The sequence below is a fragment of the Fulvivirga sp. M361 genome (genome assembly GCF_007097395.1).
In the GTDB taxonomy this organism is placed as follows: domain Bacteria; phylum Bacteroidota; class Bacteroidia; order Cytophagales; family Cyclobacteriaceae; genus Fulvivirga.
Genome location: NZ_VKDC01000022.1, coordinates 1 through 57,671 on the forward strand (window position 1 = coordinate 1; position 57,671 = coordinate 57,671).

Annotated in this window: 42 protein-coding genes (1 of these 42 running past the window's edge); 17 read left to right on the forward strand and 25 right to left on the reverse strand. The window is 41.3% G+C overall.

Features of this window, described 5'->3' with window-relative positions; translation table 11 throughout:
* Positions 1 to 219 precede the first annotated feature (219 nt).
* The 5 genes from FNH22_RS21075 to FNH22_RS21095 all read left to right on the forward strand — a co-directional run bounded on the left by FNH22_RS21075 (position 220) and on the right by FNH22_RS21095 (position 10,842).
* Entirely contained in the window at positions 220 to 399 is a 180-nt protein-coding gene (locus tag FNH22_RS21075; RefSeq protein ID WP_143400428.1) for a hypothetical protein, read from the forward strand.
* Positions 400 to 1,127: 728 nt separating this feature from the next.
* A complete protein-coding gene (locus FNH22_RS21080; RefSeq protein ID WP_143400429.1) occupies positions 1,128 to 4,403 on the forward strand; it encodes a SusC/RagA family TonB-linked outer membrane protein in 3,276 nt (1,091 codons plus the stop codon).
* A 28-nt stretch (positions 4,404 to 4,431) separates the two neighbouring features.
* Positions 4,432 to 6,108, forward strand: a complete 1,677-nt coding sequence (locus tag FNH22_RS21085) for a SusD/RagB family nutrient-binding outer membrane lipoprotein (protein ID WP_143400430.1) — start codon at positions 4,432 to 4,434, stop codon at positions 6,106 to 6,108.
* Between the two features lie 18 nt (positions 6,109 to 6,126).
* The gene (locus tag FNH22_RS21090) at positions 6,127 to 7,383 is read left to right on the forward strand and encodes a hypothetical protein (RefSeq protein WP_143400431.1); all 1,257 of its coding nucleotides are present in this window, start codon (positions 6,127 to 6,129) and stop codon (positions 7,381 to 7,383) included.
* A 198-nt stretch (positions 7,384 to 7,581) separates the two neighbouring features.
* Positions 7,582 to 10,842, forward strand: coding sequence for a VCBS repeat-containing protein (locus tag FNH22_RS21095; protein ID WP_185154334.1), 3,261 nt, complete (start codon positions 7,582 to 7,584; stop codon positions 10,840 to 10,842).
* Here the strand turns inward: FNH22_RS21095 and FNH22_RS21100 are convergent.
* The 8 genes from FNH22_RS21100 to FNH22_RS21135 form a co-directional block, all read right to left on the reverse strand.
* On the reverse strand, positions 10,835 to 11,905 hold the full coding sequence (locus FNH22_RS21100) for a mandelate racemase/muconate lactonizing enzyme family protein (protein WP_143400433.1): 1,071 nt from the start codon (positions 11,903 to 11,905) through the stop codon (positions 10,835 to 10,837). The two genes, FNH22_RS21095 and FNH22_RS21100, sit on opposite strands and share 8 nt — an antisense overlap.
* 117 nt (positions 11,906 to 12,022) lie before the next feature.
* Positions 12,023 to 13,138 carry a DUF1611 domain-containing protein gene (locus FNH22_RS21105; RefSeq protein ID WP_143400434.1) on the reverse strand — a complete coding sequence of 372 codons (1,116 nt, stop codon included), beginning with the start codon at positions 13,136 to 13,138 and terminating at the stop codon, positions 12,023 to 12,025.
* Complete coding sequence (locus FNH22_RS21110) at positions 13,128 to 14,366, reverse strand: class A beta-lactamase-related serine hydrolase (RefSeq protein WP_255518123.1); 1,239 nt, start codon at positions 14,364 to 14,366, stop codon at positions 13,128 to 13,130. Before FNH22_RS21110 ends, FNH22_RS21105 begins: the two co-directional genes overlap by 11 nt.
* 5 nt (positions 14,367 to 14,371) lie before the next feature.
* Entirely contained in the window at positions 14,372 to 15,034 is a 663-nt protein-coding gene (locus FNH22_RS21115; RefSeq protein WP_143400435.1) for a peptidoglycan recognition family protein, read from the reverse strand.
* Positions 15,027 to 16,076, reverse strand: coding sequence for an LD-carboxypeptidase (locus tag FNH22_RS21120; protein WP_143400436.1), 1,050 nt, complete (start codon positions 16,074 to 16,076; stop codon positions 15,027 to 15,029). Before FNH22_RS21120 ends, FNH22_RS21115 begins: the two co-directional genes overlap by 8 nt.
* Before the next feature lie 115 nt (positions 16,077 to 16,191).
* A complete protein-coding gene (locus FNH22_RS21125) occupies positions 16,192 to 17,004 on the reverse strand; it encodes a hypothetical protein (protein WP_143400437.1) in 813 nt (270 codons plus the stop codon).
* A 34-nt stretch (positions 17,005 to 17,038) separates the two neighbouring features.
* Positions 17,039 to 18,493 carry a SusD/RagB family nutrient-binding outer membrane lipoprotein gene (locus FNH22_RS21130; RefSeq protein WP_143400438.1) on the reverse strand — a complete coding sequence of 485 codons (1,455 nt, stop codon included), beginning with the start codon at positions 18,491 to 18,493 and terminating at the stop codon, positions 17,039 to 17,041.
* A 28-nt stretch (positions 18,494 to 18,521) separates the two neighbouring features.
* On the reverse strand, positions 18,522 to 21,545 hold the full coding sequence (locus FNH22_RS21135; RefSeq protein ID WP_143400439.1) for a SusC/RagA family TonB-linked outer membrane protein: 3,024 nt from the start codon (positions 21,543 to 21,545) through the stop codon (positions 18,522 to 18,524).
* Between the two features lie 201 nt (positions 21,546 to 21,746).
* Here FNH22_RS21135 and FNH22_RS21140 point away from each other — a divergent pair, with 201 nt between their 5' ends.
* Entirely contained in the window at positions 21,747 to 22,736 is a 990-nt protein-coding gene (locus FNH22_RS21140) for a hypothetical protein (RefSeq protein WP_143400440.1), read from the forward strand.
* Between the two features lie 33 nt (positions 22,737 to 22,769).
* Here the strand turns inward: FNH22_RS21140 and FNH22_RS21145 are convergent, their stop codons facing one another.
* The 5 genes from FNH22_RS21145 to FNH22_RS21165 form a co-directional block, all read right to left on the reverse strand.
* Positions 22,770 to 24,005: a M14 family metallopeptidase gene (locus tag FNH22_RS21145; protein WP_143400441.1), complete on the reverse strand. Its 1,236-nt coding sequence runs from the start codon at positions 24,003 to 24,005 to the stop codon at positions 22,770 to 22,772.
* 402 nt (positions 24,006 to 24,407) lie between these two features.
* Positions 24,408 to 24,698, reverse strand: a complete 291-nt coding sequence (locus FNH22_RS21150; RefSeq protein ID WP_143400442.1) for a type II toxin-antitoxin system RelE/ParE family toxin — start codon at positions 24,696 to 24,698, stop codon at positions 24,408 to 24,410.
* Complete coding sequence (locus FNH22_RS21155; protein ID WP_143400443.1) at positions 24,689 to 24,886, reverse strand: hypothetical protein; 198 nt, start codon at positions 24,884 to 24,886, stop codon at positions 24,689 to 24,691. Before FNH22_RS21155 ends, FNH22_RS21150 begins: the two co-directional genes overlap by 10 nt.
* A gap of 335 nt (positions 24,887 to 25,221) precedes the next feature.
* A complete protein-coding gene (locus tag FNH22_RS21160) occupies positions 25,222 to 26,082 on the reverse strand; it encodes a phosphodiester glycosidase family protein (RefSeq protein ID WP_185154335.1) in 861 nt (286 codons plus the stop codon).
* A gap of 42 nt (positions 26,083 to 26,124) precedes the next feature.
* A complete protein-coding gene (locus FNH22_RS21165; protein ID WP_255518124.1) occupies positions 26,125 to 29,094 on the reverse strand; it encodes a glycoside hydrolase family 3 N-terminal domain-containing protein in 2,970 nt (989 codons plus the stop codon).
* 379 nt (positions 29,095 to 29,473) lie between these two features.
* Here FNH22_RS21165 and FNH22_RS21170 point away from each other — a divergent pair, with 379 nt between their 5' ends.
* Positions 29,474 to 30,418, forward strand: a complete 945-nt coding sequence (locus FNH22_RS21170) for a sterol desaturase family protein (RefSeq protein WP_143400445.1) — start codon at positions 29,474 to 29,476, stop codon at positions 30,416 to 30,418.
* Between the two features lie 126 nt (positions 30,419 to 30,544).
* Here FNH22_RS21170 and FNH22_RS21175 read toward each other — a convergent pair whose 3' ends face one another.
* The 6 genes from FNH22_RS21175 to FNH22_RS21200 form a co-directional block, all read right to left on the reverse strand.
* Positions 30,545 to 31,165, reverse strand: a complete 621-nt coding sequence (locus tag FNH22_RS21175) for a rhomboid family intramembrane serine protease (RefSeq protein WP_143400446.1) — start codon at positions 31,163 to 31,165, stop codon at positions 30,545 to 30,547.
* A 72-nt stretch (positions 31,166 to 31,237) separates the two neighbouring features.
* Positions 31,238 to 32,638, reverse strand: a complete 1,401-nt coding sequence (gene lpdA, locus FNH22_RS21180) for a dihydrolipoyl dehydrogenase (protein ID WP_143400447.1) — start codon at positions 32,636 to 32,638, stop codon at positions 31,238 to 31,240.
* A gap of 3 nt (positions 32,639 to 32,641) precedes the next feature.
* Positions 32,642 to 33,292 carry a hypothetical protein gene (locus FNH22_RS21185; RefSeq protein WP_143400448.1) on the reverse strand — a complete coding sequence of 217 codons (651 nt, stop codon included), beginning with the start codon at positions 33,290 to 33,292 and terminating at the stop codon, positions 32,642 to 32,644.
* Positions 33,289 to 33,711: a DUF6452 family protein gene (locus FNH22_RS21190; protein ID WP_143400449.1), complete on the reverse strand. Its 423-nt coding sequence runs from the start codon at positions 33,709 to 33,711 to the stop codon at positions 33,289 to 33,291. The genes FNH22_RS21185 and FNH22_RS21190 overlap by 4 nt, the downstream gene beginning before the upstream one ends.
* Positions 33,708 to 35,249, reverse strand: a complete 1,542-nt coding sequence (gene odhB, locus FNH22_RS21195) for a 2-oxoglutarate dehydrogenase complex dihydrolipoyllysine-residue succinyltransferase (RefSeq protein ID WP_143400450.1) — start codon at positions 35,247 to 35,249, stop codon at positions 33,708 to 33,710. The genes FNH22_RS21190 and odhB overlap by 4 nt, the downstream gene beginning before the upstream one ends.
* Before the next feature lie 13 nt (positions 35,250 to 35,262).
* Positions 35,263 to 37,986 (reverse strand): 2-oxoglutarate dehydrogenase E1 component, encoded by a 2,724-nt coding sequence (locus tag FNH22_RS21200; protein ID WP_143400451.1) that lies wholly within the window; start codon positions 37,984 to 37,986, stop codon positions 35,263 to 35,265.
* Positions 37,987 to 38,205: 219 nt separating this feature from the next.
* On the opposite strand from FNH22_RS21200, the gene FNH22_RS21205 reads away from it, so the two are divergent.
* The 4 genes from FNH22_RS21205 (at position 38,206) to rplS (ending at position 40,786) form a co-directional block, all read left to right on the forward strand.
* A complete protein-coding gene (locus FNH22_RS21205) occupies positions 38,206 to 39,030 on the forward strand; it encodes a 30S ribosomal protein S16 (protein WP_143400452.1) in 825 nt (274 codons plus the stop codon).
* Positions 39,031 to 39,033: 3 nt separating this feature from the next.
* Positions 39,034 to 39,558, forward strand: a complete 525-nt coding sequence (gene rimM / locus FNH22_RS21210; RefSeq protein WP_143400453.1) for a ribosome maturation factor RimM — start codon at positions 39,034 to 39,036, stop codon at positions 39,556 to 39,558.
* A 4-nt stretch (positions 39,559 to 39,562) separates the two neighbouring features.
* Positions 39,563 to 40,240 (forward strand): tRNA (guanosine(37)-N1)-methyltransferase TrmD, encoded by a 678-nt coding sequence (gene trmD / locus FNH22_RS21215; RefSeq protein WP_143400454.1) that lies wholly within the window; start codon positions 39,563 to 39,565, stop codon positions 40,238 to 40,240.
* Positions 40,241 to 40,432: 192 nt separating this feature from the next.
* Positions 40,433 to 40,786 (forward strand): 50S ribosomal protein L19, encoded by a 354-nt coding sequence (rplS, locus tag FNH22_RS21220; protein ID WP_143400455.1) that lies wholly within the window; start codon positions 40,433 to 40,435, stop codon positions 40,784 to 40,786.
* Positions 40,787 to 40,922: 136 nt separating this feature from the next.
* Here the strand turns inward: rplS and fbaA are convergent, their stop codons facing one another.
* Entirely contained in the window at positions 40,923 to 41,996 is a 1,074-nt protein-coding gene (gene fbaA, locus FNH22_RS21225; protein ID WP_143400456.1) for a class II fructose-bisphosphate aldolase, read from the reverse strand.
* Positions 41,997 to 42,147: 151 nt separating this feature from the next.
* Here fbaA and accD point away from each other — a divergent pair, with 151 nt between their 5' ends.
* Together accD and FNH22_RS21235 are read left to right on the forward strand one after the other, a co-directional pair.
* Complete coding sequence (gene accD / locus FNH22_RS21230) at positions 42,148 to 42,987, forward strand: acetyl-CoA carboxylase, carboxyltransferase subunit beta (RefSeq protein WP_143400457.1); 840 nt, start codon at positions 42,148 to 42,150, stop codon at positions 42,985 to 42,987.
* A 92-nt stretch (positions 42,988 to 43,079) separates the two neighbouring features.
* On the forward strand, positions 43,080 to 45,515 hold the full coding sequence (locus FNH22_RS21235) for an ABC transporter permease (protein WP_143400458.1): 2,436 nt from the start codon (positions 43,080 to 43,082) through the stop codon (positions 45,513 to 45,515).
* 107 nt (positions 45,516 to 45,622) lie between these two features.
* On the opposite strand, the gene FNH22_RS21240 is transcribed toward FNH22_RS21235, so the two are convergent.
* Positions 45,623 to 46,015, reverse strand: a complete 393-nt coding sequence (locus FNH22_RS21240) for a hypothetical protein (RefSeq protein WP_143400459.1) — start codon at positions 46,013 to 46,015, stop codon at positions 45,623 to 45,625.
* Between the two features lie 36 nt (positions 46,016 to 46,051).
* A complete protein-coding gene (gene hemE / locus FNH22_RS21245; RefSeq protein WP_143400460.1) occupies positions 46,052 to 47,083 on the reverse strand; it encodes a uroporphyrinogen decarboxylase in 1,032 nt (343 codons plus the stop codon).
* A gap of 110 nt (positions 47,084 to 47,193) precedes the next feature.
* Here hemE and FNH22_RS21250 point away from each other — a divergent pair, with 110 nt between their 5' ends.
* Together FNH22_RS21250 and FNH22_RS21255 are read left to right on the forward strand one after the other, a co-directional pair.
* The gene (locus FNH22_RS21250) at positions 47,194 to 48,090 is read left to right on the forward strand and encodes an SdiA-regulated domain-containing protein (RefSeq protein WP_143400461.1); all 897 of its coding nucleotides are present in this window, start codon (positions 47,194 to 47,196) and stop codon (positions 48,088 to 48,090) included.
* Positions 48,091 to 48,114: 24 nt separating this feature from the next.
* The gene (locus tag FNH22_RS21255; protein WP_185154336.1) at positions 48,115 to 51,783 is read left to right on the forward strand and encodes a BamA/TamA family outer membrane protein; all 3,669 of its coding nucleotides are present in this window, start codon (positions 48,115 to 48,117) and stop codon (positions 51,781 to 51,783) included.
* Between the two features lie 125 nt (positions 51,784 to 51,908).
* Here FNH22_RS21255 and FNH22_RS21260 read toward each other — a convergent pair whose 3' ends face one another.
* Together FNH22_RS21260 and FNH22_RS21265 are read right to left on the reverse strand one after the other, a co-directional pair.
* The gene (locus FNH22_RS21260; protein ID WP_143400463.1) at positions 51,909 to 52,679 is read right to left on the reverse strand and encodes an SDR family NAD(P)-dependent oxidoreductase; all 771 of its coding nucleotides are present in this window, start codon (positions 52,677 to 52,679) and stop codon (positions 51,909 to 51,911) included.
* 111 nt (positions 52,680 to 52,790) lie between these two features.
* Positions 52,791 to 53,699, reverse strand: coding sequence for an AraC family transcriptional regulator (locus FNH22_RS21265; protein ID WP_143400464.1), 909 nt, complete (start codon positions 53,697 to 53,699; stop codon positions 52,791 to 52,793).
* A gap of 112 nt (positions 53,700 to 53,811) precedes the next feature.
* Between FNH22_RS21265 and FNH22_RS21270 the strand changes: the two genes are divergently transcribed.
* Entirely contained in the window at positions 53,812 to 55,911 is a 2,100-nt protein-coding gene (locus FNH22_RS21270; protein ID WP_143400465.1) for a hypothetical protein, read from the forward strand.
* 116 nt (positions 55,912 to 56,027) lie between these two features.
* Positions 56,028 to 56,786 (forward strand): tetratricopeptide repeat protein, encoded by a 759-nt coding sequence (locus FNH22_RS21275; protein WP_185154337.1) that lies wholly within the window; start codon positions 56,028 to 56,030, stop codon positions 56,784 to 56,786.
* Positions 56,787 to 56,860: 74 nt separating this feature from the next.
* Here FNH22_RS21275 and FNH22_RS21280 read toward each other — a convergent pair whose 3' ends face one another.
* Positions 56,861 to 57,671: the end of an ATP-dependent Clp protease ATP-binding subunit gene (locus FNH22_RS21280; RefSeq protein WP_143400467.1), read on the reverse strand. The gene runs 1,745 nt beyond the window's last position; only the last 811 of its 2,556 coding nucleotides appear in the window; its start codon lies beyond the right edge, outside the window — the gene reads right to left on this strand; it ends in the stop codon at positions 56,861 to 56,863.

The following is a 57,671-nucleotide window of genomic DNA, read 5'->3' on the forward strand; positions in this document are numbered from 1 at the left end:
ATTTGAAGTAGTACACACAACACTAAGTTAACCCTTAGTCATCAAAAAGGCCGACAGCTTCTCGCTATCGGCCTTTACTTTCTTTACCATAAAAAGAAGGTGACTTTTGAGACACCCTCTTTTTCTTGTTTAAAAAGGGGAGATGTTTCTACCCATGCCCTTCGGGATACATTATCCTGAATGTTTCCGAATAATAAGTTGATTTTTAAGGTTATGATTATGATCCAGAAGAATCATGCTTTTCTTCTCCAATCCGTAGGAACTCATAGAGACGAGCTGCCCGGTATGAGAGGGACTGTGACCAATCGTATCAACATTGGGTCTTTGTTGGCAAATGAAAAACCCGTAGACGGAGTGGTATACCACTCCGGGGAGCTTATTAGTAGGATATTTCAGTAATACCTTCTCTTCCTGATAGAAGCACGGTTATTCACATCTTCCATAATCTCGTTAAAATGGCTACTGAGCAAAGTAAGCGAGGAATTCTTTTCTGGAAAACCAAAAGCTATCTATAACCTAAATTGCTATATAGAAAATGCCTGAATAGTTCTAAAAACTACTTCAAATTGCTTTTGAAATTATTTCTTTTTTGAGTGCTTGCCCTCTGATAATCAATGTGTTTTAAACTTCTGGTAAAAATATCAGGAACTTTAACTCCTTTCCCATCTATTTGTCCGGGTCAATTACGATGTATTTATTTATCCCACAAATTACGTTACTTTTTGAAATATTTATTACATGCTTTTTTGTGTAATTCACAATTCATCTCTTTGTTATAATCCATTCTGGTATTTTCGGTCCTGATATTGCTGAAGTAGGTAATTTGCTGGTAAACTGTTTTTAGGGTAAAAGACAGATTGTGTGGGATATATCCATTATTTAACGCCTTTTAAGGGAGTGATATGGCTCTCTTTTGCTATTCGTTTTTAGCTGTGAGCGACTATATTATCATCTAGTTTATTGCACTTTTTTTCATTTATATTGATCGTTTTATGTAAAATAACATACATCAATTAATTGATGTATGCATTTTTAACTGCCCTTAAAAAATATGCCTGATCTTTTTTAGTTAATTTGAATACCTTAAATTGGGTGAGTTTTATAATTATTAACCTAACCAAAACTGTATGAAAAAGTTTTTACTACTGACTTTTGCAGTATCCCTATTTTCATTTTCGGGGTATTCGCAAGATCGCACAGTGACAGGTAAAGTGAGCTCTTCGGAAGATGGGTCATCGCTTCCTGGCGTGAATGTGATTTTAAAAGGGACTACCGTTGGTTCCGTCACCGACTTTAACGGTGAATATTCATTAAGCATACCTTCTGAAGGTGGTACGCTGGTTTTTTCCTTTATAGGTCTGAATACTGAAGAAGTTGAAATAGGCGCCAGGTCTGTGATTGATGTTCAAATGGCCAGTGATGTACGACAACTGTCCGAAGTTGTTGTAACGGCACAAGGTATTGAGCGTAAGAAAGAAGCGCTGGGCTTTGCGGTAAGTTCCATTGGAAAAGACGCGGTTGCCGAAAAAACGGAAGGCGATGTAGTAAGATCGTTGCGAAGTAAAGCCTCCGGCGTCCAGATAACACAACAAAGTGGTCTTTCCGGTTCTGGTACCAGCATCGTTATTCGTGGGTTTACCTCTTTCACCGGTGATAACCAACCGTTATTTATTATAGATGGTGTTCCTTTTAATACGAATACCAACTCAGGCGATGGAGCTGCTTCCGGAGGAAATGACTTTATAGATGGCGCTAACAACGGTTCATCCCGTTTCCTTGACTTAGACCCTAATAACATCGAAGATATTAGTATTCTAAAGGGTCTTGCGGCTTCTACACTTTACGGAACGCAAGGTAGAAATGGTGTGGTTTTGATCACTACTAAATCGGGGGCTTCTTCAACTGGCAGTAAAAAGATGGACATTTCCGTTACCCAGTCAGTGTTTGTAAATGAAATAGCTTCTTTGCCAGATTATCAGGACAGCTTCGGAAATGGGTTTGACCAGGTATTTGGATGGTTTTTCAGTAATTGGGGTCCTAGTTTTAACGAAAACGGTCTGGCCGGATGGAGCACAGATTCTTCCATTGATGAAAACGGTAACTTACCTCATCCATATTCCCAGTTTTCTAACCCTGCGTTGAGAGATGCTTTCCCGCAATTTCAGGAAGGGCAGCCTGGACATGATTATGCCTGGAGGCCTTATAATAACGTGGAAGACTTTTTCCGCAAGGGGACTGTTGCCAATACCTCTATTAATGCTCGTGGTGTTAGTGAAGATGGTAAGAGTTCTTATAATGTAAACTTCGGATACTTAAGTGATGAAGGATTTACGCCGGGTAACGAAGTAGAGCGACTTTCCTTTAGCATAGGAGGGAACAGTAAACTGAAAAATGGTATTTCTATTAATGGTACGATGAACCTTTCCAGAACGGACTATACTGCGCCACCCGTAGCGGCGAGTGAAGGAAATGGTGCTTTTGAGGCAAATGATGGTAACCCCGTTTCTTCTTCTGTGTTCGGTCACGTGTTCTTTACGCCAAGAAGTATTGACCTTGTGAATCTACCGTTTGAAAATCCGCTGGATGGCAGTAGTGTATATTATAGAAATGGGAATGACATACAAAACCCGAACTGGACGGTTAAAAATGCATTTAACAGTCAGGTTACTAACCGTGTTTTCGGTACGATCGGTACAGGGTATGAGATCAATGAAAATCTTAACGTAGCGTATCGTTTAGGGTATGACATATATAATGAGCGAAATGAATCCGGTCAGCATAAAGGTGGCGTTGAAGGCCCTCTCACCGGTCAGTATCGTACATTTGACAATGTAAGTGCTATTTGGGATCATACATTGACACTTAATGGTAACTACAATCTATCTGATTTGCTCAGATTAAATTTTAACCTTGGAGCTACCAGCAGAAGGTCCACATTAGAAAGGCAAGGTGTAACCAGTAGAAACCAATTGGTTTTTGGCACTTTCAGGCACTTTAATTTCACTGATCAGTCGCCCATACAGTTCACTACAGAACAAAATATCGTAGGTCTTTTCGGCCAGGCGGAATTAGATTATAATGGGTTTCTGTTTGTCACGTTAGCCGGTAGAAATGATGCCGTATCTAACTTCTCTGAAAATAACCGATCTTTATTTTACCCAAGTATCAGTACGGCTTTAATTTTATCTGAGATATTCCCTCAAATGACCAGCCCTGCAGCCTTAAACTTATTAAAGTTAAGAGCTGGTTTTGGTACTTCTGCAGGTTTCCGTTCCGGTTTCCCTACGGTGTCTACATTAAATGTTTCCTCTCGTGAATTTATCGACAGAAACGGCAATGTAGTATCTACCAACACTACAGGGGATCTATTGGGAAATCCCGATTTGAAACCCGAAAGACAAGAGGAGTTTGAATTAGGGTTAGAGGCAAAAGGTTGGAATAACCGTGTTAGCCTGGAATTCTCATGGTACAGAAGAGCTTCTACCGATTTGATCGTGGAGCGACCGTTGGATCCGGCCACTGGATTTTTGAGAACTTTCTCAAACATTGGCGAGGTCATCAATAAAGGGTTTGAAGTTGATTTGGGGGTAGATATTGTTAAAAATTCTAACATTTCATGGAATGTTAGAGGAAACTTTACAAGGGCCAGAAGTGAAGTAACGGATTTGGGTGATGATACCGATCAGATCCTGGTGGCAGGACAAACCAGCTTAGGGAACTTTGCCGTAGAAGGGGAGCCGCTTGGCGTGATGCTCGGTAACAGAATTCTTAGAAATGATAATGGAGACTTTGTGGTAAACAGTATTGGAAGATACGAGATAGAGCAGGGAACTTTTAAGATAGGAGATCCTCTTCCTGATTTCACACTGAATATCAGTAGTGCGGTAAACTATAAAAATTTCACCCTATCAGCTGTAGTAAACTATGTACAGGGTGGTGATATTTACTCACGTACAGTATCTACCTTGTTAGGCAGAGGACTTACAACAGATACAGAAGATAGGTTACAGACATTTATTCTTCCCGGTGTAAAAAATATAGGGACTTCTGATGAGCCTCAGTACGTTGAAAATGACTTACAGATCAATAACTCAAGTTTCTATTTTTCAAATATACTCTTCGGGCCGGATGAGCTTGGTATTTATGACGCCACCACTGTAAGGTTACAAGAGCTTTCTTTGAGCTATGCGTTGCCAAAAGCAATCGTAGAAAAAACACCTTTCGGTTCAGTGACTTTTACTGCTTCTGGTTTCAACCTATGGTTCAGAGCAGTCAATATTCCTGAAGGAACCAACTTCGATCCTAACGTAGCAGGCTTGGGTGTCGGTAACGGTCAAGGGTTCGATTATCTCAATGGGCCTAGTTCCAGAAGATATGGTGGAACATTGAAGTTAACATTCTAAAGTTTTTAATCCTTTAAGAGTATTAGTAATGAGAAAAATCAAAAATTATATAAAAATATTTTCGTTGTTGTCACTGCTTATGGTAGGTGCCTGCGAAAGTACAGAACTGGATTTAACGCAAGATCCAAATGCGTTGAAGCCTGATGAAGCCAGTACAGACTTTTTCATCAATGCAATCCAGGAAGAGTTTGGAAGATTGATCGCTTCTTTAGAAGTAGAAGCTTCTGAAACGGTCAGAATTCTGAATATGGATGGCAGAAACTATCGTAACGCATTTGCACCAACACGGTTTGATGAAGAATGGGAGCAGGCATATCAAATGATCCTGAACGACATCAGAACGATGACGCCATTGTCAGAAGAAGCGGGTGAGGTGTATCATATTGGTATGGCACAGGTGATTGAAGCCTATACTTTAATGACCTTAGTCGATTTATTCGGTGATGTACCTTATTCTGAAGCATTGCAGGGTAGAGATAACTTAAACCCTACTGTAGATCCCGGGGCTAATGTATATGCCGCTGCTGAAACATTATTGACTGACGCCATTACCAATTTTAAGGTGGATGAAGATGATGTTCTGACGGTTCCTTCTCAGGACCTGTTCTACCAGGGAGATTGGGAGAATTGGATCAAGGCAGCTAATTCACTACTATTGAAAGTTTATATAACCACCAGGTTAGTAGATGATGCTGCTGATACAAAATTCAATGAGATTATTGCTGCGGGAGATTACATCACCTCAAATGATGAGGACTTTGAATTCCCATGGGCTACTTCGTTTAACAATCCGGATGCCCGACATCCTGAATATGTAGATGCTTATACACCGGGAGGTACAAATACCTATATGTCTAACTGGTTGATGGACTATATGCAAAATGGCAAAGTAGGTAATGCATCAGGCACATTTGAGGCAGCTGACCCTCGTATGAAGTATTACTTCTACCGTCAGTCAAGCACAGTTCCTCAGGACAATCCTAACCTGATCAATTGTGTCGCGGAAACGGCTCCACCACATTATACAACAGCCGGCACGGTATTTTGTAGTCTGGCTGAAGGATATTGGGGTAGAGACCATGGGGATGATGACGGTATTCCTCCGGATGGACAGTTGCGGACTGCTTACGGTGTTTATCCGGTAGGCGGAAAATTTGATGACAACTCTTTCGATGTAATAGCAAGTATTACATTGGGAGCTGGTGGTGGTGGTATTACACCTATCATGCTGGCATCGTGGGTAGATATTATGCGGGCGGAAATGGCGCTTTTAGACAATCAAAATACGGTGGCCAGAAACCTTTTACAAAGTGGCGTTAGCAAGTCTTTTGAAAAAGTGAGAAATTTCGGATCGCGAGATGCAACTGCTGATATGACTACAGCTCCTGATGACGCCTTAGATGCAGCATATGTAACAGAGCTTGGAGAATTATTTGATGCGGCTTCTGATGGTGAGAAAATGGACTTGCTTGGTTCTGAATATTTTGTAGCACTATTTGGAAATGGTATTGATGCTTTCAATTTCTACAGAAGAACAGGAAGACCATCTACGTTACAACCGAACCTTGAGCCTGTACCAGGTGATTTTTTCCGATCTTTCTTTTATCCTCCTGTATTTGTAGAGCGTAACAACTCACAGGGTCAAAAGGACGGCATAACCACCCAGGTGTTCTGGGATACAGGTGTAGAATTACTTGCTAACTAAATATCAAATTTGAATAGTATGAAGACATTATTTAATATATTTTGTGGCACAGTAGTGATACTTTTAGCTGTGTCTTGTGAAGAAGAACTATTGGTGGATGAGACGCTGGACGGAGTGGTCAGTGGTGGCATACTCAGAGTCCTTGAAGTCAATAACAATCTGGATAGCTCTGATTTGAGTTCTACGTACAGTATTTTATTGGAAGCTCAGGATAATCAAGCGGGAAGATTACTTTCGGAAGTAAGGGTCAACGTAGGTTTTAACGATGTGGATGATACGGGTACAGACACTGTGGCTTTAAGCTCATTCAGTACTATTTCGGCGTCTGCGTTTACTGAAACAAGCCCGACGACCAATGGCTTGCCTGTAGGTAGATTTTCTGTTTCTCTTGAAGAGTTGGAAAATCATGTAAACACTACACGTGGTCAATATAGTCTTAGCAATGCAGGTGACAAAGCGGATAATTTTGTTATCGATTTTGAAATGGTACTAACCGATGGTCGTGTTTTCAACTCATCGAATGCTACTCTTGATGTGACAAGGACGGGCCGTTTTTCTTATTTCAACGCACAATTCCGTTATCCGATCGCGGTTGGTGATCCTAAAAGGCTGACCGTTGATAACCTGGCCATCTCCGGAGAAAGTGATGTCCTGTTGAAGGAGGATACCAGGGATACCGTGTTTGTTACTTTTGATCGTGGTCGTAGTGATATCACAACACTTCCGACCGTCGAGATCATTACTTCCGAAGGTAGCACGGATGGTGCGGTAAGTGCTCTTACGTTTTGGGAAGATGAAGAAGATAATGAGGATGAAGAGATCTATTTCTTCCTGTTTACAGCAGGGGCGGCACCTACGGATACCATTTCTTTTAAGCTGTCAGGAGGGGTGGCTAATGATAATACTAGTTTCCCATCTTACGCTAAAACATTAAAAAAGGCATTTATTGTTGATAATGATATAAGTCCTGATGTAACAAGTGTCGCAGTCATTGAAAATAATACGTTTGATGAATTGCAATTGACGTTTGATTTTGGTGAAAGTTTAGTCGCTGATTCTATCACATACGCTGTCGAGGGGTTGGGTCAATTTGATGACTTTACCGTTAAACAGGCCGTTGCTAAAGGTGACAAAAGTACTAAGCTTGTTTTTACTCCAATGTCAGGAGGAGCTGTCATAAATGCTCAGGATATTGATTTTGATGTAACACTTACAGGAGCTAAAGACGTTGCCGGTAATGTGGTAGATGAGACAGTAAATGTACTGATACTATAATTACTATTATTTTGTATTAAAAGGCCGTCCGGGATTTTCCCGGACGGTTTTTTTGTACACTTTACATTCTCATGATTAGGTAAGTGTTCTTGTGTATTCATTTGATTTATAGTTAATTGCAAAGTGATTTTGAAGTTGATGGAGTTTTGTGTCACCCCTTTGCTTAAAAGTATAGTCTTACTGCTTCTATGTATTTTAATGGGGTGTTCTTCTGAACATAAAGAGCAGGCTGAAGATCAAAATAAGATACAACCGGTTTTTGAAAAATTAGAAAGCAATCAAACGAATGTTACTTTTTCTAATACCATAACAGAAAATGTAAGTACCAAAGAAAACATCTTCGATTTCGATTATTTCTATAATGGTGCAGGTGTAGGGATAGCAGATATCAATAATGATGGACTCAAGGACGTCTTTTTCTGCGGTAATCAAGTGCCCAATCGCTTATATCTGAACAAAGGTGATCTCACTTTCGAAGACATTACAGAGAGGTCTTTGATAAATGCTAAAAAGGGTTGGTCCAATGGAGTAACCTTTGTAGATATCAACAACGACAACTGGCTGGATATCTATATAAGCCAGGGTGGTCCTTATTCTGGAGGGGCGCGGGAAAATCTATTATATATCAATCAACATAACCTGACTTTTGTAGAAAGTGGAGAGACTTATGGTCTGAATGACCCATCCATTAGCATGCAGACTGTCTTTTTTGATTATGATAAGGACAATGACATGGATTGTGTTGTGATGAATGAAAACCCATTGTATGGATTTGATCCGGTGTCTTTTAACGAGAAGCTAGCGAATGACGAAACCTTGCTTCATGAAAGTAGCAGTCATTTTTACGAAAATATAGATGGCCGGTACGAAGACGTCACCCGGGAAGTAGGGCTTTTAAAGCCGACATTTGGCTTGGGGCTGGTAGTGAGTGATATCAATGATGATCAGTGGCTGGACGTTTATATGACTAACGATTATTATATCCCTGATCTGATATTTATTAATCAAAAGGATAAAACATTTCGGGATCAATCTAAAGTGCTTACCAGTCAACTATCTTTTTTTGGTATGGGGGCAGATATTGCAGACATCAACAATGATCATTTTAAGGATATTTTTGTGCTGGATATGGCATCAGCAGATCATTACAGGGCTAAAACACTGATGGCTTCTATGGATACACAAGGATTTGACCTATTGGTGAACCAACTGGGGTATCAATACCAATACATGTTTAATTCACTTCAATTGAATACGGGTAATAATACCTTTAAAAATATTGCTCAACTTGCCGGGTTGGCCAAGACAGATTGGAGCTGGGCGGTTTTGATGACTGACTTTAATAATGATCCGAAGAAGGATATTTTTATTACCAATGGATACCGAAGATATGCACTGAATAATGATACACGTATGAATATAATTCAGGCCAGGCGGGCATACCAAAATGTACCTGAAGCGGTGAAAAAACAGATTTATTACTCCATGCCTACAGAAAAATTGCCCAACCTGATGTTCCAAAATGATGGTGATCTTTCTTTCACTGATCAAACCAAAAGCTGGGGACTATCTGATCCCTCCTATTCCAACGGTGCTGCTTATGCTGACCTGGATAATGACGGCGACCTGGAACTGGTAGTTAACAATATTGATGAACAGGCTTTTATTTATAAAAATATGTCTGTTGAGACTGGTTTAGGTAATTTTCTCAACATTGAAACAACAGGTGAGCTCAGTGAGTCATTTCCTAAAGTGATAATAAGTCACAATGGAACCACTCAAATATTTGAAAATAAGCGTGTCAGGGGGTATTTGTCTTCTGTAGATCTTACGGCACATTTTGGTTTGGGAGATGTAGCCATGGTAGATACCGTAAGAGTAGAATGGCCGTCAGGTAAGTGGGAAGAAAGATATGATGTGAGGGCTAATAATGTGATATACTTTAATGAACGTGAAGCATTATCAGGAGTAATACAAAATGAAACGTTACCGCTTGCTGCTTTAAGTTCAGTAGATCCGATGACACAAGGTTTGAGTTTTAGTCATGATGAAAATGATTATGACGACTTTGTTAAAGAGGTATTATTACCCTATAAACAGTCTACACTAGGTCCATATATTGCCAGTGCGGATGTGAATGGAGATAGGCGCAAAGACATATACATTGGTGGCGCTTCAGGGCAGGCCGGACGTCTTTTTCTGGCAAAGGAAGTTGGGTTTGAAGAACAGCGGTTGGACGATTTTGAAAAAGACAGGCATTTCGAAGATATGGAATCAGTCTTTTTTGATTATGATGGTGACAAGGATCTTGATCTTTATGTGGTAAGTGGCGGTAACGAGCAAGAGGGTAAGAACATGTATACCGATCGTTTATATCTTAATGATGGTAACGGAAGATTTAGCAAGGCAACGAATATTCTCTTTAACGGGTTTGCGGAAGTTGGTAAAACCGTCTGTAGTTTAGACTATGATAATGATGGTGACGCTGATCTTGTGGTGGGCAATCGTATTACAGCACAACATTATCCTGTAGCGGCTCCTTCCTACATTTTTGAAAACAGGGAAAATACATTTGTAAATGTTACCGATGAAGTGCTGCCGGAGTTAAACTCATTTGGTGTTATTAATAAGGTTATAGCCAGTGATTTTGATAACGACGGATGGATGGACCTGGTCATAGCAGGGGAGTGGACGGCCATCGGCTTGTTTAAAAATGTTAATGGTAAGTTCAGGAATTTGGCAAAGGAGAATGATTTGCTACTCAAGAAAGGCTGGTGGTTTTCTATCCAGGAGACCGATGTTAATGACGACGGCCTTCCTGACTTTGTTATTGGAAATGTTGGATTGAATACGAAGTACAAAGCGTCTATGGATAAACCGCTAAAAGTGTTTGCCAGCGATTTTGACAATAACGGGACGTTTGATCTGGTATTAAGTTCGAAATACAAAGATAAGTATGTTCCCTTGAGAGGTCGCGAGTGTTCTTCGCAACAGATGCCCTTTATTGCTAAAAAATATCCTACGTTTGACGGTTTTGCAAAAGCGTCTTTAATCGATGTTTATGGTGATCAGTTGAATAGATCTTACCAAAAAGAGGCCACTTTCTTTGAGTCAGTTTTATTGATTAATGGCGGAAATGGCCACTTTAAGGTGAAGCCACTTCCGGTAGAAGCACAGTTTTTTCCAATATTGGACATGGAGACCTATGACTTTAACAAAGACGGTTATCAAGACCTGCTACTGGTAGGTGGTATATACGATACGGAAGTTGAGACACCACGATTTGATGCCGGTACGGGTTTGATGATGTTTTCCAACCAAAAAGACAACTATCATCCCGTGCCTATCAGTAAAAGCGGCTTTTATTTTAGAGGCGCCTCAAAGTCCGTAAGTATTGTTGATGACTTAGTAGTAGTAGGGATTAATAATGCCCCTTTGTCTACTTTTAAGATCAACTGATTTTAGAAACACCCAGGCCACTGGCCGAGGTTATACTCATCCACCCATCTTTTATATCAAAGCCACCCTTCACCACATCTTCCACCAGGTCCAGGCTGCCGTCAAGGTCTAAATATTTTGTGTTGGAAAATCCTAAGGCAGCATGTAAAGCCGCGCTGATACTGATGGCGCTTTCATCATTGCAACCCCACATCAACTCTGTTCCGGACGACTGTGCGATAACGGCAATTTGACGCCCGGGATGAATGCCTCCTGACTTCATAAGCTTGATATTAAAAATACGGCTTGCGGCCGGGGGCGAGGCCAGTGTGAATGCATCCATGGGGGAGATCAGGCTTTCATCTGCGGCAACTAGTCGTTTTATTTCTTCCGGAAGAGCTTTTAACTCATTTACAGCCTTAGCCGGTATTGGTTGTTCTATCAGTTCTATTTTTTCACTTTCCGTTTCTTTATAGAACTTCGTTAGCAATGCTACGTCATAACCCTGGTTGGCATCTACCCGTATGGTGAGGTCATTGCCATAGTTTTCTCTCAGCTTCTTCATACGTTCAATGTCTTCGTCCACATCTTTACCTGTTTTTACTTTGAGTACTCTGAAACCCATTTCATAGTATTCTTTAGCTTCTTCCAATGTATCTTGTACATTTTTTATTCCGATGGTAACGGATGTGGGTAATGACTTGATCTTTTGGCCTAAAAATACGGCAAGTGGTACATCTATATATTTTGTAAAAGCATCATGAACAGCTATGTCCAAAGCAGCCCGGGCAGCTGGGTTTTCAGGGAGCTGAAGCTGTATTTCATCCAGCAGAGAATAAAGGTCGCGAATATCACGATGGATGAGAAAGTCCAGTTTGCCGTTGTTAAGTACGGAAAGTGTAGAGGTTAACGATTCACCTACTACATATTCACTGGGGTTACCTGAGCCCAACCCTACTATGCCATTTTCAAGTTCTATTTCGGCAAAGGCGTTATATACTTCATCTACTGTTTTAAATGCGATAGTGTATGGACGAGTGTTTCCAAGGTCTTTTTTATAAATTCTTACCTCTTTTATTTTCATAATTGTACCTTTTATAGGTCTTCTTTTGGCTTGTTATTAGGAGAAATATCTTTTGTCAAAGCGATCTGGTTATATTCTGCCGGATTAAGGTGTTTTAAATGATATCCTGATAATCAATCAGGGTCTTGTTACCGGTACCACATCTTTTTTCTTATGCATCATTTGTTTTATGGTAGCGGCGCATCGGTTCATGCCTTCTTCCAGGGGAAGGACTGTGGGAATGCCCAGTTCCTGCTCTATCTTATTTTTAATGTTTTGTGCCTCTTTAGGTGTAAGGCCTTCCGAATTTAGTGTGATGCAGATGGTATCCGTCCCGAGCATTTTTATCAGCGCTATTTCTTCTTCAATGGTTGGAATAGGTTTGCCATATTTTTCCAACCCGTTAAAATAGGTTCTTCCCGGGGCATGCTGTAATATAACACCGTCCAACTCACAAGAGATAATATACTCGGAGCCACAAGGGCCGCTTGGGTTGCGTAAAGATGACTGTCCTTCCAACAGGATCACATCGGGATCCTCTTTTTCCCAACATTGGCATACTGAGTGCTCCAACTCTCCGGATATAAAGTCATTAGGTGTAGCGTCGAATACAAATCCGTATTGTCCCCCCTGTAACCATCCCGTTTGACCGGTATAGACCATATGAGCGTCACAACCATGTTCTTTTAATTCGTTCACCAAAAATTTGGTGGTGGTTCGTTTCCCAAGAGCACAGTCAGTGCCTAGGACGGCCAGTTTTAATGCTTTTACCTCTTTAATTTTTCCTGTCCAAAAGTGCAGATCTTTAAAACCTTTGGGCTTTCTGATATCCAAAATACGTGACTGACCTTGTTTAGCCACGGCAGAAAATTCTTCGATATCACCAATGGTTTCATGCAAACCATTCACCAGGCTTATTCCCATTTCAAGGGTTTGCTTCACCAGGGGGTAAAGCTCTTCCGGTAGCACGCCACCTTTAGTAGCCATTCCTATGATGGCGTAATCCGGTTTTTGGCCACAGTGCCCGATCAGTTGTTCTATAGTGTGAAAGACCGGGATATTTCTATGTTTACCGTCCAGTAACATTCCGGCATCCTCCCCGGCTGAGATGTGATCAAGAACTCCTAAAATTTGAAATCGATCAGATTGCCTGATGAGTCCATGGGCCGTTTTGGCATGAACGTCATTCAGCAGGCCTCCCGTGATGATACACGCAGTACCGGTCACAGCGTTTTGGTTTAATTTATCGGTCATAACTAAGCTCAAATTTTGAAAGGTCAGGTTGATGTGACCTTTTTCTTGTTAATTCATAGGTATAGACGGCTTGGCCCAGGGCTTTCATAAAAGGCAAGCCAATGGTTTCATACTCATAATTACCATCATTATACGTTTCATTATCATTTACATGGATCACCGCCGATAGCAGAAACTCTACCTTTTTATCCAGGTCAACGATGTAGGCATTGTCAATCAGGTAGCCATAGGCCTGTCCGATTTTATTGAATATGCGAATGTGCTCAGGTATATGTTTGTCATCTCCGTACATTAAAAATTTACAGTAAGCATCATAATATTCGTTGCTGCTATAGTCAGGGTAGGTAGTTTCTCTCGGTAACTGGGACATGTATTGATAAAGAAAAGAATAATCTGCTTCCGTTAACTTGAATTTATCTGAAACCCCGGGAAATAATACGGCCTTCAGCATGTCTTGTAATTCACCAAGCGGGATGAAGTTTTTATAAGAAAAGTCAAAAGGAGCTTGTATCAGGCTATCGTTGTTATCCATATGTGCTTTGCCTTTTAGAATTTGCCTGGATAACGAATGGTCCGCAGAGCTTTTGACCAATTCCTGTGAATAGATAAGAGAATCGCTTTGATAAAACCTTACCGGGTTAGTGTGTTGATTTTGCTCTTGCGATAGTGGTATAGATAAACGGTGGAGCAGCCGGGTGTTTATAAAGCCTTTTTGGTGAAGGGACTTATTGATGGCTTCCTGACCCAGGAATTCATACAGTCGATTATAAGCGTCATTGTCACTTACTACGAATATTTTTTTGATATAATGTGCTACACTTGGGAGCCTATTGGCAGATGTGGTGTCTTCTGTGACAGAACTTTGCCCCGAATAAGCGCTATCTGTTAAAAAAGTAGTGTGCTTATTGAGTCCTTCCACATGCAGCACATTAAGCTTTTCAAGTGCAAGGAACGCTGCCGGCATTTTAACGGTACTAGCCGAGTAGAAATACCTTTCGGGATCAACATTAAATGAAAAAGACTTGAAATAAGGTTCATTTTGTTCGTTTCTGTTGATCTGTGTGTAAATAACCTGTAGCTCAAACTTATCTTTTGCATTCAACACTTTTTCTAACAGCCCTCCGCTACGTTTCATAAGATTTTCTACCAGGAACTCATCTTCGTTCAACGGCTTTTCGCATCCGCTAATTACCAGCATAGAACAGATCAGGATCATGAGGTTTTTCATGTCTATTAAAGGCCCGGGGCCGGTTTAAGCTTTTTATCAATAGAATAATGTAGTTTTTGAATGAATTCAGGCCCCACATCAGTCTTTTCTGTCAAATAGTTAGCATCTTTTTCTTTCCACAGAGGATGGCCGATGAATTGTTTATACTGATCGTGGCCAATCAAATACTCAAGCGGATACTTTTCAGCCAGATGGTTGATCAATTTAACATTAGCTTCGAACTGCTTTTCTGTTAAAGGCAGTTCTTTTCCATCGGCTACGTTTTCAATACCTATAGCACAATGGTTAAGTCCTATCACATGCCTGGCAAAAGTGGTTTCAGGCAATAATTGGTAAACCGTTCCATCACGGTCCACCAGGAAATGCGCAGAAACATTTAAATTACCGGCATTTTTTATGGCGGTACGGTGTCCTGGTAACTCAGAAGGATTAAAAGCAGCAAATGACCTTTCCAAAGTAGGTATGACCGTCCAGTGCACTACAACCATCTTTGGGTCTATTTCAGCTTTGGCTTTTTCTATACCGTAATGTTCTCGCATGTATTCAAGAGAAAGCTGTTCACGGGTAGTGTCAAAGGTGATGGGTCTGTCTATGATCCGACCTGTACTGCTACAGCTGCTAACAGCAAGAACAAAAGTAAACAAAAGTATTTTTGGAAGACTATTCATTCAATGCAGACGTTACAAGTTGGAACATACCTTTGTTTGCGTTTAATTCCGCTTCCACACCGATCGGCACAGTAAATTTCGATTGGATATGACCGATCATCGATCCGCTGAAAGCTGGAATTTTTAATGGTTTGATGTAGTGATCAATGATTTCATCAAATGTCAATGAGCCATAACCTCTGTCAGGATCACATCGTGTACATTTTCCGAATATAAAGCCTTTAATATCTTTCAAAATGCCAGATAAGTATAGTTGGGACATCAAACGGTCCACACGATATAACGCTTCATTCACTTCCTCTAAAAACAGGATACTACCTTTAAAACCGGGCACGTAGTCTGAGCCTAATAGCCCGCATAATACGGACAGGTTACCCCCTATTAGCCTTCCCCGGACGGTCCCCGGATGGATCACACGGATCCGGTTTTCCGTCTGCACCCATTGATGCTCCGGTTTTTCCGGGTTTTTAAATTCCATCAGCTCATTATCGAACAGCAGTTGTGTAAAATAGGAGCGAGAGAACTCATCCCATGAAGACAACCCTACCGGCCCGTGGAAAGTTACTAATCCGGTCTTTTTATAAATTGCTAATTGTAGCGCTGTAATGTCACTGTAACCAATGAAAACCTTCGGGTTCTTTCGGATGGTATTGTAATCCAATTTGTCAAGTATACGCGCTGCTCCAGAACCTCCTCGTAAGCAGATAATACCATGGATGGCCGTATTGTCAAACATTTCATTTACTTCAGCTGCCCGTTCTTCATCCGTACCGGCCAGGTGACCGTACCGGCTTTTCAGAAACTTACTGACCTGAACTTTGAGTCCGAATTTTTCCAGCGCTTCAATGGCAATGTTGATAGGTTCATGATTAAAAACAGCGCCTGAGGGGCTTATGAGGGCTATGGTATTGCCATGAGTTAGTTTTTTTGGTTTTTGATTTTTAGCTGAATGGGTGTTATTAAAAGCATTGTATTTCAAAACTGGCAGTACGGCCAGACTTTGACCTGATTGAGTCAAGAATTTTCTTCTATTGAGCGTCATGTATTAAGTAGGAGATTGCAGATACATCAGCTTTGTAAATCATGATGTATCTGCAATTAGTGATTATAATTCAATTAATGGTGAAATCCAATGACCTGGAATTGGTTAATCTATTTTATTGTTTAACGAGTATGGTTGTGCCTGAGTCACCTGAGTCGTTGGAAAAGTTAATAGTAATTGAGCCAATACCGTCTATAACACCCGTTGCGTCCAGAAAATTATCGCCAAAAGATCCTTGAAAGCCTGGATCTTCTGGGACATCGTCTGCGGATACTTCACATGAATTTCTATCAAGCACGGCTGGAAGTGATACTACACCCAAATTTGAATAGATGTCAGCATAAAATTCACCATAAAGACCTCCTGTAATATCTGTGATGCCAAATGTGCCATTATCATTATCCGTTATTACTACTTCAAAAGGACTTCCGGTATTGTCATAAGGACCATCAAATGGGGTTTGAGCCGTGGTTACAGCTAAATATGTACCTTCTAGGGAGGCAGAGGGACAATCTGAGACTACTGCTGAAAATGCTGGATTCCTGATTAATCCATTGGCAGCAATAGCTCTTACTTCTATAATGATTTCATCACCTGGTTCTGCGGACATTGGAGGAGTATAGGCGAATGACCGAACTTGTGAGCCAAATCTATTGAAATTGCTGAAAAGTTCAGCTTCCAGAATTGTTTCAGCCCCATCTCCAATGGTTTCGACAAGTTCCAAAGAGGTTATATCGATACTTGGAGAATAAAAAAGGACATCAATGTTATATGTTGCTCCCAGGTCCAATGCGGTAGGTGTGTCACTGGTTATAATCACCGTTGGTAAGGCACCAATAACTCTGTATTCCAAATCCTCCTGGTCTTCTTCACAGGCAGTCTGAACTATAACAGCCAATGCTAATAATACATATATAAATTTTCTCATGGTTCAATTATTAATAACTTCTTTGACTAAAAATTTATTCCTCATCAGTGCTAAACCAAATCGGTTTTGTATGATAATCTAATTCAAGACCCCCTATTTTCTCTAAGGCGTCGCTGTTCCAGTCGTATTCGGAGAAGCGTCTTAAAAGCCACCTTTGGGCCGGTTTACCATTATTGTCTGCGGCAAATTCACTCGGAAGTGTAAAACCGAGATACACGGTATTATCATATTGATACCTTCTCAGGTCTGACCATGTTTCATTGTTCGAGTAGAGAGAGATATACTTTTGCATCATAATATGATTTAGTTCAAGATCACTTGCGTCTTGAGGAATGGCTGTAGACAAATATTGAGTTGCTTCTGCCGGGGATACACCTGTAAAGTCCATATGTGCTTGAATAGCTTTGAGAAAAGCATCATAAGCCAGGGGTAAATTATTTTGTATAAAAGCAGCTTCCGACTTTATGAACTGAAGTTCCGAATAGGTGATCAATGGATAGGGGGCAGCATCTGTGAAGATGTACTTTCCATATAATCTAGGCACACGAATGTTTGTAGTGGTATCTCCCAAAGTAGGAACTACTCCTATGTAGTTCTGTGTGGAGTCCGTATCAGAATTGAGCATTAAAGATAATCTTGGATCAGTCACACCATTGAAATATGTGCCATCGAGATAGCTTACAATCAATTGGGTTCTTAAACGGCTATTAAAGTTACCTCTGGAGGGTCCCATAAAACTACTTGTGGCGGAACTCTCAGCATCAAAGGGCACCTCTGCATTATCCTCGTTGCTTTCGAAAGAGTTATCCACAAAGTTGATTACTGCTGCAGGATCATATGAGCTTTTATTTGAAATATGATGTGCATTTCGGGCCTTTATAGCATAAGCGAACTTAATCCATTTACTTACGTCTCCATTGTAAAGCTTCTCCATGTCTGCCAATTTTGGATCAGTTTGACCTGTTGGATTATTTAATAATTCAATACCCTGGTTACATAATTCATGGATGCCTGCATAAATATCCTTTTGAGGATCATAATCGAAGCTAGTACGTGTATTGTCCCAGGCCTGACGGAATGGGAGTTCGCCATGGTGATCCGTAACTATTTGCCAACTCCAGGCGCGTATAATATTGACAATACCTGAGTAATCAGCCAGCCCAAGCTCTTCTGCCTGTTCGGCTACTTCATTTAGATTTGAACCTATTGACCAATAATGATCTCTAAATTTTTGTGTTCCACTGCTATTACTTGAAGCATGACGATCAAAACCATTATTGGCATTTACCCATGCCCAGTTCTGTGTAATTGCTCCTACGTAGCGGCTATCAAACATTTCACCTTCAGCCATAGAATAGACGATCTGCGGCAAGTATAGGTCTGGTGTAGCTGTTTGAGGAAGAAATGGATCGTCATTAATATCCAGGTAATCTTCACAAGACATTATAACAAGTGCCAGGGTTATGTATAAAAGTTTTATTTTTTTCATAATTACTAAGTTTTAAATGATCAAAAACTTAAAAGCCAACACGAAGCCCAATGGCTAATGTGCTGGGATTGGGTACAGAGAAATGGTCAAAACCAACAGCATTACTGCCACCGGCTGAAGCGTTTAATCCATTAAGGCTTGGATCAGCACCATCATAGTTTGACCATAGGATCAGGTTCGTACCTGTAACGTTGACCTGAAGACTATTAATAAATACATTACTTAATAAGGAAGAAGGTAGCTGGTAACTTAATGTGATATCCATTAATCGAAACCAATTAATATCTTTTTCCACAAATAAGGACTCCGTTCTACCACGGCTTGAAGTATAGAAATCCTCATCCAGTAATACTTCCTGGGTGTTTCTTTCCCCGCTTTCAAGCACACCATCAAATACCACTCTTGTTTGACGATTGGCTGTACGTTGGCTCAAACCTGAAAATGTAAGTGATCGTTCTGTTGAGTTATATATATCTCCTCCTTTTCGCATATCCATGAGAAAAGAAAGTGTAAAACCTTTATAAGTCAGCGTATTAGTAAGTCCTATACTAAAATCTGATTCACGATTACCAATCTCTGTAAAAGTAGCATCTACTATTGGGTATCCGTCCGTTCCAATCAGGAGTTCTCCGTTGTCATTTCTTTCATAAGAATAACCAGTAATGGTCATAAAGGATTTACCAGGAACGTATCCGGCTCTGGCATTACCTGCCAACCAGGTATCAGACAGATAGAATTCTTCTTGATCACCAGGAAGCGATATCACTTTGTTTCGATTAAGAGAAAAATTGGCATTAACGCTCCAGTTGAATGCACTATTTGCTATCACCTGACCGTTGATCATTATCTCAAGCCCTTGATTTTCTATCTCACCTGCATTGACCAATTGGAGAATATACCCAGTTGCATAACTTAATCTTGGGTCTACTATCTGATCCCTGCTTCGGACATTGTAGTAAGTGAAGTCCAGGCCTATTCTGTTCTGTAAGAAACGAATATCAAGCCCTGCTTCATAGGATACTGTTGTCTCTGGCTTTATATTGTCATTAGGACCAAAAAAACCAACGTTAAATCCGCCTCCGGATCGTGTGAATTCCTGAAGAGCTGGTTGAATACGATGAGGCGGGGCATCTTTACCTACTTGTGCAAAAGATGCTCTGATTTTCCCAAATGATATGGGTGAGTTCGTATCTAGATTGAAAGCTTCAGAAAAAACAAAACTTGTACTCACAGAAGGATAAAAGAAACTGTTGTTTTGATCGGGTAAGGTGGAAGACCAGTCATTTCTACCAGTTATACTTAGAAACAACATGTTTTTATAGTCGATCTTTGCTTCTCCAAATACTCCGATTAATCTTCTTCGCGAGCCACGTACTCCTACCTCACGTGAATCTGGATCAGTGTTGATAATACTATATAGACCAGGCACCAATATGTTTTCACCATACCTGGAATCTACGCGATAATCCCTGTCTTCAATATTGTTGCCTAATGTGACTCCAATATTAAAGTCACCGAATGATTTGTTGGCGTTAATCAATATAAAAGAGTTTAATAATTGACTGTAAGCTTCATATTCCGCCATCAAACCATTGACCTCTTGAGCGATACTTCTGCCAGGATATCTTTGTATTGATTCGGGGCTGTAGGTGGTCAGTCCTCTTGTGGTGTAAACGTCGGTACCAATTCGTCCGGTTACACTTAACCAATCGAAAATATCGTAAGTCAAACTTCCGTTTAATAAAATTCTATCTGTTTCATCAGTTATACTATTATTTTTAACCGTGAAAAGTGGATTTTCAATTTCATCATCACTTAAATTCCCTTGTGCTCTGATGTCATTAGTAATAGGCCACCTTAATATATTTGCGTATATACTTCCGGTACCTTTTGAGATACGCTCTGATTCGGTACGTATATAGCTGGTTGAGGTGGTCAGCTTTAGCTTAGGATTCAGCTTTGCCGTTAGGTTGACCCTGTAGGTGTTTTTGTCGTACCCTGTACTTGGGACTGATCCATCCTGTCTTGTAAAATTGGCGGAAGCCATGTAGGTAAGGTTTTCCGAACCACCACTTACATTGACCCCATGAAGTTGTGTAAAACCAGTTTCAAAAAAGTTTTCAACATTGTCAAATACCTGATTGTCAGGACCTATTGGTTCTCCCCAGTGAACAAAAGCTTCAGGATCATTGACTCCTTCTGTTCCGGTATTATATTGCTTTAGCAAATCAGGAAATCGATTTACCTTTTCCCACCTAAAGTTATTGGTGTAACTGATTTTGGCTTTACCTGCTTCACCACTTTTAGTGGTAATAATAATAGCCCCATTGGCAGCGTCAATGCCATACAACGCGGCAGCGGCAGGGCCTTTTAATACAGTAATACTTTCAACGTCATTAGGATCAATGTCCGTCGCCCGGCTTGAATAGTCGGATTGACGATTAGGGGCTGAATTGAGAAGGTCGCCCTCATCGAGGGTGGTGTTATCGATAGGAATTCCATCAACAATAAAAAGAGGTTGATTACTTCCACCTAAAGAGGATCCTCCTCTTATCACAATAGAAGAAGATGATCCGGGTAAGCCACTCGTGGTTCCTACTGAAACTCCCGCAATTCGTCCTTGTAATGCATTGATCAGGTTTGGGCGCGTAGTTTTTGATATATCTTCTCCTCCCACTTCCTGAATGGCATAACCAAGTGCTTTCTTTTCTTTTTTTATTCCAAATGATGTTACGACTACTTCAGTGAGTTGAGTTACGTCTGTTTTCATTTGAACATTAATGACATTACGACCTCCAATGGAGACTTCAACACTTTCATAACCGATAAAAGAAAAGATAATAGTCTGTGCAGAAGAAGGTGCAGCTAATGTATAGTTGCCGTCAATGTCAGTCACAGTACCTATAGTAGTACCTTTCATCAAAACGGAAACACCGGGTAGAGTCTCATCAGACTCTGATGTTACTGTACCCCTGATAGTTTGCTGGGCAAGACCATCCATTGACATCAAGGAAGCACATATTAGGATTAAACATGTAAAAATTTTCTTCATAAGCTTAATAAGGTTTTTTGAGCGTATCTATATTAGATAAGTCAGAAGGAAACTAAAATGTGTCAGATTTTTTTTGATGAAATCGTAATTAACTCATTTGCAGTAGTTTGAGTTTTTATGTAGTATTGAATCTGTCACATCTAAGTCAAAACTTTGTAACCCTGCGGTTCGAAGCTTTATTAAATATGATTTTAGCGTTGAATGATACCTGATAAAATAAAGTATGCTATAGAAAACTCTAATCTTTCCGGCGTTGTAGACCGGCGAAAGTATGGATTGGATTGGACTAAATATACCCGCACGGTGTTTGACCAATTTGCCAGGAGAATAAACTTTAAAGTGACTCAGGAAGTGATAGATCACCCTTATTTGGTGAGCGGTTTACTACTTGTCGGTAAAGAAGAATTAGAGAATGTCCTATTCAAATATAGATTAAATAGTATTGACGATTTCATTACTCACTTGAAAGGGCTTAATGATTACAATCCGCATCACTGGATCAGTGGTAAAACACTGTATTTGTATTGGCAGAATGGAAATGCCAAGGACAAGAAACTAAACGTGTTGCTTACTTTTCTTGAAATTGACATGGGCCGTTGGGACGACTGGAAGAAGTCAGATGCACCGGATCAAACATCACTAAAGTCTAAGCTTAAAGGGAAAGAAGGTCTTTTGAAAAACCACTATCAAGGGTGTTACTTCCGATACTATCAAAAGACGGATGGAAGTCGTGTGTTGGTAAAGGCTCCTTTCCAGATCAAAGAGGACCCAAATCAAGGAATAATAGGTATAACTAAGACCGTGGGTCATTATTATAAAAGCTCAAGTGTGGCCATTCGGGATGGAGCGCTATATATAGAATGTGAAAATATTAACTGGAATGAAAAGGAAAGCCATGTTTTCAATGTAGGTTTTGAAACTAATCCACAACTGTTAATAGGTGTTTCCACTACGTTAAGCAGGAGAGGACATGCGTTGGGGATCAAAAATGTATTGGTCAGACAGGCAAAGCCTTATGACTACGATAAAACCGATGCGGAAGAAATACCTTTTGATACTGTATTTGATGAACCCTGTGAAGAGTCACAAATGGTAGATTTTTTCAAACGAAGTGCACATAATCTCATTACCACTTCATTAGTACACAGCTTTCATGAATTGCCGGGTTTTCCCGAAAAAGCATTAAAATAAGCTGGTGAAAGATGATATGACAGTAGGGTAAAGTTACTTTCCATATTTTTCGAGTAGTAACTCCATAATGATCTGTGCAGATACTTTTCCTTTTTCCTCTACAAAGGCCCGGGGAGTATCATCACCTACTTCATACGTCACGGATTCTGCTTTGAATTCATTTAAAAACCAGTTTTTGGAAACGGGCGATTCAGCGCCACCGTCTTCTTCCGTAATCGTTTCCCGCGGAAAAGCTTGTCTTAACCTGCTGATCCAGTTTTTTACGATGCCCTTACTTTCAGGAAAAGTCTCGTTGTTAAACGTATAAAGCAAATCTTCATGGGTGGAATGAAAATCCAGCCCCAGGGCTACGCTGTGGTCCCCGTTTTTTACTTGTTGATGGACATACTTTTGAAACTGATCAATTTCAGGTTGGTTAAAATATTGCCAGTCGCGGTTAAGATCTACCCCACCTGCATTGTGCCTCCAGTGACCGTTGTCTACTCCATCCGGATTCATCATAGGTACTAACACAGTGCCGAATTGCGCTCTGAATTTTTTAGAGAGTTCCGTATCAGCTGTGATTTCCTTCATAAACGCTTTCATGGCAATATAACCTGTCAGCTCCGGCGGATGCTGACGGCTTATGACCACTAATAAAGGTTGTTTTTTATCCACTGCTATTTTAAGAGCGCTGATCGTGATACCATTTCTACTGGTGCCAATGGATTGTTTCGTTACAAAACCCAATGCTGACACTTCATTTACCCAGCTTTCATTGTGTTTTGAGGTCATGAGCTCTTGCGCTGAGATCCATTGATACTGCGTTGATAGATCAAGTTTCAATATAACGCTGTCATTTTCCTGCAGCATATACCTTGTGCTATCAAAGGGTTGCCAGTCCATACCATTCCGGCTGATGTCCGGATAGTAGCGGTGCTTACCATCCTTATAGCTGAGATGAAGATAGACCTCTTTGTCTACCTCAGCTTTAATTTTGAAAGAATACCAGGGACTCATATTAATGGGGGCGTTTTCAGGATGGATGCTTATCTGGTATAGCGTATCGTTGATCTTTGTAAATCCATTCATCCTTGCACCATCGAATTCATTGCTTACGGTAATCCCATCTATAGAGAAAGCACCTTTTTTCTGGGTTTCAATGGGTTTGGTTTTTGTGTTGGTTGATCCTGGAGGGTCATAAGACAAAGGAGCGGCTGTTTTTTTGGTAGAGGAGCAGGCGGCTGCGAGATATAGGAAAAAAAGGAATACGATAGTATGGAAGTGCATGGGCACGTGAGGTTTGTTTCGAGGGATTAAAAATAGGAAATAATTATATTGTTCATTGCCAGGTTGGTGCGATATAACTTTTGAATAGCTGATGTTAAGCCCAGATTCTCTACTTCTGACCGTGTCTATTAAGGGGAGGAGGTCATTAGCAGCTATACTTAAATCTTTGTACGCCCTGCGATTCAGGTCGATAACTTGAATTGTTTAGCACTTCATATGTCCTTCCTTAGGTATGCTATGCGATTAGACCTCGTGTGAACTCAACCTGGAAAACCAAGGGTAATACAAATCTTCGTTACATTGAGTCAGTACTTTTCACTCAGCTTGACTAAGAACGCACATCAATGTCTCCGATCCATACTTTTAGTATTGAGAGGGTCTGATGGTTTTTATATTGACAGGTTATAATTCCGTAGAGTCTTTAGGGTTTGCCCAAAGTCTCAATAAATTGATTTTATCGTTATCATAGGAATAGAAAATAGTTGTTTGAGGAGAATGTTGGTATTCCTTAGTACCTGGCTTACGTAATGAATCTTTTGATCTGTGCGGGGCTTTTTGAATATGAGCTAAACATTTTTCAAGGCGATTAAAAAATTTACTTATCTCTCTATCGGTCCACCGACTTTCTAAGTATTCAATAATATTATCTAAATCTTTTTTGGCTTCATCGGTCCAGAAAATTTCTAAAGCCATCTTTCATATTTTTTCCTCACTTCACTATGAGGTGTCACTTTTCCTTCTTGTACTTGTTGCAACGCTTGATCCAATGAAGATGACAATTTTGATTCTTCCTCTAAAAATGCCTCTATTTTCCTCAATTCATTTTCATTGAATTGCATTACACGTTCAATTAAATGATATTTTCTCTTTTCAATATTCATAAGCAGTAAACTTAATTACCTAATAGTAAATATAACGTTTTCGTTGGTTATTTAGGTTGCATAAGGCAAATGTGAGAACACAGGCAATTCAGTCTTTATTAAATACACGGTTAAAAATATAACAATTACTGAAACCATATTGGAAACAAGTAACCTTAATAAAAAGTGTATAGCCTTAAAACATGTACTTTACCGCACGCTTAAAAACGGGACTTCTACCAGCCTTTCCATTAATCTTTTGTAGTCATGACCCATCTCGGCTTGAGGCTTATTTGATAATCGTCATTCAGAGGCCCGGGTGGCTCGGATAAATATTCTTCTGGTAATGCAAAAAGTCACCGTCGAATAACCAAAGCATTGGCGACTTCCCGCTCGCCTTCATGATCAAAACTTTTGTTGTCAGAAGGGAAATTTACCACTCCTTTACTTTTAGTCCATAGGGTGGTAGAGCCTCCACCGTCCAGGTTTAAGGCATCCATGCAACCCAGCGCTTTCATGAATTCTGCTAACTCTTTGGTAGACAAGCCTGCAGCTTCGGCATTTCTTCCGTCTGCTGTCAAAAGCACCAGGTGATTGTCGTCCGTTATGCCCACCGCTGTTCTGGGATGTCTGTTCAAATTGAATTTATCCTGGACCAGTTCCATGAATGCTCCATTTTGTAATAAGAGTGGGCCGGAAGACATGACTTCCTGAAAACTTTTTAGACTTTCAGTACCTCCTTCTGGCGTAGCAATGACAGATACCTTTTTGTTGCTATCCATGGCTATGATCCCATTCCCATGTTGCGGGTTTAAAGCTGGGTCGTTGACATTGATAATCTTGGAGTTAGCCATCAAAAGACAGACGGAGCCTCCCTCTTTTATGTTAAAAAAAGTACCATTTATGGCGGCTAACGCGTCGTTTTGTTCCCCAAAAACACTCGTTTTTTGAAGCCCTGAGTCCAGGTAGACTACTTTCATTTCAAGTGAATGTGCCAGGTCAATTTCCAGGATGTTAATGCTTTGCTTAGACTGAAACAGACTATCAAAGTGCTTGTATTTCCAGGTCAGGCCAGGTGTCAGCTGCTCGGTCAGCCATGAGTCTGTGTCTATGAGTGCCGGATTGATCTCTTCCTGGGCAAGTCCTGTCCTGAACGGTAGGATGAATAGCAGCAGTATATTTAGAAAATACAAACGTTGGAACTGGAATAGTTTCATTTGGGTGTAGTGGTGATTTTTGAAGTTGTGAAAACGCATTGATCATTCCTCGCTGTTGACATTCATAAGGTCATATATGGTCTGGTGTAGCCTTGGCCTGATATTCATGTTATACAGCTTTCGGTTTTCCCGTGTGGGGTAGACCCTGTTCGAAAGAAAAATAAAAAGCAAATTGTACTCGGGATCAGCCCAAACCATGGTGCCTGTATATCCGGAATGTCCGAAACTCCTGGGGCTGGCAGAAGGCGCAACATAACCTTTTTCAGGGTTTTTTAGCAAGGGTTTGTCAAAACCGAGCCCTCTTCTATTGCCTTGCTCGCAATACTGACAGGAAGTAAACTTATTGAACGTGGAGTTCGTAATGTATTCATCCCCGCCATAGCTGCCCAGGTTCAGGTACATTTGCATCAGTTTTGCCAGGTCGTTGGCATTGCCGAACAGGCCTGCATTTCCGGATATACCCCCCATCATAATAGCGCCTTCATCGTGTACCGTGCCGTGGATCTGCTCTTTTCTGAAGAAAGTGTCTAATTCCGTGGGTACGATCTTATGTTTCGGATAAAACCATAATGGGTTATACGTCAGTGAATGGGCGCCAAGAGGTAAGAAAAAGTTTTCCTTTGTATAAGATTCATAATGCTCGCCGGTCATATCTTCTATCATTTTCGGATACAGGTAAAAGGACAGACCCGAATATAAATAGCCGGCATTTTTATTGAGTTTGGTTTTTTTGATGGCCTTGTAGATCTTGTCCTTATAATTCTTGTGTTCGTATAATGTTGAGGTGATTTTTATCGGATAGCTCTCTGAAGAATCAGACTGTAACGTATTCGATTTAAATCGGCCATTTTTTCTTATCGTGGTACGCCAATACGGGATCCAGGCTTTGAGTCTGGCATTATGTGCCAGTACATTGCGCCAGGTGATGTTTGCTTTGTTTGATCTCTTGAATGCAGGCCAGTACAGCTTTAATGGAGCATCGAGGTCAAATTTCGTTTCGTCATGCAGTTTCATGAGCGGAGGAAGAGGCCCGGTTACTTTTGTCACCGATGCGAGGTCATACAGGTCGTCTTTACGCACTTGTTTGGTGCTATCATATGTGTGAAATCCGAAAGCCTCATAGAAGATCACGTTCTGGTCCTTAGCAATGAGGAGTTGACAACCGGGGAAGGCGCCTGCGCCAATGGCTTCAGTTATGATGGAGTCTATTCTTGAATGAAGTGAATGAGTATTGATGCCCGTTTCCTCCGGTAAAGTGTATTTTAACCTTAACCCTCCTTTAGTCACTATCCCATCACGTAAAGCAAAGTGTTGATTTATGGTAATAGGTAATTTTCCCTGTGCTCCGATGGCACCAAAAATCAAATGAGCTGCTGTTCTCTCCGTTATTTCAGAATCCTGATAAGTTATTAAAAGAGCTGATGACCGGTGGAGTCCGGAGAAATGATCCAGTGTATAAGGGTTAAGAAATGATGTTACTACAACATTATTCTTTTGTGTTAGCTCATTGACGAAGGAAGCTACTTCACCCGTATAACCATGGTTTATATTAGGTCTTTTAAACACCTCATGGAGGCTGACTATTATAAGGTTGTGTTCGCTGATGTGGTTCCTGGCTACCTGGATCTGAGTAGGTGTGGCATCTTTAGGCAAGTTTACCTGATTTATTTTGGTGTAGTTAGATAGCATTTTTTGGAAAGTACTCAGACTGTCAGCCCCAATAGAAACACTCACTACATTCAATGTATCTAATCTACGGAGTGGTAGTAGGTCATTTTCATTTCTTAATAATGTGATAGAAGCTTCGGCCAGTTGTTGATTCAATAGCCTGGCTTCCGGGGAGTTAAGTGTTTTAACCAGGTGATCCGTGTCTATTTTTTGTGGCTTTGACAGCCCCATGAAATATTTGTACATCAGTATCTTCCTGCATTTCTGATCAATTAGTGCCGGGGTGATGATCTTACGGTTAACAGCTTCTTTCACTTCATCGATGGCCTGAGGTGCACCTTCTGGAACGAGTAGAATGTCGTTACCTGCTAAAATGGCCTGAATAGCTGCCTTGCCTACCGAATAGTGTTGTGTGACGCCCTGCATCGTCATAGCATCGGTAAAAACGAGGCCTTCAAAACCAAGTTTTTCCTGTAACAGCCCGGTTATGATAGGTTTGGAAAGGGTAGAGGGAATATTCTCTTCCGGGTCCAGCGCTGGAATATGCAAGTGACCCACCATCACACCACCCACGCCATTTTTGAGCAATGATTTGAATGGATGAAGCTCCAAACTATCGAGGCCTTCTTTACTCTTTGTAATGGAAGGTAAGGCTTTATGTGAATCAGTGTTAGTATCACCATGTCCTGGAAAATGCTTTGCAACAGCTAGTACACCATTATCCTGAAGCCCTCTCATATAGGCTGTACCTTTGTGTGTCACATTCCGTTTTTCTTCTCCAAAAGACCGATACCCTATCACGGGATTATCCGGGTTATTATTGATATCGACTACAGGTGCGAAATTAATCTGCACACCCACCCGGCTAAGGTGCTCCGCAATTTGACGCCCCATTTGGTAAATGAGTTGGTCATCATCAATTGCTCCTAATGTCATTTGATAAGGGAAATTCATTGTACTGTCCAGCCGCATGCCCAAGCCCCATTCTGCATCTGTAGCAATTAACATGGGAGTTTTGGCTAAGCCCTGGTATTTATTTAATAATCGGGCGTGTCTAATAGGACCTCCCTGGGCTGTGACCAACCCTCCAATATGATAGGAGCGGATGATCCTGTCCATTTCATCCTCGTATCGCTTGTCACGGTTAGAATATAACCTTGTCATAAATAATTGTCCGACCTTTTGGTCTGGGGAGAGCGTATTGAAGACAGAGTCTACCCAGTGGGCCATATGACTATGAGATAGATCAGTCATTAGGTTTGAATTCTGACCAAAACCTGCGAGTGAGGTAAGTAGCATGAGTGATAATAAAATCGCTGATCCGGAAACTGTTTTTTGCAACATAACGACGTGTTGAATTGGGCCTTTGAACTTAACAAAAAATTGAATGGTAACTGTTATAGGTGCATGAATAGTAGGCGATCGATAGCATAGGATGCACAATTTCCTCACACTAAAGTCATTAATTGGTGATTTGGAAAGCCAACTTGACTATTTTTGCCGCAATTTTGATGAATTGCCCTGCAGTTTTTCTATGAAGCAATTGATCTAATAACTATATTAACCAGTTGTTTACATATTAATCTGTAACCAGGTATAAATATTGGCCAATAGAACGTTTAGTACTAACTAATGAGTCACAAACCACATCGAAAAGCAGGCGGAGGAAATTGAAAAGTGAATTCTGAAATTGATAGCATAACATACATTAAGAAAGCAAAAAATGAACCTTGAATTTGTTAACCCCCTGGTATGGGGAACACCATGTTTTATAGCATTGGTACTGTTAGAACTTACCTACAGCAAAACTCATGATAATCAAAAGCTATATAAGTGGAAAGACCTGTTAGCCAGTAGTACTATGGGACTTGGAGCGGTATTGATCACTCCCTTGATAAAAATAATTTCCGCAGCTACCATTTTTTATGTTGTGTACGAAGTGTTTAATCCTGAGGTGAACGGTGTTCGTATGAATATCATGGGCTATGAATCCTTTGGGTGGGCATGGTATGTATGGCTGATCTGTCAGTTTCTCGATGATTTTAGCTACTACTGGTTGCATCGCTTTAACCATACCGTACGATTCATGTGGGCGGCACATATTGTTCACCATTCATCCAATCACTATAATTTAGGTACCGGATTGAGAAATGGTTGGTTCACCATTTTGTATAAGCCTCTTTTCTATATGTGGTTACCGGCTATAGGCTTTCATCCGGAAATGGTACTGGTATGCCTGGGAATTGAGGCGCTTTGGCAATTTCAATTACACACTCAATATGTGCCCAAGCTTGGGTTCCTGGATAAGTTTTTAAATACTCATACGCAACACCAAGTCCATCATGCCAAAAATGTGGAATACCTGGATAAAAACCATGGTGGTTACCTGAACATCTTCGATAAGATCTTTGGAACATGGAAGGAACTTGATGAAAAAATTGATATCGAATATGGTGTAGTCCATGATCCTAAGTCGCACAATCCACTGGTTATCGTGACACATGAATACAAGAACATCTGGAAGGATGTGAAAGGTGCCAAGAATTTATATGAGGCTTTCATGTATATCTTTGGTGAACCAGGCTGGAGTCCTAACGGTGATTCCCTTACGGTGAAACAACTGCAAAGGCAGCTAAAAGAAGAACAGCAATTGGCAACTGCGAGCTGATAACGTTTTAACTGGGTGAAATGGCAGGTAAGGAGTTATGACGTCATCCAAGTAACAATAAATATCCGGACACAGGAATTTAGGTTTCGATAGTTGATCAGAAAAGGCAATGCCACTATGATCTGACTAAAAAAAGCTCAAGTATTTCAATTGTTCCAGAAAGTGAAGGATTACGCCCGGAATGGTGAGTAATGTAAATATTACACCAAACAACCCGCCATACAAGTGTGCGTCATGGTTTACATTATCCACTTGACGTTTACTCATATAATAAGAGTATATCATGTAGAGCAGTGCCCATACTATTCCTGGCAGACCAATAATGCCATACAAATACAGTTTATTGGAAGGGTCAAACAGAATGTAGCTGAACAGGATGGAGGACACCCCTCCTGAGGCGCCAAGTGCATTATAATGTGGTGTGTCCTTGTGTTTGGCGAATGTAGGGATGTCGGATACGATTATGCCCAACAGGTATAAAGCACTGAAAACGACCTTGCCAAAGTCACCATAAATACTTTTGAACACTTCTTCCACCTGTTCACCAAACATGTACAATACCAGCATGTTGAACAAGAGGTGAACAATTCCTCCATGCAAAAAACCTGACGTAATAAAGCGATAATACTGTCGGCGGTGCTTTACTGCGTACGGGTTAAAGATCCATTTTTGGGTAATTGATTCATTATTCCACGCATAGATGCTGATGAGTACGGTGACAATGACAAATATGAGTGTGATAGACATAATTGATTATTTGTGGAACTCAAAGATATGTGACAGGCATGCCATAATGCCTGCCTGGGCCTTAATTTGAGATCACATATGTATTGGTCTGTTTTCCGTAGCTGCCAGGCACGCTTCTTTCATAGCTTCCATATAGGTGGGATGCGCATGTGACATACGAGAAACGTCTTCTGCCGAGGCGCGGTATTCCATGGCAGTAACTGCTGATGCAATCATATCTGCGGCTCTCGCTCCCACAATATGTACACCCAATATTTCATCCGTTTCCTTATCGGCCAATACTTTCACCTGTCCGTCCAGGTCCATGCTGGCTCGGGCGCGGCCTAGTGCCTTGAAAGGAAATGATCCTGTTTTATAGCTTTTTCCGGCTTCTTTAAGTTCTTCTTCCGTATAGCCTACACTGGCAACTTCGGGCCAGGTATAAACCACACCTGGTATAAGTTTGTAGTTAATGTGTGGCTTTTGACCTGCCATCTGCTCAGCTACCAGGGCTCCTTCTTCTTCTGCCTTGTGGGCCAGCATAGCTCCTTTCACCACATCACCAATAGCATATATGGTGTCTACAGATGTTTTGAGATGTTCATCCACTTCTATTCTACCACGATCATCTGTTTTAATGCCTACGTTGTCAAGACCTAAACCGTCCGTATAGGCTTTTCTTCCAATGGCTATGAGGCAATAGTCAGCTTTAAGTTCTACTTCATTGCCCTTCTTATCTTCCGCTTTTACCACCACCTCTTTGCCAGTATTCTCGACAGCAGTTACCTTATGGCTTAGCTTGAAATCTATTCCTATTTTCTTGGTAGAACGCATGAGTTCTTTACCCATTGTGCTGTCCATGGTAGGAATGATCCTGTCCATATATTCTACTACGGTCACTTTTGAGCCGATACGAGCATATACGGAGCCTAACTCCATACCAATTACGCCACCACCTATCACAATCAGGTGTTTTGGCAACTCTTTGAGTTCTAAGGATTCCGTACTGCTGATCACCCTCTTTTTATCGATCCTGGCAAAAGGCAGATCGGCCGGCTTGGAACCTGTCGCGATAATAACTTTATCCGTTTTGACCTCAGTGGCTTCTCCTTTTTCCGGAGTTACTTTAATCGTGTTTTTGTCAATAAAGGAGCCTACACCCTGGTGTACGTCGATTTTATTTTTCTTCATCAGAAAAGCTATGCCATCCACATTTTGCTTGACCACATCGGCCTTACGGGCTATCATCTGCTTGAAGTTGACTTTCGGTTTGTTGATGTCAATACCATGCTCCTTGAAATGTGTTAAGGCATTATGATAGTGTTCTGAAGAATCCAGCAGAGCTTTGGATGGAATACACCCTACATTAAGGCAAGTGCCGCCTAGTGTACTATACTTTTCAATAATGGCGGTTTTAAACCCCAGTTGTGCACAGCGAATGGCTGCTACATAACCCCCTGGTCCTGATCCTATGACTGTTACATCGTATTGCATAATTTAAAATTTATATCCCATTTTTAAACTCCAACCAATTGTGGTCCGATGGTTTCTTTCGCGGTCACCCAGAAAATTCGTGAGTCCTGCTCCCGGCACACGAAATACTGGGAATTCCGGCTGATCGAAATCACCAAGTATATGCGCCAGGCGCCAGGAAGCATCCATCACAAAATGCTCGCCTATCAAAGTTTTGTAACTGAATAGCCAGGCAACACTGGTTGAAATATTTTCCTGTGTTAATCTGGCCTGGTTATCACCAAAATAACTGCCGGGAAATTCCAGTTTGCCAGTCTCTTCGTAATCGGAAACATTCACATGAAATCCCATAAAAAAACCTCGAAGATGCTCGTCTCCTCCTTCAGTGACCCGAAATTGCACACCCCCTTGTAAATAGGTGCCTTTATTTGTATAATCAAGCTCCCTGTAAATCTCATTATTGACCCTGGAGAGGCCAATGGTTAAATTATAGGCGACCCTGTTCCGATGATAGGAAAACTGTGGTTCGAACACATATCCCAGATTAGATACTGCTCCAAGCAGTTTTAACATTTCCAATTTGGCAACGAAAGACTTTTGAGGTTCCGTTTTTTCCTGTCCATTCACATAAAAACTTGTAATGAAGAGTATAGTTAGGAGTAATACTTTTTTCATTGTATTACGATATTATTTTGGTCATTAATTTGTGCTGAACGGAATGTTGTATTAGCGCCCAATTCGAGTTTCTCCAGTTTCTGAGTAAATCCACACCTTTTTGATTCAAAACTCACGTCAATCTCATATAATACTTCCAGTGTGTCTGTTTTATCAGCACTCTCAAAAATGTAAGTAGTCTTGCTGTTACTTGCGTCTACAGGTAATATATAAGAGTCATTGCTGTCTGGTGAAATAGGTTCGATAGTAGATTTCAGACCATATACACGGGTGAACTGCGTATTTTCAAAAAACTCTACGATCAGCTCCGGTTCCGTTTTAAGTCCGTCACAATCCAGACAGCCGGACAGGGTAAGGCTAAAAGTGAGAATAAGTACCGAGACAAGTAGTAGGCTGAGTTTTTGAAATTTCTTCGTCATACACCCAGCATTAACCGTGCAGGATCTTCCAAAAGTTCCTTCACCCGGTATAAAAAGCTTACTGATTCTTTTCCATCGATGATGCGATGATCGTAAGACAAAGCAACATACATAATGGGCCGTACTACGATTTCTCCATTTTCTGCCACAGGCCTTTCTACAATGTTATGCATACCTAAAATGGCTGATTGCGGGGCATTAATGATGGGAGTGGAGAGCATAGAACCAAATATACCACCATTAGTGATGGTAAAGGTGCCTCCCGTCATTTCCTCTATGGAGAGTTTGCCATCTCTTGCTTTAATGGCCAGTCGCACCACTTCACTTTCAATGCCCTGAAAATCCAATGCTTCGGCATTTCTTATAACCGGTACCACTAAGCCACGAGGAGAAGAAACGGCGATTGAAACATCACAATAGTCGTGGTAGACCAATTCGTTTCCGTCAATCCCGGCGTTTACGGCGGGCCATTCCTGAAGCGCCTGGCAGCATGCTTTGGTAAAGAAGGACATGAAGCCAAGTCCAACACCATGTTTTTCTTTAAACTGCTCTTTGTATTTTTTCCTGAGGTCCATGATAGGTTTCATGTTCACCTCATTAAATGTGGTGAGCATAGCCGTTTCATTCTTCACAGACACCAGCCTCCTGGAAATTGTTTTCCTCAGGCTTGTCATTTTTTCTCTTCTTTCACCACGGATTTGTCCGTTTGAAGAGGCTGCAGGAATCTCTTCTGATGCCTGGCTGGCAGCTTTTTCGGCAGGCCTGGAACTGGCTTTGACAGCGTCTTCTTTTGTGATACGCCCATCTACTCCTGTTCCGTTTACGTCTGAAGGTGGTATGCCTTTTTCATCAAGGATTTTAGCTGCCGCAGGTGACGCATGACCGGTGGCATAGGTTTTTTGCGCACTCGCATCAGAAGAGGTCATTGTTGCAGGTGGTGTTTTAGCACTTGGGGCTGGAGTGCTGGCAGGAGCTCCGCCTTCCATTATTTCTATCTTGCAGATAAGTGCTCCAATTTCAAGGGTATCGTCTTCCTTTGCTACGATAGATAAGATGCCATTAGCTTCTGCGGGTAATTCAAAAGTGGCTTTATCGGATTCAACTTCAGCAATGATCTCATCCAGTTCTACGTAATCACCTTCTTCTTTCAGCCAGCTTGAAATGGTCACTTCCGTAATGGATTCACCAACAGTAGGTACGATCATTTCTTTTACTTCCCCGGTTTTCTTTGGTCCATCCGCTTTGGTAGCTTCAGGAGTAGCAGGTGCCGCGGGGGCTTCCTCAGAGGATGCCGGACCTTTAGCGTCCGTATCAATTTCGCAGATCACCACACCCACGTCAACCGTTTCACCTTCTTCCGTTTTTATTTTTAGTACGCCGGCAGCTTCAGCAGGTAACTCGAAAGTAGCTTTATCGGATTCTAATTCTGCAATGATTTCGTCTTGTTCCACATAGTCACCATCCTGTTTTGTCCAGGCGGATATCGTCACTTCGGTGATGGATTCACCTACTTCAGGAACTTTTATTTCTAAACTCATTCTATGCTGGTTTTTATAATGTTAATGCTTGACTTACAATACTGGCCTGTTCTTCCTTATGGACTTTTGCATATCCTGTGGCAGGGGAAGCGCTCGCTTTTCGTGCGATTACTTTTACATCAGAGGTGGGCATTATACGTTGTATGAAAGACCAATAACCCATATTAGAAGGCTCTTCCTGTACCCAAATGAGTTCAGGCGAACTGTATTTTTTCAACAGTGCCGTTAACTGTTTTTCAGGGAAAGGATAAAGCTGTTCTATTCTTACCAGGGCTACATTCTTGATCTTTTTTGCTTGTTGTTCTTCCAAAAGGTCATAATAGACTTTGCCCGAACATAATACAACACGTTTAGTGCTTTTCTTGGTGACATAGCTGTCATCAATGATCTCCTGGAACTTTCCTTTCGTGAAGTCGGAGGTTGGCGATACCACTTTCGGGTGTCTCAAAAGTGATTTAGGAGAAAACACAATAGCAGGTTTTCTGAACGGCCAGGTTACCTGTCTTCTTAATAAATGAAAAATATTGGCAGGAGTGGTTAAGTTGGCTGCAATCAAGTTATCTTCTGCAGCCAGTTGCAAGAACCGCTCAGGCCTGGCGTTAGAGTGTTCCGGCCCCTGACCTTCGTATCCATGAGGTAGTAGCATCACTAATCCATTCATACGCTGCCACTTTGATTCTGCACTTGCGATGAATTGATCAATCATGACCTGGGCTCCGTTAACAAAGTCCCCGAACTGGGCTTCCCATACTACTAACGCATTGGGAGTTGCCATTGCGTAACCATATTCAAATCCCAAAACACCGAATTCCGATAACAATGAGTTGTATATTCTTAATTCTTTTTGCCCTTCCTGAATATGGTCCAGGTTACAATAGGGGGCATTGGTATTGGCGTCAAAAATATAAGCATGACGGTGTGAGAACGTCCCTCTTTTCACGTCCTGACCTGACATCCTTACGATGATATTTTCCGTCAATAAAGATCCATAAGCTAATAACTCAGCATCCGCCCAATTCAATGATTTCTTCTCGTAAAAGTTGGTATTACGATCTTTTAAAAGTTTTTCAATCTGCTTAATGGGCTTAAAACCCTCCGGAATGGTAGTAAGAGCCTTGGCTACTTTATCCAGCGATTGTTGTGTGATACTGGTGTCCGGAGACTTTTCAAAATCTTTGAATTCAGAGCGACGCAATGCTTTCCACTCTTCCTCCAGTTTTTGTGGTTTGTAAGGAAGGGGTTTTTGTTTTACCTCGTTTAACCTGTCCTGGAGTGTACTTCTGAATTCTTTATCCAGCAAAGTGGCTCTTTTTTCATCTATATCTCCTCGGGTGACCAATTGTTTAACGTAGATCTCCCTGGGATTTGGGTGCTTCGCGATCAGACTATAAAGTTTGGGCTGAGTGAACTTTGGTTCGTCACTCTCATTATGTCCATGTCTGCGGTAACATAACAGGTCAATAAAAATGTCCTTACCAAAAGTTTGATTATATTCTACGGCCAGATTAGACGCAAAAACAACGGCTTCAGGATCATCTCCGTTTACATGTAGTACCGGAGCATCGATTATTTTTGCCACATCCGTACAATAAATGCTTGATCGTGCATCATCATAGTCAGTAGTGAACCCAACCTGGTTATTGATCACGAAATGAATGGTCCCCCCTGTTCGATAACCAGGGAGCTGAGACATTTGAACCACTTCATAAACAATACCCTGACCGGCAAGCGCCGCATCTCCATGTATAAGTACTGAAATAGCTTTTTTCAGTTTACCATCATACTCGTCATCAATTTGGCCACGGGTATAACCGAGTACCAGCGGGTCTACCGCTTCCAGATGCGAGGGATTTGGAGTGAGTTTGACATAGATGTTTTTGTCGGTAGTGGTTTTAATCCTACTCGAATATCCCAGGTGGTATTTCACATCACCATCTCCCATGGTCAGGTCAGGGTCAGTGGTGCCTTCAAATTCACTGAAAATTTCCTCATAGGTTTTACCCATTATGTTAGCTAAAACATTGAGACGCCCTCTATGGGCCATGCCAATTATGACTTCCTTGACATCAAATTCCGTGGCTTTGTTGATAATAGCATCCAGAGCAGGAATGGTATTCTCTCCTCCTTCAAGTGAAAAGCGTTTTTGTCCGAGAAATTTTGTGTGAAGAAAATTCTCAAATACTACCGCCTCATTGAGTTTTTGTAATATTCGTTTTTTGGTATCAATATCCAAATTGATATTTGATCCTTCTTTTTCACATTTCCGTTTAAACCAATCTAATACATCTACGTCGCGTATGTGCATATACTCATACCCAATGGTGCCGAGGTAAGTCTTTTCAAGGACAGCAACAATGTCTTTGAGTTTGGCCTTACCTAAACCAATTTCATTGCCTACTACAAATTCAGTTTCGAAGTCCTCCTTTTGCAGTCCAAATTCGCCGGCGGTAAGTCTCACATTATGATCTCGTCGCTGACGCACAGGATTGGTAACGGATTTTAAATGACCTCGTGACCGGTAGGCATGTATCAGGTTTCGGACCTGTGTATCTTTGGTAGACACAGCGTCACTTTCGTCGGCGTGGCCGTTTTCCCCGTATTTTTGCAGGGAAAATTCAAATCCCTCAAAAAACTTTTGCCAGGAATCGTCTACTGAAGATGGGTCTTTTTTGTAACTAGCATAAAGCTCATCAAGGTAGCTGCCATGAGCATTTGCTATGTAGGAGTATTTATCCATGATCTAAGGTTGAATCATATTTGAATCAAAAGTAGTTAAGTTGAAGAAGATAATAAAATTGTATATTCGTTTATTAGGTTATAATGTTTTTAAGTCTGATAATGAAGTCTTTGGAAAAGTTTAGGTTTCGTTCTTTTTTTTGACAAAAACAACTAACTTTGCGCCTCCAAAAAAATGAAAACGTGGACGAGTTCCACAAAAGCTATTAACTAATATAAAATGTCAGTTAAAATCAGATTAGCCCGAAGAGGTAGAAAAAGAAGAGCAATTTACGACGTGGTCGTAGCAGATGCTCGTGCGCCACGAGATGGCCGGTTTATTGAAAAAATTGGTAAGTATAATCCCAATACAGATCCAGCTACTATTGAGTTGGATGACACCAAAGCATTTGACTGGATAATGAAAGGCGCTCAGCCTACAGATACGGTTAGGGCGATGTTGTCTTACAGGGGTATCATGCTCAAAAAACACTTACAAATAGGTGTGAATAAAGGAGCTATTACACAGGAGGATGCCGACAAGAAATTTGAAGCATGGCTTGCTGATAAAGAAACCAAGATCCAGGCTAAGAGAGAGCAGATAGCCAGTAAGGTAGCTACCAGTGCAAAAGCCAGAAAAGAGGCAGAGGCTAAAGTGAAAGAAGCAAGAGCGGAAAGCCTGAGAAAAAAAGCAGAAGTAGATGCTCCCCAGCAAGAAGTAACTGAAACAGCAGAAGCTCCTGCTGAAGAGGTAAAAACAGAAGAAGCATCAGCTCCGGTTGAAGAAACAAAGGCTACTGAGGAAGTTGTGGCGGAAGCACCTGCTGAGGAAAAAGCAGCTAAAGCAGAAGAGAAAGCTCCTGAAGCTAAAGCTCCTGCGGAAGCGCCGGCACCTGTTGAAGAAGCGCCGGCTACTGAGGAAGTTGCAAAAGAAGCACCTACAGAGGAAAAAGCTCCTGAGGCGGAGGTAAAAGAAGAAAAACCTGCGGCTGTAGAAGAGCCTGAAGCGGAAGCTCCGGTAGCAGAAGCTCCTGCTGAAGAGGAAAAGGATAAAAAAGCAGAATAGTCGATGAAAATTGATGAGTGTTACCAGCTAGGTTACGTCATCAAAAAGCATGGACTGAAAGGAGAAGTCAATGTTCTTTTAGACGTTGATCACCCTTTGGAATATTCAAATTTGGAATCAGTTTTTGTAGAGATCAATCAAAAACTGGTTCCTTTTTTTGTGGAATACATCCAGATCAAGCAGAACAAGGCACTGATCAAATTTGAGGATATTAATTCTATAGAGCAGGCGGAAGACTTGCGTTCATGCGCTTTGTATCTGCCGTTAACCTTCCTGCCCGAACTCGACAGCAATCAGTTTTATTACCATGAGATCATTGGCTATGCGATAAATGATGATCAACATGGTTCTATTGGCAGGATAAAAGATGTTTACACTTCCGGAAAGCAAGATTTATTAGCGATCGAGTTTAAGGCTAAAGAGATACTTGTTCCTATAACGGATGAGGTGATCAGGAAAGTGGATCACGAGCGGAATGTACTGGAAGTAGCATTACCTGACGGCTTATTGGAAATTTACCTGGATTGATACTATGCGTATTGATATTATCACTTGCCTACCGCGTCTCATAGAATCTCCTTTTTCAGATTCTATACTCAAGCGTGCACAACAAAAAGGATTGGTAGAGGTGCATCTTAATGATTTGAGAAAGTACGCCATAGACAAACACCAGCGTGTAGACGACTACGCCTATGGCGGCGGCGCGGGTATGGTGATGATGATAGAGCCCATTGTCAGATGTATCAGGGCTTTGCAAAAGGAAAGGCCCTATGATGATATCATTTACACCAGTCCGGATGGCGTGACCTTTGATCAGTCTACGGCCAACGAATTGTCGCTAAAACAAAATATAATCATTCTTTGTGGGCACTATAAAGGTATTGATGAAAGGGTCAGACAACATTTTATCACACGTGAAATAAGCATTGGTGATTTTGTGCTTTCCGGTGGTGAGTTAGCTGCTGCTGTTATCTCCGATGCGGTGATCAGATTAATACCGGGTGTTCTTTCCGATGAGACATCGGCATTAACAGACTCTTTTCAGGATGGATTGGTGGCACCACCGGTCTACACCCGCCCTTCCGATTTTGAAGGGCTTAAGGTGCCGGAAATCCTGACTTCAGGTCATGAAAAGAATATTGAGAAGTGGAGGTTTGAACAATCTGTTGAACGAACCAGGAAGAGAAGGCCAGGATTGTTGGACCAATGATGTAATCGGGGGTGTGAGGGTGCTTGGCTCAGCTTTATTGATAATTACAACGCATTAGAGGATGGACCGTGGAAGTTGCTAAAATCCATTTAGACAATCAATAACTTAATTCTCAAAGGTACTTCGACTATTAGGAAAATATTTTTATATTTGCAGTCCGTTTTTTAGAAAGCGATTTATATCTATAGAATCATGAATGAGATCATAAAAGAGTTAGAGGCCGAAAATAATGAGCGGAGAGCATCTTTCCCTGCCTTCAAAGCCGGAGATACTGTTAACGTACATGTTAAGATCAAAGAAGGTAATAAAGAAAGGATTCAGCAATATCAGGGTACGGTGATACAACGCAAGAACCCGGGTACTAATGGTGAAACGTTTACTGTAAGAAAAGTAACCAATGGGATTGGAGTAGAAAGAATTTTCCCGCTTCTGTCACCTAATATTGAAAAAATAGAACTTATTAGAAGAGGAAAGGTAAGAAGAGCGCGGTTGTACTATCTACGTGGTAGACAAGGTAAAGCTGCAAGGATCAAAGAAAAACTCTGATCTCTTTCACCTGGAGAGTTATTACTAAGGGCGGTTATTCAACGGCCCTTTTTTAATGCGCAATATCCAATAAAAAAAGCCCTGGTCATGCCAGGGCCCTTTTATAGTAGAATACAGGCGTATGATTTACGCCATATTAAGCCAGTGTACCTATGTTGTTAAGATCTTCACAAGCTTTTATCAAACGGACTTTGAAAGACTCCTCTGCTTTACGAAGCCAGGTACGAGGATCGTAATACTTTTTGTTTGGAGAGTCATCTCCTTCAGGATTGCCTATCTGACCTTGCAGATACCCCTCTTTACTTTTGTAATAATCCAAAATGCCATCCCAGAACGCCCATTGCAGGTCCGTATCTATATTCATTTTTATTACCCCGTATGAGATAGCTTCGCGTATTTCCTCCACGGTGGAGCCTGAACCTCCGTGAAATACAAAATCAACAGGTTGTGCACCCGTATTATAATTCTCTATGATATAATCCTGACTGTTTTTGAGGATTTTTGGTGTCAGCTTTACATTACCTGGTTTATAAACACCATGTACGTTACCAAATGCAGCTGCAATAGTGAATCTGTCACTTACTTTTTTTAGTTCTTCATAAGCATAAGCTACTTCTTCCGGCTGGGTGTAAAGCTTTGAACTGTCAATGTCGGTATTATCCACCCCGTCTTCTTCTCCACCTGTGACGCCCAGCTCTATTTCCAGCGTCATGTCCATTTTACTCATGCGTTCCAGATACCTCTTGCATGTTTCTATGTTTTCTTCCAGCGGCTCCTCTGACAGGTCGATCATATGAGAGCTGAAAAGTGACTTGCCGTGCACTTTGTAAAAGTCTTCACCGGCTGTAAGCATACCATCTATCCATGGCAGTAGCTTTTTTGCAGCGTGATCTGTATGTAATACTACGGTAGCTCCATATTTTTCAGCAAGACTGTGGACGTGATGCGCACCGGACACAGCTCCTGCTGTAGCTCCGGCCTGCCCTTCATTGGAAAGACTCTTGCCTGCAAAGAAAACCGCGCCACCATTAGAAAACTGTATCATGATGGGTGATTTGATCTCCGCAGCGGTCTCCAATACGGCATTTACACTGTTAGTACCAATTGTGTTGACGGCGGGCATAGCAAAACCTTTTTCTTTTGCATATGCGAAAAGTTTTTGTACTTCTGAACCGGTGACAACTCCCGGTTTAAACTCTGAACCTGACATATTTATGGCGTTATTGATATAATAATAAAAAGAACTCTGTTACATTGTAGGGATGCAAAGAAAGCAAATTTTCCACCCCTTCACATTCTTTTTTTTGAAAGATGAATGATACTATAGATATTTGTAGCCCTCATTAACAAACTTATTCTTTATGAGCTGGTTCCACCGCAAGGACAAAGGCATACAAACCCCTACTGAAGCAAAAAAGGAAGCCCCTGACGGACTTTGGTTTAAGACACCTTCGGGTAAAATTATCCACACCCGAGAGCTAAAATCCAATAGTTATGTGAGCCCTGAAGATGGGTATCATGTTCGTATAGGCTCGCAGGAATATTTCGAGATCTTATTTGATGACAATGAGTTCACAGAGCTGGATGCTCAAATGCAATCGGCTGACCCGTTGCAATTCAACGATTCTAAACCATATCCTTCGCGTATTGCTGCTTCTCAAAAGAAATCTGGTTTGAAGGATGCTGTGAGAACCGGCTACGGTAAAATAAATGGTATCAATATTACCATAGCCTGCATGGACTTTAGCTTTATTGGTGGGTCTATGGGTTCCGTCGTGGGAGAGAAGATTGCACGCGCTATAGATCACAGCATCAAAAAGAAATGCCCTTTTCTGATGATATCAAAGTCGGGAGGAGCACGTATGATGGAAGCAGGACTTTCACTTATGCAAATGGCTAAGACCTCGGCAAAGCTGGCGCTTCTTAGCGAGGCAAAACTTCCATATATCAGTCTTTTAACAGACCCAACTACAGGTGGAGTTACTGCTTCCTATGCTATGCTCGGTGATTTTAACATTGCAGAGCCGGGCGCGTTGATCGGTTTCGCAGGGCCACGTGTTATTCGTGAGACAATTGGAAAAGACCTTCCTAAAGGGTTTCAAAGTGCGGAGTTTGTCTTAGATCACGGTTTTCTGGATTTTATAGTAGATAGGCGTAACCTGAAAGCTAAGCTTACCACGCTGCTTAAAATGTTGAAGTAGTAAGTCATACGCAACCGGTTGTTTGTCCTGCTGTAAGTAACCTTATTAGGTGAGTTTAGGTATAACTTTAGATAATCCTAAATGTTGAACCTATGTTACACAACTACCTGCGAATTGGTTTCAGAAGCCTTTTAAAGAATAAAGTTTATACCCTGATCAACATCATTGGGCTGGCTACAGGCATTGCCAGTTGTTTACTTATCCTCATTTATGTGGAAAATGAGCTGTCATATGACAAGTTTCACACTAAATCGTCGGACCTGTACAAAATGGTGCTGGAGCGTATTTACCCGGACCATGTCACTAATTATGCATTTGTTCCACACTCTTTTTCAAGCATCATGGTCCAGGATTTTCCAGAGGTCAAAAATGCTACACGCGTGTTTGGCACAGGTAATAATCCGGTCATAGCACGTTACGTAGATGAAAGGGAAGAAGAAAAAGTATTTGAAGAAACACGGTTTTTTGCAGCTGATTCCAATTTCTTTGACCTATTCAGTTTTGAGATCATTAAAGGTGATAAGACCAGTCCGCTATCAGGGATACAGGACGTAGTGATCACAGAAGCTACTGCCAGCAAATATTTTGGAGATGATGATCCTATAAATAAGACCATTAAGACAGATTTTGGAGATTTTACCGTAAAAGCGGTATGCCGAAATGTACCTGAAAACTCACATTTTCAGTTTGATTTTATGGCGTCAATCCGGAGCATCCCGTTTATTCAACAGGAAAATTTTATAGCTTTTTCTGTTCATATATATATCGAAAAAGATCCGGAGGCTTCTTTAGAATCATTAAAGGCCAAATTTCCTGAAATGGTAGATACTTATGCCGCTCCTCAGATAGAACAGACACTTAATATCTCTTACACAGATTATACCGCATCAGGAAACGGTTATAACTATACATTTATACCTCTTGAAGATCTTTATTTATATCCCACGAAATACCAGGGTAGTTTCAAAGCAGGGGGTGATATAAATGACATTTATATTTTCATTTCCATAGCATTTCTCATCGTTATCATTGCTTGCATTAATTTTATGAACCTGGCCACGGCAAGGTCTACCGAGCGGGCAAGAGAGGTTGGAGTGCGTAAAACCTTAGGTTCTCCCAAAAAGCAACTGATAGGCCAATTTTTAACCGAATCGGTTATTTTAAGCTGTGTTGCTACGGTAGTAGCAGTGGCAATGGTCTATTTGGCTTTACCATACTTTAACTCACTTACCGATAAAAACCTGACCTTTGGTGCGCCTGGGTCTATGGCCGTACCTATGACAATAGCACTCGCACTTTTAGTAGGTCTTTTGGCAGGTATTTATCCGGCGTTTTTTCTTTCCGCTTTTAGCCCCGTAAGTGTACTTAAAGGAAACATGCAAACGAAGAAAAGCAGCCAACTTTTAAGAAATGGTTTGGTCATTTGTCAATTTGCAATTTCTATTATCCTTATAGCTAGTACCTTAACCGTAAGAGATCAGATATCTTATATCCAAAATAAGGGTATGGGATATGAGAAAAATAAAATGCTGGTGATTGAGCGTGCGGATGTGCTTAATGATCAACGGGAAAGTTTTATGAAAGAGCTTCGCAAAATGCCGCAAATGGCAGGAGTGGGTGGCTCAGGAAGCATTCCGGTGAGCCAATACTTTGGCAGGCAATTCATGCCACCTGGCAGTAGCGAAGTATTGACGGTAAATGCTATGACTATGGATGATCATTATATGGAGGCGATGAATTTTGAACTACTGGAGGGCCGCACTTTTTCAGAAGACTTTAATGACTCACTTGCCATCATCATAAATCAAAAAACGGCCGAACTTCTGGATACGGATAATCCTATTGGATTGAAACTGTCACACACCGACCAGGCAGACCCTGGTTTGACACGTGAATTCGAAATTATAGGTATCGTCAAAGATTTCCATTACATGTCACTTCGGGAAGAAATAAGTCCTTTTGTTTTAATGAGTACAGAAGGGCCTATGCCTAATACACCATTTATTACAGCCAGGATCAGTGGTGATATTGCTACTACCATTGCGCAGGTCGAAGACCTATGGCAAACGCTCGCTCCTCAGGAACCTTTCAAATATAAATTTCTGGATGAAGAGCTTCAGGAGCAATACAACGCTGAACAAAACTCTGGAGGTATATTTACCTTATTTGCCTTTCTGGCCATTATCATTGCCTGTGTTGGCCTTTTCGGTCTGGCAGCCTACATGGCTGGCTTACGTACCAAGGAGATAGGAGTAAGGAAAGTAATGGGTGCTTCAGTGGTGAGTGTCGTGCTGTTATTGTCTTATGATTTTACAAAACTCATATTTATAGCATTAGTATTGGCCGTTCCTGTTTCCTGGTATTTTATGGATCAATGGTTGAACAGTTTCGCTTATAAAACGAATATTTCGGCTTCTACTTTCATCGTGTCAGGTGCCATAGCACTAGGTATTGCTATACTTACGGTAAGCTATCAATCCGTAAAAGCAGCTGTAGTGAACCCTGTAAAATCGTTAAAAGATCAATAGTTAGGGCAATTGGCTCATGTCCATGGCTTTCAAGATATCAAGAACCGCTTGTTTGTTGCTGACACCTGTGAGATCAATCTCTATCAGGTAACGGCTTTTATATCCACCTACCAACCTGGTTTGCGATTTTTTTTATGTATTTCTATGATACCACTGAAGTCACCCTCGCTGAAGCCTTCTACTTTTGAGTCATCATCTTCAAACTGCATGTTCATACTCCAGGCCATGGCAGCTGAATTGTATAGTGTAGCAGCACCGTGGTAATCAACCATGGTAATATTGAGTTTGTGACTGCCTTTTTTATAAGTACGTTCGGCAGTGGAAAAGGACATGCCATTCATAGACATGGTCTTGCCATCCGGCGCGCCATCCCCTGTGAACCCTGCAAGATTGGCAGGGATAACTTTTTGCAATTCTTTGTAATGTATTACCTCTGCATCTTGTGCGGATACATGCAATAACAAGAAAAATGTCAATAACGTCAGTAAGAATTCTTTCATTGTAAAGTGTTTACAATCAGAAATATACTGAAATATTTATCTTATTTCCAAGCTGTATTCTTTTACTACGTTAACAAAATGCTTTACTTTTTCCGGTGATATATCAGGGTAAACACCGTGTCCCAGGTTGGCAATGTGATGGCGTGTACCAAAAGCTTTGAGCATTTGCTGTGTTCGTCGCGTTATCTGCTTATTTTCTGAATATAAAATACATGGATCCAGGTTTCCCTGAAGCACTTTTCCTTCCATTAAACTACGTGATTCGCTAATGTCCATGCACCAGTCCAATCCTACCGTTTGACAGTCTACTTTATTCATCCACTGCCGTGCAAAATAGGCATCTTTTGCAAATACGGTTTTTGGCACTTCCTGGATAGCATCGCATATCTGAGAGATATAAGGCAGGCTAAATTCTTCATATTGAAAAGGAGGTAAAATACCTGCCCATGAATCGAATACCTGTACAAGGTCTGCCCCGGCTTCTATTTGACCTTTTAGGTAGTTAATGGTACTCTCTGTTATCATCTGAAGCAGTTCATGGGCCAATGCAGGTTGTGTGTAAAGGAGTCCTCTGGCCCTGGAAAAAGTTTTACTTCCACCCCCCTCTACCATATAAGCTAAAATGGTCCATGGGGCACCGGCAAAACCGATCAATGGTACCCTGTCGTTCAATTCTTTTTTTGTGATCTTAATGGCATCAATAGTATATTGGACCTCTTCTGCCTGTGCTACGTGAAGATTGGCCAGGTCAGACGCTTGACGGATGGTTTCAGGGAAAAAGGGGCCTTTTTTTTCTACCATTTCATACTTCAGGCCCATAGCTTCCGGGATCACCAATATATCAGAGAAAATAATAGCGGCATCTACCTCCAGAATATCTACCGGCTGGATCGTTACCTCGGCAGCTAACTCCGGTGTTTCTACCAATTCTTTAAAACCACTTACGGAACTTCTTACTTTTCTATACTCAGGCAGTATTCGACCAGCCTGACGCATTAGCCATACAGGTGTTCTCTCGGTTTTCTCTTTGCGGATAGTCCGCAGGATCAGATCATTTTTCAAAGGCATGCGCAAAGATAATAGGCAAATGCAAATTATGACTGTGTCTTCTAAAGGTTTTGTCCGGTACCTGCTTTATGGGGTTATTATGTTTGAGTTGATAAAGCTAACTTAGACTTATGAAATTCATACCACTTATATTTCTGTTACTGATGCTCACCAACCTGACACATATTAAATGTACGGGAGTGTCTGTAACAGAGATAGATAGTGCACTTATGGACTATGACCATGTTCAAGTGCCTCATCGGTTTTATGACCCTTTAACCGTACATAAGCTTCATTATGATCTGGAAGAAATATCAGGACTCACTTATTTTAAAGATGACCTATTAGGAGCTGTTCAGGATGAAAGTGGATGGCTTTTTCTATTGGATACCAAATCAGGCGCTATCACCAGGAAAATAAAATTTGCGAAATCCGGAGATTACGAATGTATTGAAAGCCTGGGGGATAAGGTATACATTATGCAAAGTGACGGAGACCTTTATTCCTTTACTGTACCGGAACCTGAAACTGATAGGGTGGAAGCAAAAAAGACATCGACCAACTTCACGATTAAAAATGACGTTGAAGGGATGACCATGTATGATGGGCAACTTTTGATCATGACAAAATCATCGGGCGACGTCAAAGAAAATAAGCTTAAAGGTAAAGGAGCGTACCTCTATGATCTGGTCAAGGATGAACTGGCTAAGAAGGAGCTGATACAGTTAAAAAAAGGAGATATTCAGGATTTCCTTACTGGTAAAAGGCATTTTTCAAAACTCAAAGATTTTGACCCTTCAGGGCTGGCAGTACATCCTGTATTGAATGATATCTATATTATTTCCGCGGACAGGGCAATTGTAATTCTCAATAGGGAATTTGAGATAAAAGAGATAGTCAAGTTGGACCCAGGGATATATATTCAGCCCGAAGGAATATGTTTTTCACCGGACGGTACCTTGTACATAGCCAGTGAAGGTGCTGGTGGCAGGGGTAGACTGATTGAATTACCCCATCAAATACATTGATTTTATTTAACTTGTATTATGATTTTGAATAAGACATTCTATATACTAACACTGGTTTTTGTCTTTTTTTTCCTCTCCCCATTATTCCTGACAGCTCAGAATGGCCCTACTTATACACTCTACCTTATCGGGGATGCCGGTGCACGGACAGAGGGTCAGACAGCTACTTTTCAAGTGGCAAGGCGGCAGATGGAAAGTACCGCCGGGGACATGGGACTCATATTCCTTGGAGATAACATTTACCAGAAGGGCATGCCACTTCGAGGACATTTGGAACGGGAGGAGTCTGAAAAGGTCATTGAAGAGCACATAAAAGTTGCGGCGGGATTAAAAGGTGATTTTTACTTTATCCCGGGGAATCACGATTGGGCACAAGGCAGGACCTATGGATGGGAACAGGTGAAACGGCAAGAAGCTTTTGTTGAAAATTACTTTGATTCAACAGATGTTTTTCTGCCAAGCGCCGGCTGCCCGGGTCCGGTTGAAGTTTCACTTAATGAAGAGATTACCCTGATCATTTTGGATACCCAGTGGTTCTTACATGGGTGGGACAAACCAAATAAAGAGCAAGGGAGCTGTGATCCAGCTCATCCTTTGGAAGTGCTTCAGGCATTGGATAATATAATGTCTCGTAATGCCCATAAAAAAATGGTGGTAGCCACCCATCATCCTATGTATACTTATGGCAGCCATGGGGGAAGGACAAAGGCTTCCATACATGTATCACCCCCTGTACTGGGTACTGTCTATGCCCTATACCGTAAAGCCATAGGTAGTGTTCAGGACACTTCTCACCCAAAGTATAAAGCCATGCGCAATGCGCTGGTCAGCATATTCGAAAAATATGATAACGTAATTCATGTGGCAGGTCACGAGCATTCTCTTCAATATTCTTTTAAAGAAGATACACATTACATTGTGAGTGGGTCCGGTGCAAAAAAAACATTTGTTAAGAAAAAGGGATTTGCGGAATATGCAGAATCCACCAACGGGCTAGCCAAAATTCTTTTTTATGCGGATGGAAAGGTAGATGTGGAATTCTGGAAGTCAGATGGTACCCGGTCTTTTCATAAAGAACTGATGCATAAGCCTTATGATCCTCCTTTGAGTAAAAAGGAATTCGTAAAAGAGGTGGACCTGTCTGATAGTATGGTTGTTGCTTCTGCCAGTGCTCAATATAAGGCAGGAAAACTAAAGAAAAAACTTCTGGGGACTAACTATCGTGACGTTTGGTTGCAAGAGAACAAAGTACCTGTCTTTGATATAGGCAATGAGCACGGTGGTCTTGAGATTGTGCAGCGCGGTGGAGGTATGCAGACCAAATCGTTACGACTGGAGGCAGAAAATGGAAAGCAATATGTATTGCGATCCATAGAAAAGTATGCGGCAGGTGCTGTACCGGCCATGTTTCAGAACACATTTGCCGTAGACCTGGTCCAGGACCAGATATCAGCCTCACACCCATATGGAGCGTTTGTGGTGCCTTATCTGGCAAAAGAGGCAGGCATATACCATACCAACCCCAAGTTGGTATTTATTCCTGATGATCCCCGGTTTGGAGAACATCAGAAAGATTTTGCGAATACATTGGCCTTATATGAAGAACGCCCGGCGAAAGATTGGTCTGATGCAGACCACTTTGGCAATTCGGAAAAGATCGTGAATACAGCAAAGGTCCTTGAAAAACTGGCAGATGATAATGACAACTTTGTGGATCAGGAATGGGTGGTAAAGTCCCGGTTGTTTGACCTGGTGATCGGCGACTGGGACCGCCATGATGATCAATGGCGTTGGGCTTCTTTTAAAGAGAGTAAAAAGAAAATTTATCGTCCTATACCGAGGGACCGCGATCAGGCTTTTTTCGTAAATACAGGTCTTTTTCCGGCCATATGGAGTCGGAAGTGGGGGTTGCCTAAATTTGAAGGCTTTGATCACGAGGTGCGTTGGCCCAGTGGGCTCATGTTTAATGCGCGCTATTTCGATCGGTCGTTCCTCACCGGCCTGTCCAGGGAAGATTGGATAAAGGCCGTAGAAGATTTGCAGACCCGTTTAACCGATGACGTCATTGAAGCAGCAATAAAAAAGTGGCCTGAGGCTATTTATAAATTACATGGCGATGAAATCACAAAAAAAATCAAATCCCGTAGAGATGGCCTGAAGCAGTATGCTCTGGAACATTACGAATTTTTAGCCAAAGAAGTAGATGTGATCGGGAGTAATAAACATGAGCATTTTAAAGCCACTCGTTTGCCGGGGGGAGATGTGCACGTAGTGGTGAAAAAGGTGGCAAAGGACGGCGATAAGAAAGGGGTTATTTACGACCGGCTATTTAAGCATGGAGAAACCAAAGAAATACGACTTTATGGATTGGACGGGAAGGATGAGTTCGAAATAGAAGGTGAATCTAATAAAAGTATACGTATCAGGGTGATCGGAGGAGATGATGAGGATGAACTCGATGACGACTCAAGGGTAGCGGGCTTAGGTAAGAAAACGATTTTTTATGATACAAAGGAAGGCAACAAGTTAAAACTGAATAAAGAAAGCAGAAACAGACTCTCGACAGCTCCAACAGTCAATGCGTATGATCGAAAGGCTTTTAAATACAATATATTGATGCCCTTAGTTACAGCAGCGTTCAATCCTGACGATGGTATATTTATTGGGGGTGGGTTTCAATATACACATCATGGTTTTAGGAAAAAGCCCTTTCAGTCGCAACATAAATTAATGGCCAGTTATGCCGCTAATACATCATCCTATAACTTCGAATACCAGGGTGCATTTACCGATGTTTTAGGTCCCTGGGACCTTGAAACTTTCACCGATGTACGCTTTCCTGATTTTACTAATTTCTTCTTTGGGTTGGGGAATGAATCCGAATTCAATCAGAATATTGATCAGATCAGGAATGTCGATAAGGCCATCCGGTTTTATAGGTTACGCTTTGAGCAACTGTCTTATGAATTAGGGTTATTCAGGCCGCTTGGTGCATTTGCGAAGGTTGGGATCACCCATGACTTTTTTCAATGGGAACTGGAAAGCTTTTCTGATGGTGATCGTTTCGTGCAGGAGTTTGTTGCACAAAACAACCTGGACATTGAAGAAAAGTCTTTTACCTATCTAGGGGGCGGCATACACCTGGATGTAGATACACGTAAGAATAAGGCCATGCCAACAAATGGTATCCTATGGGAAAATAAGATCAGCACTTTATGGGGAATAAATAACGATTCGGATGATTTTCATCAATTGAACACCAGTTTCTCTTTTTATCATAGTTTTCGTCTTCCCGCACGCCTTACTTTCGCATCAAGAATAGGGTATGGTAAGAATTTTGGAACGGTAGGAGAGGATTATCCTTTCTTCCTTTCGCAAACGCTAGGCGGACGCGCCAATCTTCGGGGGTATCGGATCACCCGTTTTTATGGGGAACAAGCGTTTTACAACAATTTTGAACTGCGCCTTAAGCTGTTTACATTCAGAACCTACCTTTTACCTGCGGCGTTTGGTATTATGGCATTTCATGATACAGGCAGGGTATGGTTGGACGGAGAAGATTCGGATAAATGGCATCGGGGAGTAGGTGGAGGGCTTTGGTTTGCTCCTTTTAACGCCGCTGTGATCTCAACAGAAATCGGTGCTTCAGAAGAAGATACTTTGTTTTATTTCCGATTTGGTTTTTTGTTCTAGTCTACTCTACTCATTCGGTTTCTCTATCTACGATGAAAATGTATGCTGTTGGTAATTGGCTCCTTCATATCCCAGGTTCCTCACAAATTTTACTACTAACAATAACAATGAAAGAGCCAATGTTTCTACAAAAACATCCCACCGGAAGCCTCTATTCGTTGGGCATTGATCCAGCGAGCGTGCTCCGTACATAAGAAGGCTACAATGCCACCCACATCATCCGGCATCCCTACTCTACCTAAGGCAGTCTGTGCGGCCAATGTATCTTTTAGCTGTGGATTGGCATGGAAGGCGGGTGCATTAAAATCGGTTTCTATAGCCCCTGGTGCTATTACATTTGCCGTGATACTTCGATGGCCTAATTCCTTTGCGAGGTAACGTGTAAAAACTTCAATAGCACCTTTCATAGCCGCGTATGCACTGTAACCAGGTATCGTAAATCGTGCTAACCCAGTGCTGGTATTAATGATACGTCCACCGTCATTCATAAAAGCAAGTGCCTTCTGAGTGAAAAAAAAGGTTCCTTTTAAATGAACATTATATAAGTCATCAAAAGCTTTTTCTGTAAACTGGCTGAATAGAGAAGAGTTGTCAATCCCGGCATTATTTACCAGGAAGTCAAATTTATCTTTACCCCATTTTTCTTTTAGTTGGGTGATAAGATCCTCAAAAAAATGGTCGAAACTATCCGTTTGTGAAACATCAAGCTGTAATGCCAGCGCTTTTCTTCCTTGTGATTCGATTTCATTTACTACTTGTTGGGCTTCCTCCTTTTGACTTCTGAAGGTGATGATAACGTCACTTCCAAGTTCCGCTAGCTTCAGGGCTTCATTTTTACCCAGACCCCGGCTGCCACCTGTTACTAACGCTATTTTGTTGCTTAATAGATCTTTCATTTTTGTAATGTTTAAAATGCTTATGTTTTATTTACATTACAAAGTAAGAGGAGTACGAAGGGTGAATAACGACGTATTTCTAAGGGGAAATGACAAATTCCTAAGATACGACTACAAAAGTCTTTTTCGATAAGCGTTAGGCGTCGCGTCAGTATGTTTTTTAAAGTAACTGCTGAAGTGTGTAGGTTCGGAAAAGCCAAGAATGTAACTTATTTCTTTAACCGTTTTGTTTGTGTTTTTAAGCAGTGATTGTGCTTCGCCAATGGTCTTTTCGGTAACCCAGGTAGTGACAGATTTGCCTGTTTTACTCTTAATAACGTTGCTGAGGTAATTAGGATGTAGATGTTGAAGGTGTGCGTAATCCTGTACCTGGTATAAGGCTTTTTCTTTCCCTGCAGCAAGCTCGCGGTAATGTCTCTCAAGTGCCTGCTTGAAAGATTTGACAATTTGAGAGCTTCTGTCTCCTTCCTGCAATGGATTATAGGTTTTCCAAAAAGTGGCTTTGATTTTTAAAAGTAAGACCACAAACAAGTTTCCGATGATCTTGTATTTATAGGGGCCTGTCTTTTGGTATTCGTCGTACAGCTGCAGGTACAATTTCTCAAAGGGTTCAAAATCTTCCGGAGCTAAAGTACTTGGAGGCACGGTTTCAGCCAATAGAAATGGGAACTCTTCAAAAATATTCCGGTGAACCTGCTCTTTTAAAAATGATTCTGTTAGTGTGATGATGTACGCATCCCTTAGCACGTCCAGTTTAAAAGCTTTAACATGCCCGGGGTTTGTAAAATAAATGGTGTAGGGCTTGGTTTCAAATACCTGTTCGTCTGTAGTGTAGGTGCCAAAACCATCTTTAACAAAAACAAAAGAATAATAATTGGCCCTGAAAGTAGGTGAGGTGAAGGGAACCTTAGGATGAATATCCGGCAAAAAATGAATGGTAAAATCCATCTCTTGTTCCATTGGAAGGTTCAGTGAGGTGTACAGGTCAGAAATACTATGGTGAATAACAAGTTCTTTCATCCCAACAAAAATACTTTTTTGAAATCAAAGTATTCAGCCACGTATGCTCACAAAAGTATTCAACGAATATCTTTGCCTATCTTTATGAGGTCGTAATCGTTAAACAGATTTAATGCAGCAACCATCATTGATATTTGAACACTCTCCGCTTTTCTTGCTACTCGCCATTCTTGCCGGTTTAGGGTATGCCTTATTGCTCTATAAAAAAACAGGCCCCTGGGGAGTTAGCTGGAACAAAGTGCTTTTTGCATTGCGATGGCTGACAGTATCATGTATAGCAATTCTCCTAATATCTCCAATTTTGAAACAGATACAAAACGAGATTGAACCGGCTACTTTCATTATCGCAGTGGACAATTCCAGTTCTATGACAGAGGCCATGGATAGCGCCAAATGGGAGCAGCTATCGGATGAGTTGAGGGCCCGGGCTGACCAATTGCGTGAGCGTGATTTTGCTGTAGAATATCGTTCTATTTCCAATAAAAGGATACCAGACCCGGCTGAGATAACTTTTCAAGAGCAGAGTACGGATCTGAACCAGCTAATGAGAGGGATCCAGATGGATTATGAAGGTCGTAATCTTGGGGGTGTTTTGCTACTTTCTGATGGAATACATAACAATGGCCGATTGCCTACCTACGCTGATTTTGGTCAAAAGATCTACTCTCTTGGCATCGGAGATACCGTGCCCAAGTCGGACATCATTTTAAAATCACTGAAATACAATAAAATATCTTATCAGGGTAATAAGTTCCCATTGGTAGTTCAAGTTCTCCAAAAAGGTTTCACGGGTCAGCAAGTAACAGTATCAGTTCAAAAAGGAGCTAAGGTAATGGCATCTAAATCCGTCAAGCTTACCGGCGAGGATCAACTGAATGAAATCAGCTTTTATGTAGAAGCAGCACAAAAGGGTTATCAATCATTTACAGTTGTGGTGAGTTCTAAATCTAATGAGTTCAACTTTGAGAACAATGAGAAAAAAGCTTACGTCGAGGTGATTGAAGGCAGAGAAAAGATAGCTCTGGTAGCCGCAGCACCGCACCCGGATGTGAAAGCGATCCGCTCCGCTATTGAGAGCAATGAAAACTACTCTTTTGAGCAATATATCCTTTCCATACCCGGTGATGTAGAGAAGTTGTCTGCTAATAAGGCCAGGTTTGATCTGGTTATTTTACATCAGATCCCTGGAAGGAACAGGAGAGCATCGGCATTTGTACAGCGGTTTAAAGAGACCAAAACGCCGTTGCTGTGGACCTATGGTGGTTTGACCGATATGAGTCAGTTCAACAGGTCCAATGGCCTGCTTAATATTAAGGTGATCCCCAGTGAGTACGATGAAGTCACTGCTGCATTCAACCCTGCGTTTGGAAGCTTTTCACTGACTCAGGATCTACAGGAAGCTTTTGATGACTTCCCTCCGCTTGTCGTACCCTTTGGCAGGATATCTTTGGATCAGGAAGTTAATGTTATGCTTTACCAACGGGTAGGTACTTTAACCACAAACAAACCTCTCGTGGCCATATCGGACCGTAATGGTGAGCGGTCCGGTGTAGTGCTGGGTAGTGGGCTCTGGCGGTGGAAGCTTACAGACTATGCTCGACAAGGGAATAATAAATATTTTAATGAGTTGATAAGCAAGTTGGTTCAGTTCTTGTCTTCCAAAGAGGATAAGCGCAAATTCAAGGCTTACCCTGTGAAAAATGAGTTTCGTACCAGTGAACCGGTCATTTTTGAATCCGAAACCTACAACGATCTTTACGAACGGATATATGGAAACAGGATTGACCTTATTTTGACGGATGAGCAGGGCAAGTCAACTAATTACACCTACGTACCTGCGGAAGGCAACACACAATATGCTATAAACGGACTTGGTGAAGGCGTTTATAGTTATTCAGCTACTACTTCCAGCAATGGTGAGAAAACCACGGTAAAGGGGGAGTTTCTTGTGGAAGAAGTACAGTTAGAGGACCTTAATCTCACGGCAGATTATAATTTACTAAGAAAGCTGTCAAAAAAGTCAGGAGGTGATTTTTTTAGCGTAGATGAAATGGACCGGTTAACCGTCCGTATGGCCGAAGAAAAAGGCCAGGGAGTGATTCATAGCGATGAAAAATACCTTCCTTTTATCAACCTTAAATGGATATTTTTCCTTTTGCTGGCATTGATCTCTTCAGAATGGTTCATCCGAAAATATAATGGTTCATATTAATTAAACGGTAATTGCTGTCCTATCCAAATAACTGGGAACCTTTTGGGTGAGCAATCGTTATAACTAATTTTATAGTTATGATGGATCGCCTATTAATCTTAACATTTTTTCTATTGATGTTTTGTTCTTGCTCCACCCACTTAGGGCAAGGGGAGACCTATTTTGAAGAAGGTGATTATGAAAAGGCAGAATACCATTTTACAGAGGCGCTAAAAATGGACGCCAATAACTGGAAGATCATTTATAATCTGGCGAGGTGTAAGGAAGAGTTAGGAAAATACGAAGAGGCTGTTGCCTTATATACCCGTAGTATGGATTGGAAAGTAACGGTAGCTTCACATATAGGGCGGGCCAGGTGCTTTGAGAAACAAGATTATACGGAGGGCGCCATTATGGATTATAACAGCGCATTAAAGATCAACCGGACAGATAACTTCGAGGCCTATTATGGAAGAGGGAGGTGTTATATTAAAGAGTTTAAATACCACAAAGCTTACATTGACATGGATCGGGCCATAAAAATAAGACCTGATTATGTTAATGCCTACTATCACCGCTCCATAGCAAGGTCTCAACTAAGAAATAACTATGGTGCGTTAAAGGATATGGATTATGTATTGAAACATAAAAAAGACTTTGGCCAGGCATATTTTAACCGTGGTATTATCCTTCAGCGTATGGGTAAATACCAAAAAGCTAAAGCTGATTTCAATAAAGCAATTGATCTGAAACTCAGGTCGAGCGATGTTTTTATAAGAAGGGGACTCTGTTATTATGAACTGGGAGACCGGGTTAAAGCCTGTAAAGATTTTTCTTATGCCACCAGGTATAATGAAGATCATGCCAAGAGAGTGATCCGTAAATACTGCGATTAGTACCTGCTAACCGGCCATAAAAAAAGCGGCCCATGGGCCGCTTTCTCCTTTATATTGCTATTTCATTTCAGGGGTTATTCTCCTCTCTCTTTACTTTCCTTTTTTGTTTGTTTCCCCTGGGCTTTGGTCTTAATCTTAAGGTGCTCACTCTTACCATCATAATCAGCCAGAATGGTAGTCCCTTCTGCCATTTCACCCTTGAGGATCTCTTCCGCTACAGGATCTTCCAGGTATTTCTGGATAGCTCTGTTCAGCGGCCTCGCTCCGTATTGTGGATCATAGCCCTTTTCTGATAAGAAGTCTTTGGCCTTTTCTGTAAGTTCTACATTAAAGCCTAAGGCATTAATTCTTTCAAACAGTTTGCCAAGGGTAATATCAATGATCTTATGTATGTCTTCTCTTTGTAGCGAATTAAAGACAATAACATCATCCAGTCTGTTTAGGAATTCAGGGCTGAAAGCTTTTTTCAAAGCGCTCTGAATGGTAGACTTCATTATTTCGTCCTCATTATTTTGCTTGGATTGTGTGGAGAACCCTATACCTGCTCCAAAGTCTTTCAGATCCCTGACCCCGATGTTAGAAGTCATAATAATGATTGTATTCCTGAAATCTACTCTTCTTCCCAGACCATCAGTAAGAATACCATCGTCGAGAACCTGGAGTAATAGATTAAATACATCCGGATGTGCTTTTTCTATTTCGTCCAATAGCACGACGCTGTAAGGCTTACGCCTGACTTTTTCTGTTAGCTGGCCACCTTCTTCATATCCCACATAGCCCGGAGGCGCTCCCACCAAACGTGATACGGAGAATTTCTCCATGTATTCACTCATGTCAATCCTGACAAGCGAATCTTCCTTATCAAAAAGGTAAGCAGAAAGCATT

Bases quoted from the DNA above. Each gene is read 5' to 3' on its own strand.
- FNH22_RS21075 (WP_143400428.1), top strand. From the start codon at position 220: ATGATCCAGAAGAATCATGCTTTTCTTCTCCAATCCGTAGGAACTCAT.
- FNH22_RS21080 (WP_143400429.1), top strand. From the start codon at position 1,128: ATGAAAAAGTTTTTACTACTGACTTTTGCAGTATCCCTATTTTCATTT.
- FNH22_RS21085 (WP_143400430.1), top strand. From the start codon at position 4,432: ATGAGAAAAATCAAAAATTATATAAAAATATTTTCGTTGTTGTCACTG.
- FNH22_RS21090 (WP_143400431.1), top strand. From the start codon at position 6,127: ATGAAGACATTATTTAATATATTTTGTGGCACAGTAGTGATACTTTTA.
- FNH22_RS21095 (WP_185154334.1), top strand. From the start codon at position 7,582: ATGGGGTGTTCTTCTGAACATAAAGAGCAGGCTGAAGATCAAAATAAG.
- FNH22_RS21100 (WP_143400433.1), bottom strand. From the start codon at position 11,905: ATGAAAATAAAAGAGGTAAGAATTTATAAAAAAGACCTTGGAAACACT.
- FNH22_RS21105 (WP_143400434.1), bottom strand. From the start codon at position 13,138: ATGACCGATAAATTAAACCAAAACGCTGTGACCGGTACTGCGTGTATC.
- FNH22_RS21110 (WP_255518123.1), bottom strand. From the start codon at position 14,366: ATGAAAAACCTCATGATCCTGATCTGTTCTATGCTGGTAATTAGCGGA.
- FNH22_RS21115 (WP_143400435.1), bottom strand. From the start codon at position 15,034: ATGAATAGTCTTCCAAAAATACTTTTGTTTACTTTTGTTCTTGCTGTT.
- FNH22_RS21120 (WP_143400436.1), bottom strand. From the start codon at position 16,076: ATGACGCTCAATAGAAGAAAATTCTTGACTCAATCAGGTCAAAGTCTG.
- FNH22_RS21125 (WP_143400437.1), bottom strand. From the start codon at position 17,004: ATGAGAAAATTTATATATGTATTATTAGCATTGGCTGTTATAGTTCAG.
- FNH22_RS21130 (WP_143400438.1), bottom strand. From the start codon at position 18,493: ATGAAAAAAATAAAACTTTTATACATAACCCTGGCACTTGTTATAATG.
- FNH22_RS21135 (WP_143400439.1), bottom strand. From the start codon at position 21,545: ATGAAGAAAATTTTTACATGTTTAATCCTAATATGTGCTTCCTTGATG.
- FNH22_RS21140 (WP_143400440.1), top strand. From the start codon at position 21,747: ATGATACCTGATAAAATAAAGTATGCTATAGAAAACTCTAATCTTTCC.
- FNH22_RS21145 (WP_143400441.1), bottom strand. From the start codon at position 24,005: ATGCACTTCCATACTATCGTATTCCTTTTTTTCCTATATCTCGCAGCC.
- FNH22_RS21150 (WP_143400442.1), bottom strand. From the start codon at position 24,698: ATGGCTTTAGAAATTTTCTGGACCGATGAAGCCAAAAAAGATTTAGAT.
- FNH22_RS21155 (WP_143400443.1), bottom strand. From the start codon at position 24,886: ATGAATATTGAAAAGAGAAAATATCATTTAATTGAACGTGTAATGCAA.
- FNH22_RS21160 (WP_185154335.1), bottom strand. From the start codon at position 26,082: ATGAAACTATTCCAGTTCCAACGTTTGTATTTTCTAAATATACTGCTG.
- FNH22_RS21165 (WP_255518124.1), bottom strand. From the start codon at position 29,094: ATGTTGCAAAAAACAGTTTCCGGATCAGCGATTTTATTATCACTCATG.
- FNH22_RS21170 (WP_143400445.1), top strand. From the start codon at position 29,474: ATGAACCTTGAATTTGTTAACCCCCTGGTATGGGGAACACCATGTTTT.
- FNH22_RS21175 (WP_143400446.1), bottom strand. From the start codon at position 31,165: ATGTCTATCACACTCATATTTGTCATTGTCACCGTACTCATCAGCATC.
- lpdA (WP_143400447.1), bottom strand. From the start codon at position 32,638: ATGCAATACGATGTAACAGTCATAGGATCAGGACCAGGGGGTTATGTA.
- FNH22_RS21185 (WP_143400448.1), bottom strand. From the start codon at position 33,292: ATGAAAAAAGTATTACTCCTAACTATACTCTTCATTACAAGTTTTTAT.
- FNH22_RS21190 (WP_143400449.1), bottom strand. From the start codon at position 33,711: ATGACGAAGAAATTTCAAAAACTCAGCCTACTACTTGTCTCGGTACTT.
- odhB (WP_143400450.1), bottom strand. From the start codon at position 35,249: ATGAGTTTAGAAATAAAAGTTCCTGAAGTAGGTGAATCCATCACCGAA.
- FNH22_RS21200 (WP_143400451.1), bottom strand. From the start codon at position 37,986: ATGGATAAATACTCCTACATAGCAAATGCTCATGGCAGCTACCTTGAT.
- FNH22_RS21205 (WP_143400452.1), top strand. From the start codon at position 38,206: ATGTCAGTTAAAATCAGATTAGCCCGAAGAGGTAGAAAAAGAAGAGCA.
- rimM (WP_143400453.1), top strand. From the start codon at position 39,034: ATGAAAATTGATGAGTGTTACCAGCTAGGTTACGTCATCAAAAAGCAT.
- trmD (WP_143400454.1), top strand. From the start codon at position 39,563: ATGCGTATTGATATTATCACTTGCCTACCGCGTCTCATAGAATCTCCT.
- rplS (WP_143400455.1), top strand. From the start codon at position 40,433: ATGAATGAGATCATAAAAGAGTTAGAGGCCGAAAATAATGAGCGGAGA.
- fbaA (WP_143400456.1), bottom strand. From the start codon at position 41,996: ATGTCAGGTTCAGAGTTTAAACCGGGAGTTGTCACCGGTTCAGAAGTA.
- accD (WP_143400457.1), top strand. From the start codon at position 42,148: ATGAGCTGGTTCCACCGCAAGGACAAAGGCATACAAACCCCTACTGAA.
- FNH22_RS21235 (WP_143400458.1), top strand. From the start codon at position 43,080: ATGTTACACAACTACCTGCGAATTGGTTTCAGAAGCCTTTTAAAGAAT.
- FNH22_RS21240 (WP_143400459.1), bottom strand. From the start codon at position 46,015: ATGAAAGAATTCTTACTGACGTTATTGACATTTTTCTTGTTATTGCAT.
- hemE (WP_143400460.1), bottom strand. From the start codon at position 47,083: ATGCCTTTGAAAAATGATCTGATCCTGCGGACTATCCGCAAAGAGAAA.
- FNH22_RS21250 (WP_143400461.1), top strand. From the start codon at position 47,194: ATGAAATTCATACCACTTATATTTCTGTTACTGATGCTCACCAACCTG.
- FNH22_RS21260 (WP_143400463.1), bottom strand. From the start codon at position 52,679: ATGAAAGATCTATTAAGCAACAAAATAGCGTTAGTAACAGGTGGCAGC.
- FNH22_RS21265 (WP_143400464.1), bottom strand. From the start codon at position 53,699: ATGAAAGAACTTGTTATTCACCATAGTATTTCTGACCTGTACACCTCA.
- FNH22_RS21270 (WP_143400465.1), top strand. From the start codon at position 53,812: ATGCAGCAACCATCATTGATATTTGAACACTCTCCGCTTTTCTTGCTA.
- FNH22_RS21275 (WP_185154337.1), top strand. From the start codon at position 56,028: ATGTTTTGTTCTTGCTCCACCCACTTAGGGCAAGGGGAGACCTATTTT.